This window comes from Rhodoferax sp. SPJ4 (assembly GCF_058216275.1).
Genome location: NZ_JBYZMN010000001.1, coordinates 938,442 through 995,233, shown reverse-complemented (window position 1 = coordinate 995,233; position 56,792 = coordinate 938,442). Strand labels below are relative to the sequence as shown.

The 56,792-nt window shown below is 68.4% G+C and carries 46 protein-coding genes and 1 pseudogene (2 of these 47 cut by a window edge); 29 read left to right on the top strand and 18 right to left on the bottom strand.

Annotated features, from left to right (window positions below; genetic code table 11):
- A protein-coding gene (locus AC4BAR_RS04940; protein WP_490626688.1) for a TlpA family protein disulfide reductase crosses the window boundary here: on the bottom strand, window positions 1–525 show its 5' portion. 24 nt of this gene lie to the left of the window's left edge; the window shows 525 of its 549 coding nt (coding positions 1–525); the start codon lies at window positions 523–525; its stop codon lies off the left edge, out of view.
- 63 nt (window positions 526–588) lie between these two features.
- On the opposite strand from AC4BAR_RS04940, the gene dnaG reads away from it, so the two are divergent.
- The 12 genes and pseudogenes from dnaG (at window position 589) to dnaJ (ending at window position 21,354) form a co-directional block, all read left to right on the top strand.
- Entirely contained in the window at window positions 589–2,460 is a 1,872-nt protein-coding gene (gene dnaG, locus AC4BAR_RS04935; protein WP_490626687.1) for a DNA primase, read from the top strand.
- A 214-nt stretch (window positions 2,461–2,674) separates the two neighbouring features.
- Entirely contained in the window at window positions 2,675–5,020 is a 2,346-nt protein-coding gene (gene rpoD, locus AC4BAR_RS04930; protein ID WP_490626686.1) for an RNA polymerase sigma factor RpoD, read from the top strand.
- A gap of 209 nt (window positions 5,021–5,229) precedes the next feature.
- Window positions 5,230–6,768, top strand: coding sequence for an efflux RND transporter periplasmic adaptor subunit (locus AC4BAR_RS04925; RefSeq protein WP_490626685.1), 1,539 nt, complete (start codon window positions 5,230–5,232; stop codon window positions 6,766–6,768).
- Window positions 6,769–6,805: 37 nt separating this feature from the next.
- Entirely contained in the window at window positions 6,806–9,940 is a 3,135-nt protein-coding gene (locus AC4BAR_RS04920) for an efflux RND transporter permease subunit (protein ID WP_490626684.1), read from the top strand.
- On the top strand, window positions 9,937–13,197 hold the full coding sequence (locus AC4BAR_RS04915; protein WP_490626683.1) for an efflux RND transporter permease subunit: 3,261 nt from the start codon (window positions 9,937–9,939) through the stop codon (window positions 13,195–13,197). The genes AC4BAR_RS04920 and AC4BAR_RS04915 overlap by 4 nt, the downstream gene beginning before the upstream one ends.
- Before the next feature lie 8 nt (window positions 13,198–13,205).
- Window positions 13,206–14,597, top strand: a pseudogene (locus AC4BAR_RS04910) (efflux transporter outer membrane subunit); the annotation flags it as partial.
- Window positions 14,598–15,122: 525 nt separating this feature from the next.
- Window positions 15,123–16,361 (top strand): lipase family alpha/beta hydrolase, encoded by a 1,239-nt coding sequence (locus AC4BAR_RS04905; RefSeq protein WP_490626682.1) that lies wholly within the window; start codon window positions 15,123–15,125, stop codon window positions 16,359–16,361.
- A 162-nt stretch (window positions 16,362–16,523) separates the two neighbouring features.
- Window positions 16,524–16,835, top strand: a complete 312-nt coding sequence (locus AC4BAR_RS04900; protein WP_490626681.1) for a winged helix-turn-helix transcriptional regulator — start codon at window positions 16,524–16,526, stop codon at window positions 16,833–16,835.
- A 105-nt stretch (window positions 16,836–16,940) separates the two neighbouring features.
- Window positions 16,941–17,297, top strand: coding sequence for an FKBP-type peptidyl-prolyl cis-trans isomerase (locus AC4BAR_RS04895; RefSeq protein ID WP_490627199.1), 357 nt, complete (start codon window positions 16,941–16,943; stop codon window positions 17,295–17,297).
- 202 nt (window positions 17,298–17,499) lie between these two features.
- Window positions 17,500–18,033 (top strand): nucleotide exchange factor GrpE, encoded by a 534-nt coding sequence (gene grpE / locus AC4BAR_RS04890; protein WP_490627198.1) that lies wholly within the window; start codon window positions 17,500–17,502, stop codon window positions 18,031–18,033.
- 49 nt (window positions 18,034–18,082) lie between these two features.
- Window positions 18,083–20,074, top strand: a complete 1,992-nt coding sequence (gene dnaK / locus AC4BAR_RS04885; protein ID WP_490627197.1) for a molecular chaperone DnaK — start codon at window positions 18,083–18,085, stop codon at window positions 20,072–20,074.
- 140 nt (window positions 20,075–20,214) lie between these two features.
- Entirely contained in the window at window positions 20,215–21,354 is a 1,140-nt protein-coding gene (gene dnaJ / locus AC4BAR_RS04880; RefSeq protein ID WP_490626680.1) for a molecular chaperone DnaJ, read from the top strand.
- A 69-nt stretch (window positions 21,355–21,423) separates the two neighbouring features.
- Here the strand turns inward: dnaJ and dut are convergent, their stop codons facing one another.
- Genes dut through coaBC form a run of 3 tightly spaced genes read right to left on the bottom strand, consistent with a single transcriptional unit; the run spans window position 21,424 to window position 23,567 of the window.
- Complete coding sequence (gene dut / locus AC4BAR_RS04875) at window positions 21,424–21,873, bottom strand: dUTP diphosphatase (RefSeq protein WP_490626679.1); 450 nt, start codon at window positions 21,871–21,873, stop codon at window positions 21,424–21,426.
- A 55-nt stretch (window positions 21,874–21,928) separates the two neighbouring features.
- The gene (locus tag AC4BAR_RS04870) at window positions 21,929–22,339 is read right to left on the bottom strand and encodes a hypothetical protein (RefSeq protein ID WP_490626678.1); all 411 of its coding nucleotides are present in this window, start codon (window positions 22,337–22,339) and stop codon (window positions 21,929–21,931) included.
- 10 nt (window positions 22,340–22,349) lie between these two features.
- The gene (coaBC, locus tag AC4BAR_RS04865; RefSeq protein ID WP_490626677.1) at window positions 22,350–23,567 is read right to left on the bottom strand and encodes a bifunctional phosphopantothenoylcysteine decarboxylase/phosphopantothenate--cysteine ligase CoaBC; all 1,218 of its coding nucleotides are present in this window, start codon (window positions 23,565–23,567) and stop codon (window positions 22,350–22,352) included.
- Window positions 23,568–23,859: 292 nt separating this feature from the next.
- On the opposite strand from coaBC, the gene pyrG reads away from it, so the two are divergent.
- From pyrG to AC4BAR_RS04835, 6 genes are all read left to right on the top strand, one after another.
- Window positions 23,860–25,527, top strand: a complete 1,668-nt coding sequence (gene pyrG, locus AC4BAR_RS04860) for a CTP synthase (RefSeq protein ID WP_490626676.1) — start codon at window positions 23,860–23,862, stop codon at window positions 25,525–25,527.
- Complete coding sequence (gene kdsA / locus AC4BAR_RS04855) at window positions 25,527–26,384, top strand: 3-deoxy-8-phosphooctulonate synthase (RefSeq protein WP_490626675.1); 858 nt, start codon at window positions 25,527–25,529, stop codon at window positions 26,382–26,384. Before pyrG ends, kdsA begins: the two co-directional genes overlap by 1 nt.
- A gap of 37 nt (window positions 26,385–26,421) precedes the next feature.
- A complete protein-coding gene (eno, locus tag AC4BAR_RS04850; RefSeq protein WP_490626674.1) occupies window positions 26,422–27,705 on the top strand; it encodes a phosphopyruvate hydratase in 1,284 nt (427 codons plus the stop codon).
- Between the two features lie 31 nt (window positions 27,706–27,736).
- Window positions 27,737–28,012 (top strand): septum formation initiator family protein, encoded by a 276-nt coding sequence (locus tag AC4BAR_RS04845; protein ID WP_490626673.1) that lies wholly within the window; start codon window positions 27,737–27,739, stop codon window positions 28,010–28,012.
- 279 nt (window positions 28,013–28,291) lie between these two features.
- Window positions 28,292–28,903 carry a nicotinamide riboside transporter PnuC gene (gene pnuC, locus AC4BAR_RS04840; RefSeq protein WP_490626672.1) on the top strand — a complete coding sequence of 204 codons (612 nt, stop codon included), beginning with the start codon at window positions 28,292–28,294 and terminating at the stop codon, window positions 28,901–28,903.
- Window positions 28,900–29,544 (top strand): AAA family ATPase, encoded by a 645-nt coding sequence (locus AC4BAR_RS04835; RefSeq protein ID WP_490626671.1) that lies wholly within the window; start codon window positions 28,900–28,902, stop codon window positions 29,542–29,544. Before pnuC ends, AC4BAR_RS04835 begins: the two co-directional genes overlap by 4 nt.
- A gap of 3 nt (window positions 29,545–29,547) precedes the next feature.
- Here the strand turns inward: AC4BAR_RS04835 and hslO are convergent, their stop codons facing one another.
- Both hslO and AC4BAR_RS04825 read right to left on the bottom strand, forming a co-directional pair.
- Complete coding sequence (hslO, locus tag AC4BAR_RS04830; RefSeq protein WP_490626670.1) at window positions 29,548–30,537, bottom strand: Hsp33 family molecular chaperone HslO; 990 nt, start codon at window positions 30,535–30,537, stop codon at window positions 29,548–29,550.
- 15 nt (window positions 30,538–30,552) lie between these two features.
- A complete protein-coding gene (locus AC4BAR_RS04825; protein ID WP_490626669.1) occupies window positions 30,553–31,077 on the bottom strand; it encodes a gamma carbonic anhydrase family protein in 525 nt (174 codons plus the stop codon).
- A gap of 82 nt (window positions 31,078–31,159) precedes the next feature.
- Between AC4BAR_RS04825 and AC4BAR_RS04820 the strand changes: the two genes are divergently transcribed.
- Both AC4BAR_RS04820 and AC4BAR_RS04815 read left to right on the top strand, forming a co-directional pair.
- Entirely contained in the window at window positions 31,160–32,002 is an 843-nt protein-coding gene (locus AC4BAR_RS04820) for a ferritin-like domain-containing protein (protein ID WP_490626668.1), read from the top strand.
- 98 nt (window positions 32,003–32,100) lie between these two features.
- Window positions 32,101–33,408: an EAL and HDOD domain-containing protein gene (locus AC4BAR_RS04815; protein WP_490626667.1), complete on the top strand. Its 1,308-nt coding sequence runs from the start codon at window positions 32,101–32,103 to the stop codon at window positions 33,406–33,408.
- A 39-nt stretch (window positions 33,409–33,447) separates the two neighbouring features.
- Here AC4BAR_RS04815 and arsS read toward each other — a convergent pair whose 3' ends face one another.
- From arsS to AC4BAR_RS04795, 4 genes are all read right to left on the bottom strand, one after another.
- On the bottom strand, window positions 33,448–34,470 hold the full coding sequence (gene arsS, locus AC4BAR_RS04810; protein ID WP_490626666.1) for an arsenosugar biosynthesis radical SAM (seleno)protein ArsS: 1,023 nt from the start codon (window positions 34,468–34,470) through the stop codon (window positions 33,448–33,450).
- 109 nt (window positions 34,471–34,579) lie between these two features.
- Window positions 34,580–34,915, bottom strand: a complete 336-nt coding sequence (locus tag AC4BAR_RS04805; RefSeq protein WP_490626665.1) for an arsenosugar biosynthesis-associated peroxidase-like protein — start codon at window positions 34,913–34,915, stop codon at window positions 34,580–34,582.
- Between the two features lie 54 nt (window positions 34,916–34,969).
- Window positions 34,970–35,905, bottom strand: coding sequence for a site-specific tyrosine recombinase XerD (gene xerD / locus AC4BAR_RS04800; RefSeq protein WP_490626664.1), 936 nt, complete (start codon window positions 35,903–35,905; stop codon window positions 34,970–34,972).
- Complete coding sequence (locus AC4BAR_RS04795; RefSeq protein WP_490626663.1) at window positions 35,902–36,867, bottom strand: tripartite tricarboxylate transporter substrate binding protein BugE; 966 nt, start codon at window positions 36,865–36,867, stop codon at window positions 35,902–35,904. Before AC4BAR_RS04795 ends, xerD begins: the two co-directional genes overlap by 4 nt.
- Before the next feature lie 90 nt (window positions 36,868–36,957).
- On the opposite strand from AC4BAR_RS04795, the gene AC4BAR_RS04790 reads away from it, so the two are divergent.
- Window positions 36,958–37,851 carry an AEC family transporter gene (locus AC4BAR_RS04790; protein ID WP_490626662.1) on the top strand — a complete coding sequence of 298 codons (894 nt, stop codon included), beginning with the start codon at window positions 36,958–36,960 and terminating at the stop codon, window positions 37,849–37,851.
- A gap of 6 nt (window positions 37,852–37,857) precedes the next feature.
- On the opposite strand, the gene AC4BAR_RS04785 is transcribed toward AC4BAR_RS04790, so the two are convergent.
- Window positions 37,858–40,356: a diguanylate cyclase domain-containing protein gene (locus AC4BAR_RS04785; protein ID WP_490626661.1), complete on the bottom strand. Its 2,499-nt coding sequence runs from the start codon at window positions 40,354–40,356 to the stop codon at window positions 37,858–37,860.
- Window positions 40,357–40,689: 333 nt separating this feature from the next.
- Here AC4BAR_RS04785 and AC4BAR_RS04780 point away from each other — a divergent pair, with 333 nt between their 5' ends.
- From AC4BAR_RS04780 to AC4BAR_RS04765, 4 genes are all read left to right on the top strand, one after another.
- Window positions 40,690–41,814, top strand: coding sequence for a ferredoxin reductase (locus AC4BAR_RS04780; RefSeq protein WP_490626660.1), 1,125 nt, complete (start codon window positions 40,690–40,692; stop codon window positions 41,812–41,814).
- A gap of 31 nt (window positions 41,815–41,845) precedes the next feature.
- The gene (locus AC4BAR_RS04775) at window positions 41,846–43,048 is read left to right on the top strand and encodes a fatty acid desaturase family protein (RefSeq protein ID WP_490626659.1); all 1,203 of its coding nucleotides are present in this window, start codon (window positions 41,846–41,848) and stop codon (window positions 43,046–43,048) included.
- A 110-nt stretch (window positions 43,049–43,158) separates the two neighbouring features.
- Window positions 43,159–43,740: a chalcone isomerase family protein gene (locus AC4BAR_RS04770; protein WP_490627196.1), complete on the top strand. Its 582-nt coding sequence runs from the start codon at window positions 43,159–43,161 to the stop codon at window positions 43,738–43,740.
- Window positions 43,741–43,774: 34 nt separating this feature from the next.
- Window positions 43,775–45,262 (top strand): amidase, encoded by a 1,488-nt coding sequence (locus AC4BAR_RS04765; RefSeq protein ID WP_490626658.1) that lies wholly within the window; start codon window positions 43,775–43,777, stop codon window positions 45,260–45,262.
- A gap of 24 nt (window positions 45,263–45,286) precedes the next feature.
- Here AC4BAR_RS04765 and AC4BAR_RS04760 read toward each other — a convergent pair whose 3' ends face one another.
- Window positions 45,287–46,345, bottom strand: a complete 1,059-nt coding sequence (locus tag AC4BAR_RS04760) for an NAD(P)H-dependent flavin oxidoreductase (protein ID WP_490626657.1) — start codon at window positions 46,343–46,345, stop codon at window positions 45,287–45,289.
- A gap of 23 nt (window positions 46,346–46,368) precedes the next feature.
- A complete protein-coding gene (queG, locus tag AC4BAR_RS04755) occupies window positions 46,369–47,424 on the bottom strand; it encodes a tRNA epoxyqueuosine(34) reductase QueG (protein ID WP_490627195.1) in 1,056 nt (351 codons plus the stop codon).
- Between the two features lie 12 nt (window positions 47,425–47,436).
- Between queG and tsaE the strand changes: the two genes are divergently transcribed.
- The 3 genes from tsaE to AC4BAR_RS04740 are packed head-to-tail and all read left to right on the top strand — an operon-like array spanning window position 47,437 to window position 50,602.
- Window positions 47,437–47,967 (top strand): tRNA (adenosine(37)-N6)-threonylcarbamoyltransferase complex ATPase subunit type 1 TsaE, encoded by a 531-nt coding sequence (gene tsaE, locus AC4BAR_RS04750; RefSeq protein WP_490626656.1) that lies wholly within the window; start codon window positions 47,437–47,439, stop codon window positions 47,965–47,967.
- Window positions 47,964–49,346, top strand: coding sequence for an N-acetylmuramoyl-L-alanine amidase (locus AC4BAR_RS04745; protein ID WP_490626655.1), 1,383 nt, complete (start codon window positions 47,964–47,966; stop codon window positions 49,344–49,346). The genes tsaE and AC4BAR_RS04745 overlap by 4 nt, the downstream gene beginning before the upstream one ends.
- Window positions 49,347–49,354: 8 nt before the next feature.
- Entirely contained in the window at window positions 49,355–50,602 is a 1,248-nt protein-coding gene (locus AC4BAR_RS04740; protein ID WP_490626654.1) for an MFS transporter, read from the top strand.
- A 5-nt stretch (window positions 50,603–50,607) separates the two neighbouring features.
- Here AC4BAR_RS04740 and AC4BAR_RS04735 read toward each other — a convergent pair whose 3' ends face one another.
- From AC4BAR_RS04735 to AC4BAR_RS04725, 3 genes are all read right to left on the bottom strand, one after another.
- A complete protein-coding gene (locus tag AC4BAR_RS04735) occupies window positions 50,608–51,093 on the bottom strand; it encodes an aromatic-ring-hydroxylating dioxygenase subunit beta (protein WP_490626653.1) in 486 nt (161 codons plus the stop codon).
- On the bottom strand, window positions 51,093–52,427 hold the full coding sequence (locus tag AC4BAR_RS04730; RefSeq protein WP_490626652.1) for an aromatic ring-hydroxylating dioxygenase subunit alpha: 1,335 nt from the start codon (window positions 52,425–52,427) through the stop codon (window positions 51,093–51,095). Before AC4BAR_RS04730 ends, AC4BAR_RS04735 begins: the two co-directional genes overlap by 1 nt.
- A gap of 65 nt (window positions 52,428–52,492) precedes the next feature.
- Window positions 52,493–53,143, bottom strand: coding sequence for a VTT domain-containing protein (locus AC4BAR_RS04725; RefSeq protein ID WP_490627194.1), 651 nt, complete (start codon window positions 53,141–53,143; stop codon window positions 52,493–52,495).
- A gap of 37 nt (window positions 53,144–53,180) precedes the next feature.
- Between AC4BAR_RS04725 and mutL the strand changes: the two genes are divergently transcribed.
- A complete protein-coding gene (mutL, locus tag AC4BAR_RS04720; protein ID WP_490626651.1) occupies window positions 53,181–55,070 on the top strand; it encodes a DNA mismatch repair endonuclease MutL in 1,890 nt (629 codons plus the stop codon).
- Window positions 55,071–55,139: 69 nt separating this feature from the next.
- Here the strand turns inward: mutL and AC4BAR_RS04715 are convergent, their stop codons facing one another.
- Together AC4BAR_RS04715 and ubiG are read right to left on the bottom strand one after the other, a co-directional pair.
- Window positions 55,140–56,330, bottom strand: coding sequence for an FAD-binding domain-containing protein (locus tag AC4BAR_RS04715; RefSeq protein ID WP_490626650.1), 1,191 nt, complete (start codon window positions 56,328–56,330; stop codon window positions 55,140–55,142).
- A 10-nt stretch (window positions 56,331–56,340) separates the two neighbouring features.
- Window positions 56,341–56,792: the 3' portion of a bifunctional 2-polyprenyl-6-hydroxyphenol methylase/3-demethylubiquinol 3-O-methyltransferase UbiG gene (gene ubiG / locus AC4BAR_RS04710; RefSeq protein ID WP_490626649.1), read on the bottom strand. It continues 286 nt past the right edge of the window; only the last 452 of its 738 coding nucleotides appear in the window; its start codon lies off the right edge, out of view; it ends in the stop codon at window positions 56,341–56,343.

The window sequence follows — 56,792 nt, the reverse complement described above, 5'->3', positions numbered from 1 at the left end:
TGTGCCGCCCGCCGCTGGCAGCAGCGGCGCCAGCAGCCGATCGGCCTCGCGGCCGGTCCAGTCGACCTCGCCGCGCAGCCGCATCCGGGGCCGGCCGTCGGCGCCCAGCAGCACCGTGGTGGGGAAGACGCGCACCGCCCAGGCCTTGGCCAGTTGGCCGTCGGCGTCGAGCAGCACCGGCAGCCGCAGGTCGGTGGCCGCGATGAAGCGGCTGATCCGGGCTGGCTGCTCCTTGACGTTGACACACAGCACCGCCAGCCGCTCGGGGCCGTGCAACTCGGCCAGCACCTGCAGGCTGGGCAGTTCGGCACGGCAGGGCTCGCACCATATGGCCCAAAAATTCACCAGCACCGCCCGGCCCTTGAGCGCCGCCAAATCCCAGACCTGGCCCGCCAGGTCGGGCGCTTTCAATGCCGGCGCGGGCAGACCGGCGGGCCAGGGAATGGCCTCAAAGCCCTCACCGGCCAGGGCCTGCAGCGGCAGGCTGGCCAGCGCGGCCTGTTGCAGCAGGGTGCGTCGCTTCATGGGCTGGATTGTGCCGGGCGGACGCGGCGCCGGCCGGTGCCAGGGGCTTTCTACAATCCGGCGATGGCCATCCCCCCGTCGTTCATCCAGGAGTTGCTGTCGCGGGTCGATGTGGTGGAGATCGTCGGCCGCTATGTGCAGCTGAAAAAGGGCGGCGCCAACTTCATGGGCCTGTGCCCCTTCCACGGGGAAAAGTCGCCGTCGTTCTCGGTCAGCCCCAGCAAGCAGTTCTTCCATTGTTTTGGCTGCGGCAAGAACGGCAACGCCATCGGCTTCCTGATGGAACATGCCGGCATGAGCTTCATCGAGGCGGTGAAAGACCTGGCCCAGCAGGTCGGACTGCAGGTGCCGGAAGACGACCGCAGCCCGCAGGACCGCGAACGCGCGGCCGCCCAGCGCCAGAAGCAGGTCACGCTGACCGAGGTGCTGGAAAAAGCCGGCGAGGCCTACCGCAAGCACCTGAAGGCCGCGCCCCGGGCCATTGAGTACCTGAAGGGCCGCGGGCTCTCCGGTGAAATTGCCAAGCGCTTTGGCCTGGGCTATGCGCCCGAGGGCTGGCGCAGCCTGGCCAGCGTCTTCCCCAACTACGACGACCCGCTGCTGGCCGAGAGCGGCCTGGTCATCACCAGCGTGGACGACGACAGTGGCGACGAAAAGCGTTACGACCGTTTCCGCGACCGGGTGATGTTTCCGATCCGCAACGTGACGGGCGAGTGCATCGGTTTTGGCGGCCGGGTGCTGGGCGATGGCACACCGAAATACCTGAACTCGCCCGAGACGCCGGTCTTCAGCAAGGGCCGCGAGCTGTACGGCCTGTTCGAGGCCCGGCAGGCGCTGCGCGAGCAGGGCTTTGTGCTGGTGACCGAGGGCTACATGGACGTGGTGGCGCTGGCCCAGCTGGGCTTTGAGAACGCGGTGGCCACGCTGGGCACGGCCTGCACACCCGAACATGTGCAAAAGCTGTTCCGCTTCACCGACGCGGTGGTGTTCAGTTTCGACGGCGACGCCGCCGGCCGCCGCGCCGCCCGCAAGGCGCTGGACGGTGCCCTGCCCTATGCCACCGACGTGCGCTCGGTGAAGTTTTTGTTTCTGCCGCCCGAGCACGACCCCGACAGCTTTGTGCGCGAATTCGGTCGCGAGGCCTTTGCCCGCTGCATCGGCGACGCCGTGCCGCTGAGCCGCTTTCTGATCGACGCCGCCCGCGAGGGCTGCGACCTCACCACCGCCGAGGGCCGGGCCCATCTGGCCAGCAACGCCCGGCCGCTGTGGAGCCTGCTGCCCGACGGCGCCATCAAACGCCAGCTGCTGGGCGAGCTGGCCGACCTGGTGCAGCTCAACGCCCACGAGCTGACCGAGGTCTGGGAACTGGCCGACCGGCCACGCGGCGCCGCGCCCAGCGCCAGCCCACGCAAAAAAGACGGCAAGGCCTTTGGCAAAGACGGCGGCCGTGGCGCGAACGCATTCCAGAAAAGTGGCTTTGCCAGCGGCAGCGGCCCGCGCGCCAGCCGCAGCGCGCCACCGCGGCGCGAAGACCGCGCGCTGCGCCTGCTGTTCACCGCGCCCGGCGCCTGGGACGGTTTGTCCAACGAGGAACACGCCATGCTGTGTGCCCTGCCGGCGCCCCATGGCCCGCTGTTCACCTGGCTGGACCAGCAGCACCACGAGCATGGTCCCCAGCCCTGGGAGGCGCTGCGCGACGCGGTGCTGGACCAGCCCGGCGGCGATTTCGTGGCCCGCCAGGTGGCCGAGACCCTGACCCAGATCGAGTTCGACCCCGACGAGCTGCGCTCGGTGCTGCGCGAACTGACGATTGCCGCGCTGGAGCAGGAACGCAACCGGCTGGCGCCGCTGGCCGCGTCCGACCCCGCCGCCTACGCCCGCTACCGGGCGCTGGACGAGCGTTACCGCCTGCTGAAGGCCGGACAAAAGGTATAATCCACGCTCTCTGACAAGAGCGACAGCAACACCTCCGGTCTCGACCACCCACCTAGGCTCCGCCAACGGGTTTCTGGGTCACCCCACCGCAAGGATTGCATCCCAAATGTTCGCCCCCACATCTTGTCTTGGGTTCACCCCCTCCCAGTAGTTCCTGCGCCGGGAATGCCACGGCGCTTGGTTGGTTTTCCGTTTGCCCCTTTGAGGTTCATCGATGCCTGCTCCAAAGTCCGCCAAGCCCGCCGTGAAACCGGTGCCCTCGCCTGCCAAGGCCGGGGCCAAAACCGCTGCCGGCAAGGCCGTTGCCAAGCCGGCAGCCAAACCGGCCGCCAAGCCAGCCACGAAAGTCAAAGAAGTGCCTTCCAAATCCGCCAAGCCGGCCGCCCCTGAGACCCTGAAGCCTGCCACCAAGACCGCCGCCAAGCCGGCGGCCAAAACCACCGCCGACACCGACGCCGTGAAGAAAAAGCCAGGCCGCCCGCCCAAGGCCGTCGCCGCCGAGTCCGACGCACCGCCAAAAACCGCCGGGGCCAAGCGCGGTCGCAAGCCCAAGGCCGCCGCTGGCGCTGCCGAAGACGAAGACCTGGGTGACATCGAGGCCGACCTGGTCGGTGAGCCGGTGGTGACCGAAGAAAAGGTCAAGCCGCTGCGGATGAAGATCAGCAAGGCCAAGGAACGTGCGCTGATGAAGGAGTTCGGCCTGGACGAGGCCGTGCTGTCCGAAGAAGACATGGCCAAGCGCCGCCAGCGCCTGAAGACCCTGATCACGCTGGGCAAGACCCGCGGTTATTTGACGCACGGCGAAATCTCCGACCACCTGCCCGACAAGCTGATCGACGCCGAGACGCTGGAAGTCGTGGTCAACATGCTCAACGACATGGGCGTGGCGGTGTACGAGCAGACGCCCGACGCCGAAACCCTGCTGCTGAACAACACCGTGCCCACCGTGACCACGGTGGAAGAAGCCGAAGAAGAGGCCGAAGCCGCCTTGTCCACCGTGGACAGCGAGTTCGGCCGCACCACCGACCCGGTGCGCATGTACATGCGTGAAATGGGCACGGTGGAGCTGCTGACCCGCGAAGGCGAAATCGAGATCGCCAAGCGCATCGAAGGCGGCCTGATGCGCATGATGGAAGCCATCAGCGCCAGCCCGGCCACGATCGCCGAGGTCTTCCGCCTGGCCGACGACATCCGTGACGGCAAGGTCGTCATCTCCACCATCGTCGACGGCTTCTCCAACCCCAACGAGGCCGACGACTACGTGGCCGAAGAAGACTTCGACGAGTTCGACGAAGACGACGACGACGACGGCAACGGTGGCTCCAAGGCCCTGACCAAGAAGCTCGAAGAGCTGAAGAACGAGGCCCTGCGCCGCTTCGACAAGCTGCGCGAGCTGTTCGAGAAGGTCCACAAAATCTACGACAAGGACGGCTACGGCACGCCGGCCTACATGAAGGCACAGAAGGCCTTGAGCGAGGAGCTGATGACCATCCGCTTCACCGCCAAGACCATCGAAAAGCTGTGTGACCTGCTGCGTGTGCAGGTGGACGATGTGCGCAAGAAGGAGCGCGAGCTGCGCCGCATCATCGTCGACAAATGTGGCATGCCGCAGGAGATCTTCATCAAGGAGTTTCCGGCCAATTTGCTGAACCAGAAATGGGTCGAGAAGCAGGCGGCCGCCAACAAGCCCTGGTCGGTGGTGATGGCGCGCAACATCCCGCCCATCCAGGACCTGCAGCACAAGCTGGGCGAGGTGCAGGCCCGCGTGGTCGTGCCGCTGGCCGAGCTGAAGGACATCAACAAGCGCATGAACGAAGGCGAAGCCTCGTCGCGCCATGCCAAGAAAGAGATGATTGAGGCCAATTTGCGCCTGGTGATCTCGATCGCGAAGAAATACACCAACCGCGGCCTGCAGTTCCTCGATCTGATCCAGGAAGGCAACATCGGCCTGATGAAGGCGGTCGACAAGTTCGAATACCGCCGCGGCTACAAGTTCTCCACCTACGCCACCTGGTGGATTCGCCAGGCCATCACCCGCTCGATCGCCGACCAGGCCCGCACCATCCGTATCCCGGTGCACATGATCGAGACCATCAACAAGATGAACCGCATCTCGCGCCAGCATTTGCAGGAGTTCGGCTTCGAGCCCGACGCCTCCATCCTGGCCGAGAAGATGGAGATCCCGGAAGACAAGATCCGCAAGATCATGAAGATCGCCAAAGAGCCGATCTCCATGGAAACGCCGATCGGCGACGACGACGACAGCCACCTGGGCGACTTCATCGAGGACAGCGCCAACACCGCGCCCATCGAGGCCGCGATGCAGGCCGGCCTGCGCGACGTGGTCAAGGACATCCTGGACGGCCTGACGCCACGCGAAGCCAAGGTGCTGCGCATGCGTTTCGGCATCGAGATGTCCACCGACCACACGCTGGAAGAAGTGGGCAAGCAGTTCGACGTGACCCGCGAACGCATCCGCCAGATCGAGGCCAAGGCGCTGCGCAAGCTCAAGCACCCCAGCCGCTCGGACAAGCTGCGCAGCTTCATCGATTCGCTTTAAGCGGCCCTTGTCCCACCCCACGCCTGCCCCGGTTCTGCCGCGGCAGGCGTTGTTTTTTCTGCCGCCCCACCGCACAGACGCGGGGCTTTACATCGCGGTAACGTGAAGCCCACGCGCTTGCGCCAAAATCCGGCATCAGGGGTGTTGCATGGCCTGTGCCCACCCCGGCGCTGACAAAACGCCCGAAGAAGAAGCCTGAAGGACGACCGATGACCGCCCCCCACCCCACCCCCGTCCCGCTGCCGGCGCCCACCGCATCGCCCACGGCCACCCCGCCGCCGCGCGTGCCCAGCCGCCGCGCCCGCTGGCTGGGCGCCGCGGTGCTGTTGCTGCTGGCCCTGGGGGTGGGCGGGCTGGCCTGGTACCTGACCCACCAGGGGGAGTCGCCCACCGCAGCCGCTGGCCGGCGTGGCCCGCCCTCGCTCACCGTGGGGGTGGCCACGGTGGAAAAAACCAACCTCCCCATCGTGCTGGAGGCGTTGGGCACGGTCACGCCCACCGCCACCGCCCGGGTCCAGGCCCAGGTCAGCGGCGTGCTGAAGGAACTGCATTTCCGCGAAGGGCAAACCGTGCAGGCCGGCCAGCTGCTGGCCACCATCGACCCTCGGCAATTTGAGCTGGCGCTGCAACAGGCCAGTGGCCAGCGCCAGCGCGACGAGGCCCAGCTCGACAACGCCCGGCTGACGCTGGAGCGCTACCGCACGCTGTGGTCGCAGGACTCGATTGCCCGTCAGGACGTCGACACCCAGGCCGCGCTGGTCAAGCAGCTCGAAGGCACGGTCACCACCGACCGCGCAAACGAGGGCACGGCCAGGCTCAACCTGGGCTACACCCGGGTGGTGTCGCCCCTCAGCGGCCGGGTCGGCCTGCGGGTGGTGGACGTCGGCAACGTGGTCAGCCCGGGCGACGCCAACGGCATCGCGGTGGTGGCCCAGGTGGCGCCCATCGACGTGGTGTTCGCCGTGCCGCAAGACCAGGTGCCCGAGCTGGTGGCACAAAGCCGCAGCGGCCAGCCGCTGCCCGCCGTCGCGCTGGACCGCAGCCGCACCACCACCCTGGACAGCGGCGTCTTTGTGTCGCTGGACAACCAGGTCGACGTGCAGACCGGCACGGTGCGCGCCAAGGCCCGCTTCCCGAATGCGCAGCAGGCGCTGTTCCCCAGCCAGTTCGTCAACCTGCGACTGCAGGTGCGCCAGCTCAAGGACGCGCTGGTGGTACCGGTCACCGCGCTGCGGCTGGGCAGCGGCGGCGACTATGTCTACGTGGTCAACGCCGACCGCACGGTGAGCAGCCGCCCGGTCAAGCGCGGCCTGGCCACCGCCGACAAGGTGGCCATCACCGAGGGCCTGCAGCTGGGCGAGAAGGTGGTCACCGAAGGCGCCGACCGGCTGAAGGACGGCGCCAAGGTCACGCTGCCCGGCGAGGGCGGTGGGCCCGGTGGCCGGCGCCGCGGTGGCGGGGCGCCCGAAGGCGCCGACGCCAAGGCCAACCCCGCCAGTGCGGCCAGCGCCAACCCTTCCGCCAGCGCGCCGCTGCCACCCAGGGCCAGCGCCCCGGCCGCGGCCGCCCCTGCAACGGCCCCGCCACTGCCCACCGCCGAGCAGCGCCGCCAGATGCTGGACAAGGTCAAGGACGACCCGGTGCAGTTGGAACGGCGCCAGCGTTTCCTGGAAGCGCTGGACCGCGGCGAGCCGGCCGCGCTGGCGCGCTGGCAGCAAATGCGTGAACGCCTGGGGGCCGGGCAATGAACCAGCCTGACCGCCGCCCGCTGACCCCCGCCCGCGCATGAGCCCGTCGCGCCCCTTCATCCTGCGGCCGGTGGCGACCTCGCTGCTGATGGTGGCCATCCTGCTGGCCGGGCTGGTGGGTTTCAAGTGGCTGCCGCTGTCGGCCCTGCCGCAGGTGGACTACCCCACCATCCAGGTGCAGACGCTCTACCCCGGCGCCAGCCCCGAGGTGATGAGCCAGAACGTCACCGCACCGCTGGAGCGCCAGTTCGGCCAGATGCCCGGTCTTTCGCGGATGAGCTCAACCAGCGCGGCCGGCGTGTCCATCGTGGTGCTGCAGTTCTCGCTGGGCCTGGCACTCGACGTGGCCGAGCAGCAGGTGCAGGCCGCCATCAACGCCGGTGGCTCGCTGCTGCCGGCGGATTTGCCGGCACCGCCGGTCTACGCCAAGATCAACCCGGCCGACACGCCGGTGCTGACGCTGGCCATCACCGCCGACGATTTGCCGCTGACCGAGGTGCAAAACCTGGTCAACACCCGGCTGGCGCTGAAGATCAGCCAGGTCAATGGCGTGGGCCTGGTGTCCCTGAGCGGCGGCCAGAAGCCCGCCGTGCGCATCCAGGCCGACACCCAGGCGCTGGCGTCCTACGGCCTGGGCCTGGACAGCCTGCGCACCGCGATCGCCGCGGCCAACGCCAACAGCGCCAAGGGCAGCTTTGACGGCCCGAGCCGGGCCTACACCATCAACGCCAACGACCAGCTGCTGACGGTGGCCGACTACACCCAATTGATCGTGGCCTACCGCAACGGCGCACCGGTGCGGCTGTCCAACGTGGCCCGGGTGGTGGACGGGGCAGAGAACACCCAGCTCGGCGCCTGGGCCGGCATCGCTGGCCAATTGAAGCCGGCCATCATCGTCGACGTGCAGCGCCAGCCCGGCGCCAACGTGATCGCCACGGTGGACGCCATCAAGGCCAGATTGCCCGAGTTGCAGGCCAGCCTGCCGCCGTCGGTGACGGTGTCGGTGCTGAGCGACCGCACCAACGGCATCCGCTCCTCGGTCGAACATGTGCAGCTGGAGCTGGTGCTGGCGGTGGTGTTGGTGGTGCTGGTGATCTTCGCTTTTCTGCACAACCTTCGGGCCACGGTGATCGCCAGCATCGCGGTGCCGATCTCGCTGGTGGGCAGCTTTGGCGCGATGTATTTGCTGGGCTACAGCCTGAACAACCTGAGCCTGATGGCCTTGACGATCGCCACCGGCTTTGTGGTGGACGACGCCATCGTGATGATCGAGAACATCGCCCGCCACATCGAAGAAGGCATGAAGCCGCTGCAGGCGGCCTTGTTGGGCGCGCAGGAAATCGGCTTCACCATCATCTCGCTGACGGTGTCGCTGGTGGCGGTGCTGATCCCGCTGCTGTTCATGGGCGATGTGGTGGGCCGGCTGTTCCGCGAGTTCGCCGTCACGCTGGCCATCACCATCCTGATCTCGGCGGTGGTGTCGCTCACCTTGGTGCCCATGATGTCGGCGCGCTGGCTGCGGTCCGAGGGCGAGGCCCCAGCCGGCCGTTTTGGCCGCGCCTTCCAGCGGGTGTTCGACCGCATCGTCCACCGCTACGACCGGGGCCTGACCTGGGTGCTGGCCCGCCAGGGCCTGACGCTGCTGGTGGCGCTGCTGACGCTGGCGCTGACCGCGGCGCTCTACATCGTGATTCCCAAGGGCCTGTTCCCGGTGCAGGACACCGGCCAGCTGCTGGGCCGCATCGACGCCGCCAGCTCGGTGTCGTACAGCCGCATGGCCGACCTGCAGCAGGCCGCCAGCCGCGCGCTGCTGGCCGACCCCGACGTGGCCTCGCTGAGCAGCTTCATTGGCGTGGACGGGGCCAACAACACCCGGCTCAACACCGGCCGGGTGCTGATCAACCTGAAGCCGGACCACGCCCCCTTGGCCCAGGTGCTGGACCGCTTGCGCGAGCGGGTGCAGGCGGTGGCCGGCGTGACGCTGCACCTGCAGCCGGCACAAGACCTGACCATCGACGCCGAGGCCGGCCCCACGCCCTACCGGGTGTCGCTGGAAGGCGCCAGCAGCGCGGTGGTGGCGGAATGGGCCGGCAAACTGAGCGAGGCGCTGAAAGACGCGCCCGAGGTGCGCGGCGTGGTCAACGACGCCGGCGCCACCGGCGTGGCGGCCTATGTGAACATCGACCGCGACTCCGCCGCCCGGCTGTCGCTGTCGGCCGCCAGCATCGACGACGCGCTGTACAGCGCCTTCGGCCAGCGCATCGTCTCCACCATCTTCACCGAGACCAACCAGTACCGGGTCATCATCGAGGCCCGGCCCGACCTGCTGAGCACCCCGGCCTCGCTGGGCCTGCTGCACCTGCGCACCGGCTCCGGCACCCCCACGCCGCTGTCGGCGGTGGCCAGCATCAGCGAGCGGCCGGCGCCGCTGCAGATCACCCGGGTCGAGCAGTACCCGGCCACCACGCTGGGCTTCGACGCCGCGCCCGGCGTCTCGCTGGGCCGGGCGGTGGACGCCATCCGCGCCGCCGCCCAGCGCATCGCCATGCCGCCCAGCGTGACGCTGACCTTCCTCGGCGCCTCGGGCGCCTACGAGGCCTCGCTGACCAACCAGCTGTGGCTGATCCTGGCCGCGGTGGTCTGTGTCTACATCGTGCTGGGGGTGTTGTACGAGAGCTATGTGCACCCGCTGACGATTCTGTCCACCCTGCCCTCGGCCGGTGTGGGCGCGCTGCTGGCGCTGATGGTCAGCGGCCAGGACCTGGGCGTGATCGGCATCATCGGCATCATCCTGCTGATCGGCATCGTCAAGAAGAACGCCATCATGATGATCGACTTCGCCATCGACGCCGAGCGCAGCGAAGGCAAGAGCCCGCAGCAGGCCATCCACCAGGCGGCGCTGCTGCGGCTGCGGCCCATCCTGATGACCACCGCCGCCGCGCTGTTTGCCGCGGTGCCGCTGATGCTGGGCTGGGGCGACGGCGCCGAGCTGCGCCGCCCGCTGGGCCTGGCCATCTTCGGCGGCCTGATCGTCAGCCAGGTGCTGACGCTGTTCACCACCCCGGTGATCTACCTGGCCTTTGACCGGCTGGGCCGGCGCTGGCGCCGCAGCCCCGACGCCGGCCCGCGCCTGCCGCCACCCGCCGCATCGACGGAGGGCGGCACGCCGTGAACCTGTCCGGGCCCTTCATCCGCCGGCCGGTGGGCACGGTGTTGCTGACACTGGGCCTGGCCTTGGCGGGCCTGACTGCGTTCGGTGTGCTGCCGGTGGCGCCGCTGCCCCAGGTGGACTACCCCACCATCTCGGTCAGCGCCCGGCTGCCCGGCGCCAGCCCCGAAACCATGGCCACCAGCGTGGCCACGCCGCTGGAGCGGCGGCTGGGCGTGATCTCCGGTGTCAACGAGATGACCTCGAGCAGCAGCAATGGCTCGACCCGCATCAACCTGCAGTTCGACCTCAACCGCAAGATCGACGCCGCCGCGCGCGAGGTGCAGGCCGCCATCAACGCCTCGCGGGCCGACCTGCCGGCCACGCTGCGCAGCAACCCGACCTACCGCAAGGCCAACCCGGCCGACGCGCCGGTGATGATTCTGGCGCTGACCTCGGCCTCGCGCTCGCCCGGCCAGGTCTACGACGAGGTGTCAAACGTCGTGCAGCAAAAGCTGTCGCAGGTGCCCGGCGTTGGCGACGTCGAGCTCGGCGGCGGCTCGCTGCCGGCGGTGCGCATCGGCCTGCTGCCGTTTGCGCTGAACAAGGTCGGCCTCAGCATGGAGGATGTGCGCGCGGCCATCCAGGCCGCCAACGCCAACCGGCCCAAGGGCGCGGTCGAAGGCCAGGGCCGGCGGCTGCAGATTTACACCAGCACCAACCTGGCCGGTGGCGGCCTGAAGGCGGCCGACTACGTGGACATGGTGGTGGCCTGGCGCAACGGCGCGGCCATCCGCCTGGGCGACGTGGCCGAGGTGGTGGACAGCGTGGAAGACACCCGCACGCTGGGCCTGTTCAACGGCCAGCCGGCGGTGGTTGTCATCATCCGCAAGCAGCCCGGCGCCAACGTCATCGAGACGGTGGACGCCATCCGTGCGCTGCTGCCGGAGTTGCAGGCCCAGCTGCCGCCCGATGTGGCGCTGCAGGTGTCGTCCGACCGCACGCTGTCCATCCGCACCGCGCTGCACGAAGTCGAGTTCACGCTGCTGCTGTCGATCGCGCTGGTGGTGCTGGTGGTCAGCGCCTTTTTGCGCAGCGTGCGCGCCACCGTCATCCCCACGGTGGCCACGGTGGTGTCGCTGCTGGGCACCTTTGTGGTGATGTATTTCCTGGGCTTCAGCCTGAACAACCTGAGCCTGATGGCGCTGACCGTGGCCACCGGCTTTGTGGTTGACGACGCCATCGTGGTGCTGGAGAACACCAGCCGCCACATCGAGGCTGGCATGGAGCGTTTTGCCGCGGCGCTGCACGGCGCCCGCGAGGTCGGCTTCACCGTGCTGTCCATCAGCCTGTCGCTGGTGGCGGTGTTCATTCCGCTGCTGTTCATGGGCGGCCAGGTGGGCCGGCTGTTCCGCGAGTTCGCGGTCACGCTGTCGGCCGCGGTGATGATCTCGCTGCTGATCTCGCTCACCACCACGCCGATGATGTGTGCCTGGCTGCTCCAGCCCGGCACGCCCGAGCGGGCGCCCAACCGCCTGTCGCGCTGGCTGGAAAAGGGATTCCAGGCGCTGCAACGCGCCTATGCCGTCAGCCTGGACTGGGCGCTGGCCAGCCGCTGGCTGGTGCTGGCCAGCCTGGTGGCGGTGGTGGCCTTGAACGTGGTACTGTTCAAAGCCATCCCCAAGGGCTTTTTCCCGCAGCAGGACACCGGGCAGATTTCGGCCGGCCTGCGGGCCGACCAGAGCATCTCCTTCCAGGCCCTGCAAGACAAGATGCGCCAGGCGGTGGACATCATCCACAAAGACCCGGCGGTGGACACGGTGGTCGGCTTTGTCGGCGGCGCCCGGGCTGGCGGTGGCTTCATGTTCGTCAGCCTCAAGCCCCTGGGCGAGCGCAAGGAGCGTGGCCAGGCGGTGATTGCCCGGCTGCGGCCGCAACTGGCCCGGCTCACCGGCGTCAGCATCTTTCTCAGCCCGGTGCAAGACCTGCGGGTGGGCGGGCGCGACGCCAACTCCACCTACCTCTACGCGCTCAAAAGCGACAGCCTGGCTGACCTGCGGCTGTGGGCCCAGCGCCTGGCCGATGCGATGAAGCAGCAGACCGCGCTGGTCGACGTCGACACCGACCAGCAGGAAAACGGCGTCGAAACCTATGTCAACGTCGACCGCGACAGCGCCGCCCGGCTGGGTCTGACGCCGCGCGACGTCGACAACGCGCTCTACAACAGCTTCGGCCAGCGCCAGGTGGCCAACGTGTATGGCGAGCTCAACCAGTACCACGTGGTGATGGAGGTGGCCCCGCGTTACCGCGAAGGGCCGCTGGCGCTGAACGACGTGCAGGTGCCGGCCCGGGGCCAGGTGGGCAGCACCACCAACGCCATCAACAGCCCCAGCACCGTGGCCGCCAACAACGCCAGCACCAGCGCGGCCAGCACCGGCGGCACGGCCGTCAACCCCGGCGCGCGCGACACCGCCACGGGCAGCCCGGTCAGCACCAGCGCCACCCGCATGGTGCCGCTGAGCGCCTTTGCCCGCTTCAGCGAAGCCCCGTCACCGACCTCCATCAACCACCAGGATGCCGAGCTCACCACCACCATCTCCTTCAACCTGGCCGAGGGCAGCTCGCTGGCCGACGGCCAGGCCGCGGTGCTGGCGGCCCAGGCCAGCATCGCCATGCCCAAGAACGTGCGCGGCAGCTTCGAGGGCGCGGCGCGCAGTGCCCAGGCCTCGCAAGACCAGCAGCCGCTGCTGATCCTGGCCGCGCTGGTGGTGATCTACCTGGTGCTGGGCATCTTGTACGAAAGCCTGGTTCATCCGCTCACCGTGCTGTCCACCCTGCCCTCGGCCGGCGTGGGCGCGGTGCTGGCGCTGTTGCTGTTCCAGCTGGATTTCTCCATCATGGCGCTGATCGGCGTTTTTCTGCTGATTGGCATCGTGAAGAAAAACGCCATCCTCATCATCGACTTCGCCATCGAGGCCGAACGCACCCAGGGCCTGAGCGCCACCGCCGCGGTGCGCGAGGCCTGTTTGCTGCGCTTCCGACCCATCCTGATGACCACGCTGGCCGCGGCGCTGGGCGCGCTGCCACTGGCCATCGGTTTTGGCGAGGGCTCGGAGCTGCGCCAGCCGCTGGGCATCTCCATCATTGGCGGCCTGATCGCCAGCCAGCTGCTGACCCTGCTGACCACCCCGGTGGTCTATGTCCTGCTCGACCGCCTGCGTCGGCGCAGCCCGTCTGAACCCAGCCTGGGCCGCCAGCCCCAGGCCCTGCCCTCTTCCTGAGCCCCACCATGACCCCGACGCTGCCCCGCCAGACCCTGTTGGTCGCCGCCCTGGTTGCCGCCCTGACCGGCTGTGCCATCGGCCCCAGCCACCGGCTGCCCGACATCCCCAAGCCACCCGCCTACAAGGAAGGCGCCCGCTGGGCGCCGGCCATGCCGGCCGACGCGGTGAACCGGGGCCCCTGGTGGACCCTGTTCAACGACCCGGTGCTCGACGCCCTGGTGCCGCAGGTGGCGGTGTCCAACCAGAACGTGGCCGCCGCCGCGGCCGCCTACGCCCAGGCCAGGGCCCTGGTGCGCGAGCAGCGGGCGGCGCTGTTCCCCTCGGTCACGCTGGGCGGCAGCGCCAACCGGGCCGGGGGCAGTGGCAGTGCCCGCACCGGCAACAGCGTGCAGATGAGCATCGGCGCCAGCTGGGAGCCCGATGTCTGGGGCCGGCTGGGCAATGCCCGCGACAGCGCCCAGGCCAACGCCGAAGCCAGCGCGGCCGACCTCGCCTCGGCCCGGCTGTCGGCCCAGGGCGAGCTGGTGGCCAACTACCTGGGCCTGCGCCAGACCGACGCCCAGGCCGCACTGCTGGCCACCACCATCGCCGGCTACGAGCGGGTGCTGGTGATCACGCAGAACCGCTACAACGTGGGCCTGGCGCCCAAGACCGATTTGCTGCAGGCCCAGACCCAGCTCGCCAACGCGCAGGCCGACGCCTTGTCGCTGGCGCGCCAGCGGGCCCAGTTGGAACACGCCATCGCGGTGCTGCTGGGCAAGGCCCCGGCCGATTTCAGCTTGGTGCCCGCGCCCTGGCAGCCCGAAGTGCCCGAGGTGCCGTTGGAGCTGCCATCGGCCTTGCTGGAGCGCCGGCCCGACATCGCCGCCGCGGAGCGCCGGGTCGCCGCGGCCAATGCCCAGATCGGCGTGGCCCAGGCCGGCTACTACCCCAGCCTGGGCTTGAGCGCCTCGGTGGGTTCGGGCGCCACCCGGCTCGCCGAGCTGTTCAGCGCCGGCACCGCGCTGTGGTCCATGGGACTCACCGCCGCCCAGGTGATCTTCGACGGCCAGGCCACCGCGGCCCGGGTCGATCAGGTCGAGGCCGCCTGGCGGGCCACGGTGGCACGCTACAGCCAGACCGTGCTGGCGGCCTTCCAGCAGGTCGAAGACCAGCTGGCCGCCGTCGGTGTGCTGGCCCAGCAGCACGAACTGCGGCGCCAGGCCTCCGATGCAGCCGACCAGGTCGAGGCCCAGGTGCTGAACCGCTACAACGCCGGCCAGGTCAGCTTCACCGAGGTCGTCGCCGCGCAGGTCACGGCCTTGAATGCCCGCCGTGCGCTGGTCCAGGTCCAAGCCGACCGCCAGACCGCAGCGGTGGCGCTGGTGCAGGCCCTGGGCGGTGGCTGGCGGGCCGAAGGAAGCGAGGAAACCGAGGCCCAGAAGCAGGCCGTGCCTGAGCCTCAACCTGTGCCCGCGCCTCAACCTGTGCCCGCGCCTCAACCCGTGCCCGAGCCCCAACCCGTGCCCGCGCCCCAACCCGTGCTTGAGCCCCAACCCGTGCTTGAGCCCCAACCCGTGCCTGAGCTTCAACCCGTGCCTGAGCCTCAACCCGTGCCTGAGCCCCAACCCGTGCCTGAGCCCCAACCCGTGCCTGAGCCCCAACCCGTGCCTGAGCCCCAACCCGTGCCTGAGCCCCAACCCGTGCCTGAGCCCCAACCCGTGCCTGAGCCCCAACCCGTGCCCGCGCCCCCACCCGTGCCCGCGCCCCCACCCGTGCCCGCGCCCCCACCCGTGCCCGAGCCTCAACCCGTGCCTGAGCCAGCGTCGCAGGCCGTGCCCGACAAACCGGCGGAATAGCCGCGCGCCGGGTTAGTCTGGCCTCCCTACCCGGCACGCGGGGCGCCCCCCACAATCGCCCCAACTTCACTGCTCCCGCTTGCCATGGCCGCACCCAAACCCCGCTCCCCGTTGAAACACCTGCGCCTGTCCGATGTGCAGGGCATGGCCCGCCTGGCCACCGATGGGGTGCACGGCGTCACCGGCATCGCCGAGGGCGTGCACGCCTCGGTGCTGCGCAGCATGGGGCTGGGCAAGGCCGATGCGCCCACCCAAACCGGCGGCCTGACCGGCCTGATTTACAACGGCGTGCGCCAGGTCAACCGGCTGGTGGCCTGGACGCTGGACGCTGCGCTGGACCGGCTGCGCCCCTGGGTGGACGGGCCACAGGCCGGCAGCTCGGTGCAGCGTGAGGCGGCGCTGGCCGCCCTCAACGGCGTGCTGGGCGACCAGCTGGCGGAGCGCCACAACCCGCTGGCCACCACCATGAGCCTGCGCCAGCATGGCGAGGTGGTGTCGCCGGCCAGCCTGGAAGGCGCCGGCCGCAAGGTGCTGCTGCTGGTCCACGGCCTGTGCATGAACGACCTGCAATGGGCCAGCACCACCGCCGATGGCCAGCCGCTGGACCATGGCCAGGCACTGGCCGAGGCGCTGGGCTACACCCCGGTCTACCTGCGCTACAACACCGGCCGCCACATCTCCGACAACGGCGACGAACTGGCCCGCTGCCTGCAGGCCTGGACCGACGCTTGGCCCGTGCCGATCGACGAGCTGGTGGTGGTGGGCCACAGCATGGGCGGGCTGGTGATGCGCAGCGCCTGCCAACGCGCGGCCCAGGACGGCCTGGGCTGGCTGCGCCACCTGAAAACCATCGTATTCCTGGGCACGCCCCACCACGGCGCGCCGCTGGAGCGGGCTGGCAACTGGCTGGACCTGCTGCTGGCCAGCACGCCTTATTCCAAGCCCTTCGCCGCGCTGGGCCAGGTGCGCAGCGCCGGCATCACCGACCTGCGCCACGGCCTGGTGTGCGAAGCCGACTGGGCCGGCCGCGACCGCTTCCAACGCGGCGCCGACCCGCGCCAGCCGCTGCCGTTGCCCGAAGGGGTGGCCTGTTACACCGTGGCCGCCACCACCGCGGCCAAGCGCAGCCCGCTGGCCGACCGGCTGCTGGGCGACGGCCTGGTGCCGCTGCGCAGCGCTTTGGGCGAGCACGACAACCCGGCGCTGACGCTGGCCTTCCCGGCCGAGCGGCGCTGCGTGATGTTCGGCATGGGCCACCTGGCGCTGCTGTCGCGGCCCGAGGTGACGCAACAGCTCACCCAATGGCTGGGCGCCAAGGCCTGAACCGCCGCGACTTCCCAAACCCTGGCCGCCCGCTAAACTCGACGCCATCGCGGGTGCTGCATTGCAGGCCAGCCGTTTTCGCAACGCGCGTGAACGCTATAATTTAAGGAGCGCGCCACGGCCCCGGCCGGGAACGACGCACCGATGGAGGAGAGAGGCCCAATGAGCAGCAAAGAAAACGTCGCCGTGAACCAGCTGTTGTCGCTGCTGGAATCACGGTACGCCATCCGGGTGCTGTGGGCCTTGCGTGACGGTCACGCACAAACCTTTCGCCTGCTGCAAGACAGCGTGGGTGGCATCACCCCCAACACGCTGAACACCCGCATCAAGGAGTTGCGCGAGGCCGGCCTGATGACCCATGGCAGCGAGGGCTACACCGTCACCGCCAGCGGGGCCGACCTGCTCAAGCGCCTCAACGACATCCAGGCCTTTGCCACCAAATGGGTGGCCAGCCAGGGCAAGAAGGCCCGCTGAAACCGGCCGCCCGCCGCGCCAGCGCCGGCTGGCATAATTTGAGCGTTGTTTTCTTCTGTTGCCGGCCGATGCCGGCAATCTTCATTTCACCTCCCCCTTTCAGGAATTGCCATGATCACCACCCCGTCCGGCCTGCAGTACGAAGACACCGTGAGCGGCGACGGCGCCGAAGCCAAGGCCGGCCAGCGCGTGACGGTGCACTACACCGGCTGGCTGTACAACAACGGCGTGCAAGGCGCCAAGTTCGACTCCAGCAAGGACCGCAACGACCCCTTCAAGTTCTCGCTTGGCGCCGGCATGGTGATCCGCGGCTGGGACGAGGGTGTGGCCGGCATGAAGGTGGGCGGCCAGCGCACGCTGATCATCCCGTCCGAGCTGGGCTATGGCGCCCGCGGCGCCGGTGGCGTGATTCCGCCCAACGCCACGCTGAAGTTCGACGTCGAGCTGCTGGCCACCGCCTGATGCGGCAGCCGGGCCCCGCCCGGCCTTGAAACCACGGCCAGCGCCCCCAGTTGCGGGGCTGTTGTGCAACCCCACCCTCTGAAGCATGTCTGACCACGCCCCCAACGACCCCAGCGCCGTCCGCCAGCGCGAACCGCAGTTCGACACCGCCGCCGGCACCGTGAACCCCTCAGCGTCGCCGCTGTTCGGCGACGCCGACGCCATGGCCCAGGCCCAGATGGACGCCGCGGCCGCCCAGGCCGGCGGCGACGCCAGCGTGCAGCTGCTGGCCGTCTCGGCCGAGCTGGCCGCCGCCCAGGCCAAGGTGGCGGAGCTGTCCGACCAGTACCTGCGGGCCCAGGCCGACGTGCAAAACGCCCGCCGCCGCGCCGACGACGAGGTGTCCAAGGCGCGCAAGTTCGCGGTGGAAAGCTTTGCCGACAGCCTGCTGCCGGTGCTGGACAGCCTGGAGGCCGGCCTGGCCATCCAGAACGCCAGCGTCGAGCAGATCCGCGAAGGCGCCGAGGCCACGCTGCGCCAGCTGCGCGCCGCGCTGGAGCGCAACAAGGTGATCGCCATCAACCCCGAAGCCGGCGCCAAGTTCGACCCCCACCAGCACCAGGCCATCAGCGTCGTGCCGGTGGCCGAAGGCAGCCAGCAGGCCCCCAACACCGTGGTGGGCGTGCTGCAAAAGGGCTATTTGATCGCCGACCGCGTGATGCGGCCGGCCCTGGTGACGGTGTCGGCACCGAACTGACCCTTGAAACCGGCCATCCGGGCCACACATCCTCCGCATCAGTTTTGAAATTCAGCGGGCTGCCGGCCAATGCCAGGCCCCGCACCACACAAAGGACAACATCATGGGACGAATCATCGGCATTGACCTGGGCACCACCAACAGCTGCGTGGCCATCATGGAGGGCAACACCACCCGCGTGATCGAGAACAGCGAAGGCGCCCGCACCACCCCGTCCATCATTGCCTACCAGGAAGACGGCGAAGTGCTGGTCGGCGCCTCGGCCAAGCGCCAGGCGGTCACCAACCCGCGCAACACGCTGTACGCCGTGAAGCGTTTGATCGGCCGCAAGTTCACCGAAAAGGAAGTGCAGAAGGACATCGACCTGATGCCTTACACCATCGCCGCCGCCGACAACGGCGACGCCTGGGTGGAAGTGCGCGGCAAGAAAATCGCCCCGCCGCAGATCAGCGCCGAGGTGCTGCGCAAGATGAAGAAAACCGCCGAAGACTACCTCGGCGAGCCCGTCACCGAGGCCGTGATCACGGTGCCGGCCTATTTCAACGACGCCCAGCGCCAGGCCACCAAGGACGCTGGCCGCATCGCCGGCCTGGACGTCAAGCGCATCATCAACGAGCCCACCGCCGCGGCCCTGGCCTTCGGCCTGGACAAGCAGGAAAAGGGCGACCGCAAGATCGCCGTCTATGACCTCGGCGGCGGCACCTTCGACGTGTCCATCATCGAGATCGCCGACGTCGACGGTGAAAAGCAGTTCGAGGTGCTGTCCACCAACGGCGATACCTTCCTGGGCGGCGAAGACTTCGACCAGCGCATCATCGACTTCATCATCGGCGAATTCAAGAAAGAGCAAGGCGTTGACCTGTCCAAGGACGTGCTGGCCCTGCAGCGCCTGAAGGAAGCCGCCGAAAAGGCCAAGATCGAGCTGTCCAACAGCGCGCAGACCGACATCAACCTGCCCTACATCACCGCCGATGCGTCCGGTCCCAAGCACCTGAACATCAAAATGACGCGCGCCAAGCTGGAAAGCCTGGTTGACGAGCTGATCGAGCGCACCATCGCCCCCTGCCGCACCGCCATCAAGGACGCCGGCGTCAGCGTGGCCGACATCCATGACGTGATCCTGGTCGGCGGCATGTCGCGCATGCCCAAGGTGCAGGAGAAGGTCAAGGAGTTCTTCGGCCGCGAGCCGCGCAAGGACGTCAACCCCGACGAGGCCGTGGCCGTCGGCGCGGCCATCCAGGGCCAGGTGCTGTCGGGCGACCGCAAAGACGTGCTGCTGCTGGACGTGACCCCGCTGTCGCTGGGCATCGAGACCATGGGCGGCGTGATGACCAAGATGATCGCCAAGAACACGACCATCCCGACCAAGTTCGCGCAGACCTTCTCCACCGCCGACGACAACCAGCCGGCCGTGACCATCAAGGTCTTCCAGGGCGAGCGCGAGATCGCCTCGGGCAACAAGATGCTGGGCGAGTTCAACCTCGAAGGCATCCCGCCGGCCCCGCGTGGCACGCCGCAGATCGAGGTGAGCTTCGACATCGACGCCAACGGCATCCTGCATGTGGGTGCCAAGGACAAGGGCACCGGCAAGGAAAACAAGATCACCATCAAGGCCAACTCCGGCCTGAGCGAGGCCGAGATCCAGCAAATGGTCAAGGACGCCGAGATCAACGCCGCCGACGACAAGAAGAAGCTGGAAATCGTGCAGGCCCGCAACAGCGCTGAAGCCAGCGTGCACAGCGTCAAGAAGAGCCTGGCCGAGCATGGCGACAAGCTCGAAGCGGGTGAGAAGGAAAAGATCGAGGCCGCGATCAAGGACGTTGAGGAAGCGCTGAAGGGCGAGAACAAGGACGACATCGAGGCCAAGAGCAACGCGCTGATGACCGCCAGCCAGAAGCTGGGCGAGAAGGTCTATGCCCAGATGCAGGCCGAGCAGGCTGCAGCCGGTGCCAGCGCCGCCGGCCCCGAGGCCGCCGCCTCGGCCAAGCCGCAGGACGACAACGTGGTGGACGCCGAAGTCAAGGAAGTGAAGAAGGGCTGAGACCGGCCCCGCCCCGTCGGCGCTGCAGGCTGAACACATGACCAGAGCGCAGCACATCGGGCTTGGGTGGCAACACCCTGGCCCGATGGCCGTTGGCCCCAGCCTTCCCCGATCACCCGTCCACTGAACAACGCATTGCCATGGCCAAAAGAGACTATTACGAAACGCTGGGCGTGCCCAAGAACGCCAGCGACGAAGAGATCAAAAAGGCGTATCGCAAGCTGGCGATGAAGTACCACCCCGACCGCAACCAGGGGGATGCGGCCAAGGGCGCCGAAGAAAAATTCAAGGAGGCCAAAGAGGCCTACGAGATGCTGAGCGACGCGCAAAAGCGCGCCGCCTACGACCAGTACGGCCATGCCGGTGTCGACCCCAACCGCGGCGGTGGCCCCGGTGCCGAGGGCTTTGGCGGTTTCGCCGAGGCCTTTGGCGACATCTTCGGCGACATCTTCGGTGGCCAGCAGCGTGGCGGTCAGCAGCGCGGTGGTCGCCAGGTGTTCCGCGGCTCCGACCTCAGCTACGCGATGGAAATCTCGCTGGAAGAGGCCGCCAACGGCAAGGACGCACAGATCCGCATCCCCAGCTGGGACACCTGCGGCACCTGCCAGGGCTCGGGCGCCAAGCCTGGCACCAGCGCCAAAACCTGCGCCACCTGCCATGGCAGCGGCGCGGTGCAGATGCGCCAGGGCTTCTTCAGCGTGCAGCAGACCTGCCCACATTGCCGTGGCACCGGCAAGATCATTCCCGACCCCTGTGGCACCTGCCATGGCCAGGGCAAGGTCAAGAACACCAAGACGCTGGAAGTGAAAATTCCGGCCGGCATCGACGACGGCATGCGCATTCGCTCGGCCGGCAACGGCGAGGCCGGCAGCAACGGCGGCCCGCCGGGCGACCTCTACATCGAGATCCGGCTGAAGAAACACGACATCTTCGAGCGCGATGGCGACGACCTGCACTGCAGCGTGCCGGTCAATGTGACCACCGCCGCGCTGGGCGGCGAGATCGACGTGCCCACGCTGGCCGGCAAGGCCAACATCGACATCCCCGAAGGCACCCAGCACGGCAAGACCTTCCGGCTGCGTGGCAAGGGCATCAAGGGCGTGCGCTCCAGCTACCCCGGCGATCTGTACTGCCACATCGCGGTGGAAACGCCGGTCAAGCTCAGCGAACAGCAACGCAAGCTGCTGCGCGAGCTGGACGAGTCCTTCAAGAGCGGCGGCATGAAACACAGCCCCAACGAAAAGGGCTGGTTCGACAAGGCCAAGGAATTCTTCCGCTGACGCCTGGCGACACACTCAAAAAGCCGCAGCACCCACCGGGGCTGCGGCTTTTGTCATGCCAGTGTGGCGTTAAGACTTGCCAGTAGAGCCGTAGCCGCCTTCACCGCGCTGCGAGGCCTCGGCGAAGTCCTGCACCACGTTGAAACGGGCCTGCACCACCGGCACCACCACCAGCTGCGCCAGCCGCTCCATGGGCTGCAGCGTGAAGGCCACGTCGCTGCGGTTCCAGGCGCTGACCATCAGCTGGCCCTGGTAGTCGCTGTCGATCAGGCCAACCAGGTTGCCCAACACGATGCCGTGTTTGTGGCCCAGGCCGGAGCGCGGCAGGATCAGCGCGGCGTAACCCGGGTCTTTCAGGTGGATGGCCAGGCCGGTGGGCACCAGCTGCCAGGCATTGGGGGCCAGGGTCAGCGGCGCGTCCAAACAGGCCCGCAGGTCCAGGCCGGCGCTGCCGGGGGTGGCGTAGGCGGGCAGTTGGTCGGCCATGCGGGCATCGAGGATCTTGACGTCAATCAGCATGGGGTGGGGCCAGGTCGGCCCGTCTCCTTGGGAACATGAAAAAGGAAATGGGAACTCAGCGCTTGGCCGACTCGGCCCATTGTTGCAGCCGCTGGCGCAGCGTGGCCAGCTCACCGCCGGCCAGGTCTTGCCAAACGCGCCACACCAACCAAGCCAGCAGGCCCAGCAACACCGGCCCCTGCAACCAGGCCAGTCGGGGGGCCACCAGGCCCAGCACCAGCAAAGCCACCCAGGCGCCGAAAGCCAGCCGCAGCTTGGGCAGCACCGAGGCCATGAAACGCTGCACCGGCACCACCACCGCCGCAGGCACCGGGGCCTGCGGCGGCGCCGAGGTGGCCGGAGGGGTCACGGCACTGGCCCGGTGGGGCGCGGCCTGCGTCATCGCGGTGCGGTAGGGCTGGGCGGTCAGGCCCTCGACATAGCGCACAAAGTCGCCATCGGGTGGGGTGTCGGCGCTGAGCTTCATGGGGCGGCCTTCAGACCGGGCCCAGGCGCTGCGCCAGCTCGGCCACCAGCCGGCGGGCCAGCGCCAGCTTGGGCGCCCGGGCCAGCTCCTGCACGCCCTGGGCGTCCACCAGCAGCAGCGCGTTGTCGTCCTGGCCAAAGGTGTCGGGGCCGATGTTGCCCACCAGCAGCGGCACGCCCTTGCGCACGCGCTTGGCCTGGGCGTGGGCCAGCAGGTCATGGCTTTCGGCAGCAAAGCCCACGCAGTACAGGTCACCGGCCACGGCGGCCGGCGACTGCGCCACCTGGGCCAGGATGTCGGGGTTTTCGGTGAAGCGCAGCGCCGGCGCCTCGCCCGTGCCGTCCTTCTTGATCTTGCGGTGCGCGGCCTCGGCCGGCCGCCAGTCGGCCACCGCGGCGGTGGCGATGAAGACACCGCGCGCCGGCACATGGGCCAGCGTGGCGTCCAGCATCTCGCGGGCCGAGGTCACGTCGATGCGGTTCACGCCGCGCGGCGTGGCCAGCGCCACCGGGCCGGCCACCAGCGTGACCTTGGCGCCGGCCTCGCGGGCCGCCTGGGCAATGGCAAAACCCATCTTGCCGCTGGAGCGGTTGGTGATGCCACGCACCGGGTCCATGGCCTCGTAGGTCGGCCCGGCCGTCACCAGCAGCTCGCGGCCGGCCAGGCCCTTGGGCTGGAAGAAGGCCACCACATCGGCCAGCAGCTGATCGGGCTCCAGCATGCGGCCGTCGCCGGTCTCGCCACAGGCCTGAAAGCCGTTGCCCACGCCCAGCACGGTGGCGCCGTCGGCCTGCAGCTGGGCCAGGTTGCGCTGGGTGGCGGGGTGGGACCACATCTCGCGGTTCATCGCCGGCGCCACCAGCAGCGGCACCTCAGCGATGGGCCGGGCCAGGCACAGCAGGCTCAGCAACTCGTCGGCCCGGCCATGCAGCAGCTTGGCGATGAAGTCGGCGCTGCAAGGCGCCAGCAGGATGGCATCGGCCTCGCGCGACAGGTTGATGTGCGGCATATTGTTGGACTCGCGGGCGTCCCACTGCGAGGTGTAGACACTGCGCCCCGACAGCGCCTGCATGGTCACCGGCGTGATGAACTGCTCGGCCGCCTCGGTCATCACCACCTGCACGGTGGCGCCCTGCTTGATCAGCCCACGGCACAGCTCGGCCGCCTTGTAGCAGGCGATGCCGCCGGTGAGCCCCAGCACGAAGTGTTTGCCAGCGAGATCGGTCATGGATGAATTATCGCCCCCACGCTCCCCCACTGCGTGTCGCTCCCTGCCCCCCAAGGGGGCTAATTTTCCTTGGGGCGGCCCGGCGGAAAATTGCGGCGCCCTGCTCACCCGCCGCGTGTCGGTGGCCTCCACAGACCACAGGGTACGAGGTTTCGCCGCAGGGCCGCCCCAAGGCGAAACGCGGCCCCCTTGGGGGGCAGGGAGCGACACGCAGTGCGCGACCGTGGGGGCCACGTGCTCACACTTATAATCCTGTTTTACCACCTCCTCGGGATTGTTCCCCAAGCCTGACATGACCAAATTCGTCTTCGTCACCGGCGGTGTGGTGTCTTCCCTGGGCAAGGGAATCGCCTCAGCCTCCCTCGCCGCCATCCTTGAGTCCCGCGGCCTCAAAGTCACCCTGATCAAGCTCGATCCCTACCTCAATGTGGACCCGGGCACGATGTCGCCCTTCCAGCATGGCGAGGTGTTCGTCACCGACGATGGCGCCGAGACCGACCTCGACCTGGGCCACTACGAGCGTTTCATCGAGACGCGGATGCGCAAGGCCAACAACTTCACCACCGGCCAGATCTACAAAAGCGTGCTCGAGAAAGAGCGCCGCGGCGACTACCTCGGCAAGACGGTGCAGGTCATCCCGCATGTGACCAACGAGATCCAGGAGTTCGTCAAGCGCGGTGCTGGCGTGGACACCGCCGACGCGGTGGACGTGGCCATCGTCGAGATCGGCGGCACCGTGGGTGACATCGAGTCCCTGCCCTTCCTGGAAGCCGTGCGCCAGATGAGTTTGCGCCTGGGACCCAACAACAGCGCCTTTGTGCACCTGAGCTATGTGCCCTGGATCGCCGCCGCCGGCGAGCTCAAGACCAAGCCCACCCAGCACACCGCCAAGCAGCTGCGCGAGATCGGCATCCAGGCCGACGCCCTGCTGTGCCGGGCCGACCGCCGCATTCCCAACGAAGAGCGCGAAAAGATCTCGCTGTTCTCCAACGTGCCCGAGTGGGGCGTGATCTCGATGTGGGACGTGGACACCATCTACAAGGTGCCGCGCATGCTGCACGAGCAAGGTCTGGACGGCCTGATCTGCGACAAGCTGCGCCTGAACACGCCACCGGCCAACCTGAAGCGCTGGGACGACCTGGTCTACGAGACCGAGCACCCGCAAAACCAGGTGGCGATTGCCATGGTGGGCAAGTACGTTGACCTGTCCGACAGCTACAAGTCGCTCAACGAAGCGCTGCGCCACGCCGGCATGAAGAACCACGCGCGGGTCAAGATCGACTACATCGACTCCGAAACCATCACCCCGGAGAACGTCTCGCAGCTGGCCAAGTTCGACGCGGTGCTGGTGCCCGGCGGCTTTGGCAAACGCGGCATCGAGGGCAAGATTTGCGCCGCCCGCTTCGCCCGCGAAACCAAGCTGCCCTATTTGGGCATCTGCCTGGGCATGCAGGTCGCCACCATCGAGTTCGCCCGCCATGTGGCCGGCCTCAGTGACGCCAACAGCACCGAGTTCGAACCCGATACCCCGCACCCGGTGATCGCGCTGATCACCGAGTGGAAGGACGCCGACGGCACCATCAAGACCCGCGACGCCAGCTCCGACCTCGGCGGCACCATGCGCCTGGGCGCGCAAAGCTCCGACGTGTCCAAGGGCACGCTGGCCCACCGCATCTACGGCAGTGTGGTCACAGAGCGGCACCGCCACCGCTTCGAGGCCAATGTGAACTACCTCGACCAGCTGCGCCAGGCTGGCCTGGTGATCTCGGCGCTGACCCAGCGCGAGCACCTGACCGAAATCGTCGAACTGCCACAGGACGTGCACCCCTGGTTCATGGGCGTGCAGTTCCACCCCGAGTTCAAGTCCACCCCCTGGGACGGCCACCCGCTGTTCAACGCCTTCGTCAAGGCCGCGCTGGACCACAAGAACGCCGGCCCGGCCCTGAAGGCGGTGGCCTGATGAAGCTCTGCCATTTCGAGATCGGCCTGGACCGGCCCTTCTTCCTGATCGCCGGCCCCTGCGTGATCGAATCCGAGCAGCTGCAGATGGACACCGCCGGCACGCTGAAAGAGATCACCAGCGCGCTGGGCATTCCCTTCATCTTCAAGAGCAGCTTCGACAAGGCCAACCGCTCGTCCGGCACCACCTACCGTGGCCCGGGCCGCGACAAGGGCCTGGCCATCCTGGCCAAGGTCAAGAAGGAGCTGGGCCTGCCGGTGCTGACCGATGTGCACACCGAGGACGACATCCGCGAGGCCGCCCAGGTGGTCGACGTGCTGCAAACCCCCGCCTTTTTGTGCCGCCAGACCGACTTCATCCGCGCGGTGGCGCAGTCGGGCAAGCCGGTCAATATCAAGAAGGGCCAGTTCCTCGCGCCGCACGACATGAAGAACGTCATCGACAAGGCCCGTGCCGCCGCCCGCGACGCCGGCCTGCCGGAAGACAGCTTCATGGCCTGCGAACGCGGCGCCAGCTTTGGCTACAACAACCTGGTCAGCGACATGCGTTCGCTGGCCATCATGCGCGAGACCGCCGCCCCGGTGGTGTTCGACGCCACCCACAGCGTGCAACTGCCCGGTGGCCAGGGCACCAGCTCCGGCGGCCAGCGCGAGATGGTGCCGGTGCTGGCCCGCGCGGCGGTGGCCGTGGGCGTGGCCGGCCTGTTCATGGAAACCCACCCCGACCCATCAAAAGCCCTGAGCGACGGCCCCAACGCCGTGCCGCTGAAACACATGAAGGCCCTGCTGGAAACCCTGCTGGCGCTGGACCAGGTGACCAAGAAAAACGGTTTCCTCGAAAACAACTTCGGCGCCTGAGCCCCTGATTTTTTGATTAGCAACTGGAAGAAACGCAATGAGTGCAATTGTTGACATCGTCGGCCGCGAAATCCTCGACAGCCGTGGCAACCCCACCGTGGAGTGCGACGTGCTGCTGGAGTCCGGCACCATGGGCCGGGCCTCGGTGCCGTCGGGCGCCTCCACCGGCTCGCGCGAAGCCATCGAGCTGCGCGACGGCGACAAGGCCCGTTACCTGGGCAAGGGCGTGCTGCGCGCGGTCGAGTTCATCAACACCGAAATCTCCGAGGCCGTGCTGGGCCTGGACGCCAGCGAACAGGCCTTTCTGGACCGCACGCTGATCGACCTCGACGGCAGCCACAACAAGTCGCGCCTGGGCGCCAACGCCACGCTGGCGGTGTCCATGGCCGTGGCCCGCGCGGCCGCCGAAGAAGCCGGCCTGCCGCTGTACCGCTACTTCGGTGGCAGCGGTGCGATGCAGATGCCGGTGCCGATGATGAACGTCATCAACGGCGGCGCCCACGCCAACAACAACCTCGACTTGCAAGAGCTGATGATCATCCCGGTGGGTGCGCCCACCTTCCGTGAAGCCCTGCGTTACGGCGCCGAGGTTTTCCACGCGCTGAAGAAAATCATCCACAACGCCGGCATGAGCGTGGCGGTGGGCGACGAAGGTGGCTTTGCCCCCAACGTCACCAGCCACGAGGCCGCCATCCAGATGATTCTGGACGCCATCGACGCCGCCGGCTTTGTCGCCGGTGAACAAATCGCCCTGGGCCTGGACTGCGCCGCCAGCGAGTTCTACAAGGACGGCAAGTACGAGCTGAAGGGCGAGAACCTGTCGCTGACCTCGCAGGAATGGACCGACATGCTGGCCGGCTGGGTCGAGGCCTACCCCATCATCAGCATCGAAGACGGCATGGCCGAAGGCGACTGGGACGGCTGGAAGCTGCTGACCGACAAGCTCGGCGAGAAGGTGCAGCTGGTGGGTGACGACCTGTTCGTCACCAACACCGAGATCCTGAAGGAAGGCATCAAGAAAAAGGTCGCCAACTCCATCCTGATCAAGATCAACCAGATCGGCACGCTGACCGAAACCTTCGCCGCCATCGAGATGGCCAAGTGCGCCGGCTACACCTCGGTCATCAGCCACCGCTCGGGCGAAACCGAAGACTCCACCATCGCTGACCTGGCCGTGGGCACCAACGCCGGCCAGATCAAGACCGGCAGCCTGAGCCGCTCCGACCGCATGGCCAAGTACAACCAGCTGCTGCGCATCGAAGAAGACCTCGGCGACATCGCCACCTACCCCGGCCGCGACGCCTTCAAGCAGCTGCGCTGACCGCGTCGGATCCAGGCCGACCCGCCTCGCGATGAACCCGCGTCTCGTGCCTGCGGTGCTGCTGGTGCTGCTGGTGGTCCTCCACGGGCAGCTCTGGTGGGGCCGCGGCAGCGTGAGCCATGTGGGTGAGCTGCAGCAGAAAATCGACGCCCAGAGAACCAAGAACGCCCAGGCCAAACTGGCCAACGAACGCCTGGCCGCCGAGGTGCGCGATCTGAAGGACGGCCTGGAAATGGTCGAGGAAAAGGCGCGGCTGGAGTTGGGCATGGTCAAGCCCAACGAGATTTACGTTCAGATTGGCAAGTGAAATATTGCCCCCAGGCTCCCCTCACTGCGTGTGGTTCGCTGCCCCCCGAGGGGGCCGCATTTCGCCTTGGGGCGGCCCGGCGGCGAAACTTCGCCCCCACGCTCCCCTCACTGCGTGTAGCTCCCTGCCCCCCGAGGGGGCCGCATTTCGCCTTGGGACGGCCCGACGGCGAAACTTCGCCCCCACGCTCCCTCACTGCGTGTGGTCGCTGCCCCCCGAGGGGGCCGTGCCTTGCTTGGGGCGGCCCGGCGCTGCGGCGTTGTCACCTCCCTTGGCGCCATGGCTGACTTCCTCTTTTTAGAGGCCTTCACGCTGTGGGGCGCGCCCACCACCTGGCTGGAACTGGTGGCTTTTGTGCTGGCATTGGCCATGGTGGGCTTCAACATCCGTGAGCGGCACTGGGGCTGGCCGCTGGCCATCGTCAGTTCGCTGATGTACGGCCTGCTGTTCTGGCGCAGCCGGCTGTACGGCGACGCGGCGCTGCAAGGCTTTTTTGTGCTGCTGGCCGGCTGGGGCTGGGCCCAGTGGCTGCGCGGCCACCGGGCCGACGGCCAGGCGCTGAGCATCCAGCGCCTGTCGCCGCGCGGCCTGCGCGTCACGCTGGTCAGCTGTGCCTTGCTGTGGCCAGCCACCGGGCTGTTTCTGCGCCATTTCACTGACACCGACGTGCCCTGGTGGGACGCTTTTCCCACCGCGCTGAGCCTGGTGGGCCAGGTGCTGCTGGGCCGAAAGCTGGTCGAGAACTGGCTGGTCTGGCTGGCGGTGAACACCGTCAGCGTGGGCCTGTTCGCCTACAAAGGCCTGTGGCTCACCGCCCTGCTCTACAGCCTGTTTGTGGGGCTCAGCGTGGTGGGCTGGCAGGCCTGGCAGCGCCGCCTGGCGGCGCCATGAGCGTTTTCCGGGTGGCGCTGCTGGGCGCTGAAAGCACCGGCAAAACCGCGCTGGCGCAGGCCATCGCTGCGCCCGACGCCGGCCATGGCTGGCCGGTGACGGTGTTGCCCGAGGTGCTGCGGCACTGGTGTGATCAGGCCGGCCGCACGCCGCGCCAACACGAGCAGGCGGCGATTGCCCAGGCCCAGGCCGACCAGCTGCTGGCCGCCCCCGCCGAGGGCCTGGTGCTGGCCGACACCACGCCGCTGATGGTGGCCCTCTACAGCGAGCTGCTGTTTGCCGACCCCACGCTCTACCCGATGGCGCTGGACCACCACCGCCACTACGACCTGACCTTGCTGATGGGCCTGGACCTGCCCTGGGTGGCCGACGGCCTGCAGCGCGACGGCCCCCAGGTGCGGGCGCCGGTGGATGCGCGGCTGCGCGAGGTGCTGGGCCAGGCCGGCGTGGCCTACGCGACGGTCTATGGCCAGGGCCAGGCCCGCACCCGGCAGGCCGTCAGCGCCATCGACCGTGCCTGGCAGCGGCGCGACCACCCCGAAACCGCTCCCACCGAACCGGTCTGGGTCTGCGGCGAGTGCAGCGACCCCGACTGCGAGCACCGGCTGTTCACCGACCTGCTGCGCCAGCGCCAAGGCTGAGGCTCATTGCACGGTGGGCGTGCCGGGCGCCTGGTCGCCGCGGTTGGTGAAAATCTGCGCCGCATCCACCGCATCAAAACGGTACTGGCGGCCACAGAAATCGCAACCCACCTCGATCTCGCCGCGCTCGGCAATGATGTCCTCGGCCTCGGCCACACCCAGGCCGCGGATCATGTTGCTGACCCGGTCGCGGCTGCAGGTGCAGGCGAAACGCGGGCCGCGCTCGCCCTCTTGCGGCGCCAGCCGCAGCACCTGCTCCTGCCAGAACAACCGGTGCAGGATGGTGTCCACGTCCAGGCTCAGCAACTCCTCGCGCTGCAGGCTGGCAGCCAGCAGCGCAATGCGGTTGTAGTGTTCGTTGAGGCCGATCTCGTCCTCGTTGGCGCGGCTGGTCAGGCTGCCGGCCAGGTTGCCTTCGCCGGCCACCGGCAGGCGCTGGATCAGCAGGCCAGCGGCCACCTTGTCGTCGGCCGCCAGCACCAGCGTGGTGTCGAGCTGCTCGCTCTGCAGCATGTAGTGCTGCAGCACCTCGCTGAGCTTGTCGATCTTCTCGCGCCGGTCGTCAAACAAGGGCACCACGCCCTGGTAGGGCTGCTGGCCGGGGAATTTGCTTTTCGGGTCCAGCGTGATGGCGCAACGGCCCTGGTTGTGCAGGTTCACCAGTTCCGACAGCCGGGCGCCGGTGGGCACGTCGCCCAGCACCTTGGCGGTGGCGCGCAGCGCCAGGTCATGCTGGACCTCGACCACCGCCACCTTGACCGGGCCATCGCCAAAAATCTGCAGCACCAACGCGCCGTCGAACTTGATGCTGGACTGCATCAGCACCCCGGCCGCGGTCATCTCGCCCAGCATCTCGCGCACCGCCGGCGGGTAGGCCCCGGTGCCGGAATTGCCCTCGCGGCGCTGCAGGATTTCCTGCCAGGCGTCGGTCAGCCGCACCACCATGCCGCGCACTGGCAGGCCGTCAAACAAAAACTTGTGAATTTCAGACATCGTGTGTCGCCGGTTTCAGGCGATCTTTTTCAGGCCCGCTTCAAAGCGGCGGGCGTTGTCCACATAGTGCTGCGCGCTCTGGCGCAGCCCCTCGATCTGCTCGGGCGTGAGCTGGCGCACCACCTTGGCCGGGCTGCCGATGATCATGCTGCCGTCGGGGAATTCCTTGCCCTCGGTGACCAGCGCGCCGGCGCCCACCAGGCAGTGTTTGCCGATTTTGGCGCCGTTGAGCACCACCGCGCCGATGCCGATCAGCGAGCCGTCGCCGATGGTGCAGCCGTGCAGCATCACCTGGTGACCCACCGTCACCCGCTCGCCCACCGTCAGCGGCTGGCCGATGTCGGCGTGCAGCACGCTGGCGTCCTGGATGTTGCTGTCCCGGCCGATGGTGATGGTTTCGGTGTCGCCCCGCAGCACCGCGCCAAACCACACGCTGGCGTTCTCGGCCAGGTGCACCTTGCCCATCACCTGGGCGCTGTCGGCCACCCAGGCGCCGGCGGCCAGCGTCGGCGCCACGCCGTCCAGTTCATACAGTGCCATGGTGTCGCCCCTTCCCTCTGGTCAAACGGGCATTGTAGGGAGGGCCGGCCCGCTGGCGCTGTGGGATGATGCGGCGCCCACCATGACACCACCCGCCCCGTCCACAGCCCCGTTGGCCCCTCCTGCGCCGCTGGAATTGCGCGCCGCGGCGCTGCAAGCCCTGGAAACCGCCAATCTGGCGGAAAAGCTGGCCCTGGCCGGCCGGTTGGGGGCCGAGTCGGCGTCGCTGGCCATCGCACCCCACGCGGCACTGCAGGCCGGCAATTTGCCGGGCCGGCCGGCACAGCCCGCGCTGGTGGCGCCCGACACCGTGCCCCGGCGCTCGCCCTTCACCCCGGCCGGGCTGGCGGCGCTTGTGCATTCCATCGCCCACATCGAGTTCAACGCCATCAACCTGGCACTGGACGCCATCTGGCGCTTTCCCGGCCTGCCCGAGGCTTATTACCGCGACTGGCTGCAGGTGGCGGCCGAAGAAGCCCGGCATTTCCAGCTGCTGCAGGCTGAGCTGGCCACCCAGGGCCATGCCTATGGCGACTTTCCGGCCCATGACGGGCTGTGGACCATGTGCGAGCGCACGGCCGGCGACGTGGTGGCTCGGATGGCCCTGGTGCCACGCACGCTGGAGGCGCGGGGCCTGGACGCCTCGCCGCTGATCCAGGCCCGGCTGGTCCAAGTGGGCACAGCGGCCGCGCGGCGGGTGGTGGACATTCTGGAGATCATCCTGCGCGACGAGGTCGGCCATGTGGCAGTGGGCAACCGCTGGTACGCCTGGCTTTGCGCCCGCGAGGGCCTGGAGCCGGTGGCGCATTACCGGGCGCTGAGCCGCCAGCACCGCGCGCCCCGGCCCAAGCCGCCGCTGAACCTGGAGGCCAGGCGCCGGGCCGGTTTCACCGACACCGAACTCGCCGAATTGCAGGCCCCCTGAGTCCGGGTGGTCTGGCTCTGGCCGGCCAGCGCAAATAGGCCGGCTTTTCAGCGTCAATTCCGGGCATGGCGCCGGCGCCATGTCTTCAGAATTCCTGCATGGCCTTTCCCATTCCTGCCCTTCCTGCGTTCACGCGTGTCAACACCGCCGCTGCCGTCGGGCGGTCGTTCGACGACGACAGTCGGGCCGAGGCCGATCCGGCGCCGCTGATCGCCCGCCAGGTCATCGTCAATGCCGACCGCCAGGTGGTGGGCTACGAGCTGTTCAACCGCGCCCGCGCGGCCGATGCCCACACCGCCGCCAGCGACGCCGCGCTGCTGTTCAGCGCGCTGTCCAACGCCGGCCCCGAAGGCCTGCTGGGCGACAAGACCCTGTTCATCAACTGCACCCACGACACGCTGTCGGTGGGCCACCTGGACCTGATCCACCCCGACCGGGTGGTGCTGGAAATCCCCTCGCTGTCCGGCCATTTCGCCTCCGACATCGCGCGCCACACCCGCACGCTGACCGAGCTGCAAAAGCGCGGTTTCCGGTTCGCCTTCGACCATTCGGTGCTGACGCCGGCCTATGCGGCCTGGCTGCCCATGGCCTCCTACATCAAGCTGGACCTGATTGCCCTTGACGGCGAAAGCTTCGAGCGGCTGGCCTGCGCGGCCCAGACCTACAGCAACGCCGAGCTGATTGCCGAGAAGGTGGAAACCGCGGCCCAGTTCGACCAGGTCACCGCCTACGGCATCAACCTCTACCAGGGCTTCTGGCTGGGCACGCCCAAGCTGGTCAAGACCCGCCGCATCGCGGCCAGCCAGGCCAGCGTACAGCGGCTGGTGCAACTGGTGCGGCGCGATGCCAGCACCTCGGAATTCGAAGAGCTGTTCAAACACGACGCGGTGCTGGCCTTCAACCTGATGCATTTGATCCACGCCGCCGGCTTCGGTGTGCCGGGCGAGGTGAATTCCTTTGGCCAGGCGGTGCGCCTGCTGGGCGTCAAGCGCCTGTTCCAGTGGGCCACGCTGATGCAATCGGCGGTGCGGGTGGCTGGCTGCCCGGCGGCCATCGGCAGCACGGCGGTGGTGCGTGGCCGGCTGATGGAGTTGCTGGCCACCGAACTGCTGTCGCCCGAAGAAAGTGGCAAGGCCTTCATGGTCGGCACCTTCTCGCTGCTGGACGAAATCCTGGGCGAGCCCATGGCCCGCTCGGTGGGCCTGCTGGCGCTGCCGCCGGCGGTCAATGACGCGCTGCTGAACCGGCGCGGCCTGTTTGCGCCGCTGCTGGAACTGGTGGAGGCCTGCGAACACAACGACACCGACGCCGTGACCCGCTGCGCCGAGTTCGTGCGGCTGAGCAGCCGCGAGGTCCACCTGGCCCATTTGCAGGCCCTGAACTGGGCCAGCGAAATCGATTTCTGAGCGACGGCCGAGCCCGCGTCCAGTCGCCCTGCCCGGCCGTCAGGCCGTGGCCCCCCCACATGACGACCCCGCCCCCGCGGTGCAGCCCAGGCAATGGGCGGCAAAGCGGATGGGCCGCGCCAGCAAGGCTTGCAGGTCAAAGTCAAAAATGCTGGCCGACGGGCTGTCTACCCCCAGGCCCAGCATCTGGTTGAAGTCGCAGTCGTACAGCGCGCCGTCATGGCCCACGCTGAGGATGTTGCGGCACATCACGCCCTGCGCCGCCTCGGGGTTGAAGGCGCCCAGTAGCTTGTCCATGTAGGCCGCGTACTGGCCCGACTTCTGCAAATGCAGCTTGAAGCGGTTGACCGGCATGTTGGTGAGGGTGAACAAGCGGTTGAACACCACACCGAAACGGTCTTTCAGCTCGCGTTGGTAGTCGGCCTCCAGCACCGCCTGCGCCGCCGGCAAATAGGGCCCGACCGGGTTGTAGACCAGGTTCAGCACCAGGCCCGACCCAGGCTGGCCGTAGCCCAGCGCATTGAGCTGCTGCAGGCCGGCCATGCTTTTCTGAAACACCCCCTGGCCGCGCTGGGCGTCGGTGAAGAACTGCTGGTAATAGGGCAAAGAACACACCACCTCGCAGCGCTGCTCGGCAAATAATGCCGGCAAATGGGCCATCGAGGCCCCGGTCTGCGGATGCGGGTCGAAGGTCACGGTCAGGTTGTGGCGCACCATCACCTGCCGGCCCAGGGCGCGGGCCTGCTGCACCAGCCAGGCGAAGTCGGGGTGCAGTTCGGGCGCGCCGCCGGTGATGTCCAGCGTCTGGATGCCGGGGTGGGCCGCCAGGATGGCCACACAGCGCTCCACCCCCTCGCGCGACAGCATCTCGGTGCGGGTGGGCGACGAATCCACATGGCAATGCCGGCAGACCTGGTTGCACAGCTTGGTGATGTTGACCTGCAAGGTGTCCACCGTGCGCGGCGGCAAGGCCAGGCCATGGCGGTCCAGCACCTGCTGGAAGTCATGCCGCGGGTCGGCCGCGGCGGGCGGGCTGGGGTGGATGGGGATGGACACGGTCATGGGCAAGGAAAAAAATGGCCAACGGCCGGGGGCCCGTCGGCTGGACAACGGGCGCGTCAGGCCAGTGGTCGGCCAGCGGCCCCGGTTCATTACAAATCGGCGGCGGCCCTCACAACACCAGCTTGTCGAGCTGGTTCTGCATCTGCACCGCATGCACCAGCGTGATGCCGGCCTTCATGGCGGCAGCCACATGCACGGCCTCCATCATCTGGGCCGGGTTGGCCCCCGATTCCAGGCAAGCGGTGGTGTAAGCCTCGATGCAATAAGGGCACTTTTCCGAGTGCGAGATGGCCAGCGCGATCAGCGCCTTTTCGCGTTTGGTGAGCGCGCCGTCGCTGCCGGTGACCATGCCGTAGTACTTGAAGAACTCGTCGGCCAGGGGCTGGTTGTGCTGACCGATCTGGCCGAATTTGCCGAGGTCGTCCGACTCGTAGTAGCTGCTCATGGGGGTGTCTCCGCGGGTGAAATTCAGTATAGCCAGCGGGGAGTGGGGCCGCCGTCAACCACGCGGATGGTGCCGGGCGTGCAGGGACTTCAGCCGCTCGCGCGCCACATGGGTGTAGATGGTGGTGGTGGCGATGTCGGCATGGCCCAGCAGCAGCTGCACCGCCCGCAAATCCGCGCCATGGTTCAGCAAATGGGTGGCAAAGGCATGGCGCAGCGTGTGCGGCGACAGCGGCGCATGGATGTCGGCGGCCAGGGCGTGCTTTTTCACGATCACCCAGAACATCACCCGCGACATCGCACGGCCGGCCTTGGTGCCGGCCTGGGTGACAAACAAATCGTCGGTCTGGCGGCGCCGCAGCAGCGCCGGCCGGCCCTCGGCCAGGTAGCGCTGCAGCCATTCGCGCGCCACCTCGCCAAACGGCACCAGCCGCTCTTTGTTGCCCTTGCCGGTGACGCGCAACACCCCCTCGTTCAGCCCCAGGTGAAAGGTTTTCAGTCCCACCAGCTCGCTGACCCGCAGGCCACTGGCGTACATCAGTTCCAGCATGGTGCGGTCGCGCAGGCCCAGCGGCGTGGCCACATCGGGCGCGGCCAGCAGCTTTTCCACCTGGGCCTCGGTGAGGGTTTTGGGCACCCGCAAGGCCTGCTTGGCCGGCTGCAGCCGCAGCGTGGGGTCGGCCTGCACCAGGTGCTCGCGCAAGGCCCAGCGGTAAAAGCGTTTGAACACGGTCAGCCGCCGGTTCGCCGAGGTGGCCTTGGTGGCGCTGTGGCGGGCGGCGAAGTAGGCCTGCAGCTGCACCTCGCGCACGGCGGTCAGCGCCTCGCCCTCACCAGCCAGCCAGCCGGCGAACAGCACCAGGTCACGCCGGTAGGCCGCCAGCGTGTTTTTCGACAGGCCGTCCTCCAGCCACAGCGCGTCAGTGAAACGGTCGATGGTGGCCAGGCTGTCGCCCGAGGGCGCGGGGGTGCTCAACGCGGGGGCACTCACTCCAGCTTGAGCTTGGCGGTGTCGACCACCTTTTTGTAGACCGCGTACTCGGCGGCGATCTGGGCGGCAAACTGCTCGGGCGTGTTGGCCACCACAAAGGAGCCGGTGTCTTCGATGCGCTTGTGCACCGCCGGGTCTTCCAGCGCCTTGCGCACGCCGGCGTTGAGCTTGTCCACCACGTCTTTGGGCAGGCCCTTGGGGCCCAGGATGCCGTAGTAGGCCATGCGGTTCACCGGCTCCAGGCCCAGCTCTTTGAAGGTGGGCACGTCGGGCAGCACGGTCAGCCGCTGCGGCGCGGCCACCGCGATGGCCACCAGCCGGCCGCTCTTGATGAAGGGCAGCGCCGACGGCAGGTTGTCAAAAATGATGGGCACCTGGCCGCCCACCACGTCGTTGAGCGCCGGGCCGGCGCCGCGGTAGGGAATGTGGGTGATGAAGGTGCCGGTGAGGCCCTTGTACAGCTCGGTCTGCAAATGGCCGATGCCGCCGGTGCCTGACGAGGCGAACGAGTACTTGCCCGGCGAGCGCTTCAACTCGGCCAGAAACTCCTTGTGGTTCTTCGCGGGAAAGCTGGGGTGGACCGCGATCACATTGGGCGTGGCGGCGATGTTGATCACCGGCGTGAAGTCCGTCACCGGGTTGTAGGCGATCTTGGGGTTGATGGCCGGGTTGGCGGCGGTGGTGGACACGGTGGCCACGCCCAGCGCGTAGCCGTCGGGTGCGGCGCGGGCGGTCTCGGTGGCCCCCACCACGCCACCGCCACCGGGCTTGTTCTCCACAATCACCGGCTGGCCCAGCACCTTGCCCAGCGGGTCGGCGATGGTGCGGGCCACGATGTCGGTCGTGCCACCGGGGGCAAACGGCACCTGCAGGCGGATGACCTTGTTCGGGTAGCCCTGCGCCTGGGCGGCACCGGCCAGCAGGGCCAGCGTGGTGACGGCGATCCATTGACGAGCTTGCATGCGGTGTCTCCAGTGAGTGGACGGGTGGGCCCATGGTAGCCGTCACGCGGGCGGCAGGCACTCGGGGCGTTCACGGGTATTCTCGTCACCGTGAACACCGCCCAACTGCTGCTGCCCGATTTCGCCCTCATCGTCTGTGGCTTTGTGGTCTGCCGCACCACCGCGCTGAACCGCACGGTGTGGGTGCAGGTGGAGGCGCTGGTGTATTACTTTCTGTTCCCGGTGCTGTTGTTCCAGTCCATCGTGCGCTCGCCGCTGGACCTGGGTGCGGCCTCGCATTTGATCGCCGCCGGTTTAGCGATGACGGCCGGCGGTGTGCTGCTGAGCTACAGCCTGGCCAGGCTGCCCGGCGTGGCCAGCACCGACCATGCGGCGGCCGCCCAGGTGGCGTTTCGTTTCAACTCCTTCATCGCGCTGGCCATCACCGAGCGGCTGGCCGGTGCGCCCGGGCTGCTGCTGGTGGCGGTGCTGATCGGCGTTTGTGTGCCGTTGTGCAATGTGGCCGCGGTCTGGCCCATGGCCCGGCATTCAGGGCGCGGCTTTCTGGGCGAGCTGGTGCGCAACCCCTTGATTCTGGCCACCGCCGGCGGCCTGGTGGCCAACCTGCTGGGTTTTCAAATTCCCCACTGGGCCGAAACCACGGTCAGCCGCATCGGTGCGGCCTCGCTGGCGCTGGGCCTGATGGCCGCCGGCGCCGGCATGCAGCTGGGCCAGCTGGCCAGTGCCCGCACCGTGGCGGTGGGGGTGCTGGTGGTGCGCCACGCCGCCATGCCGCTGATGGCCTGGGGCCTGGTGAAGCTGCTGGGCCTCAACAGCGTGCAGGCCCAGGTGCTGATGGCCTTCAGCGCGCTGCCCACTGCGTCCAGCTGCTATGTGCTGGCCGCCCGCATGGGCTACAACGGGCCTTTTGTCGCCGGGCTGGTGACGGTGTCCACCCTGCTGGGCATGGTCAGCCTGCCACTGGCGCTCGGCCTGCTGAAGTGAGGGCCCTCACTCGCTGCCGAGGATGTGGATGGTGTCACTGGCCAGTGGCGCCCGCACGGCCTCGGGGCTGACATGAAAGCGGTCGCGCCCGGCGGCCTTGGCCTGGTACAGCGCGGCATCGCTCTGCTGCAGCAACTCGTCCGAGGCCTGGCCGTCGCCGCCGCTGGAATAGGCCAGGCCGATGCTGACACTGACATGGCGCGGGCCGTTCTTGACGTCGCAAGGCGCCCGGATGGCGCGCAGGATCTTCTCCGCCACCGTGATCGCGTCTTCCTTGCTGGTCAGGTCCCCCATCAGCACGATGAACTCGTCACCGCCCAGCCGGGCCACGGTGTCGCTGCTGCGCACCGCCTCGGTCAGGCGGCCGGCCACCAGGCGCAGCAACAGGTCACCCTGCTCATGGCCGTGGGTGTCGTTGATCTGTTTGAAGTGGTCGATGTCGAGGTAGAACAGGGCCACCAGCTCGCGGTGGCGGTGGGCCCGTTCCATGGCCTGCGCCAGCCGGTCGGCGAACAGGCGGCGGTTGGGCAGACCGGTCAGGCTGTCGTGGTGGGCCAGGTGCGACAAGGCGGCCTCGTGCAAATGGCGCTCGGTGGTGTCAAAGGCCAGCACATTGAAACCCAGCACCTCGCCGTCGTCGGCCCGGTCCGGGATGTAGGAGATGGTCATGTACTTCGGATGGCTGCCGGTGCTGCGGCGGCTTTCGTGGGTGAACTCCACCGTCTCACCGGCCAGCGCCTGCTGCATGCGCGGCAGGGAACGCTGGTAACTGGATTCGCCGAGCACCTCCCGCGGCGTCTTGCCCAGCATGTCACGCACCGGTTTGCCAAACCAGCGCTCGTAGGTGGCGTTCATGAAGCGGTAGTGCAAGTCCTTGTCGACGAAACCGATCAGTGCCGGCAGGTTGTCGGTGATGGCCTTCAGGCGCCGCTCGCTGTCCACCGCCCGCGATTCCGACCGGGCGATCGCGCTGACCAATGGCCCCACCGTCCGGCGCATCAGCAAGACACCCACCGCCAGCGACACCGCCAGCACCGCCAGGGCCCGTGTCAACAGGTAGTTGATGGGTTTGTAGATTTCCAGCGCGTCCACCCTGGACAACAAGGCCAGGCCGGTGTGCCCCAGCGGGGTGAAGGCCACCACGGCCGTGCCGTCCTGGGGATCGGAGGTGGTGCGCACGCCCGACCGGCCGTCGAGTGCGTCGTCCAGCGGCAGGCGCCTGCGCGGGTCCGGCGGCGGCAGCACCGTGACCGACGGGTTCAGGCGGGACGGAAAACACACCCTGTCGGCGCCACGCCGGCCGCAGACCATGGTGTCGGCACTGGCGGCGAAGCCATGCAGGGGCTCGTAGATGCTGGACAGGCCGGCCAGCGGCTGTTCGGTGGTCACCCGGGCCACCACCTGGCCGGACGCGGTGGCGATGTCGGTGACCGCCTTGTAGACAAAGCCCTGCCGGCGCCACATCAACGCGCTGCCGGCCGGTTGGTCCAGCGCGATCTCCAGGTCGGCGGGTTCGCCGGTGCGGCCGGCAATCACCGCAGGTGAGCCGTCGGTCCACTGCACCATCAGGCCGGAATAGCCCTGGTGCAGCAGCCGGCCCATGGTGCCCGTGACCAGTGCCAGATCGGCCGGCGCCCGGTGCTGGCCCGTGCGCAGGATCAGGCTGCGCAGCAGGGGGTGGGTGTCCAGCGAACCATCGGCCGCCGCCGACTGGACCACCATGAACTCGGCCAGCTTGCTCTGCCCGGCCAGTTCCGACTGCAGCTTGTCGCGGATGGTTTCCTGCTGGTGGTTGGCAAAGATGATGGCGGTGGTCACGGTGCCGGCCATGCCCATGGCGAGCAGGATCAGCGTGGCGCTGATCAGGATGCTTTTCTGCCGCTGCGGGGTGGTCAGCACCCGGCGGGCCAACAGGGTCCGGTGCTCGAAAAACAGCCCCAGCGTCAGCACGCCCAGGCCAAAGGCGGTGGGTGCGGCCATTCGGTTGAACCGGTACCAGCCGTACATCAGCGTGGGGTCCAGCATCAGGCCGGCAATGCCGCTGACGATCAGCACCACCAGGCCCAGCAAAACCACCGAGGTCAGCCAGTTGCGCCGCAGGGAATTCGGAATGCCACCGGGGTGCAGCAAGGCACCGACCAGCAGCAGCGAGGCGCAGGTGTTGGGTGCCACCCGGCCAGGGCGCGGGCTGCCGTCCTGGATGACCCGGTGCAGCGACTCCCAGTCCAGGCCCAGGGCCACATCGAACAAGTCCTCGAACAGGACCGCGGTGGCCACCACCGCCAGAATGGTGGCGACGATTTGCCGCCAGCGCGGCGACTGGAAAACCAGCGCGCTGCCGGCCAGCACAAAGGCCACCGAGGTGTTGAAACTGACCGAGTTCGACGAGGGCAGGATGCGCACCATGGCCTCGACGCCCAGCAGCCAGCCGGCGATGAGCTCCACCCCCAGGGCGGCAACCAGCAGTCCACACAGCCGTGGGATGAAAGCGCTCTTGTCAGCCATGTCCAGGCAGGTGGTGGTTGGGACCTTTGGGGTGGCGGCCCGGGGTGAGGAAAGGCCGGGGTTGGAGGCAACCCATCGAGCCGCCCACACCATGGGCTCAGGTGAATCGGAGCTTATCGGCGCATCACGGCGCTGAATGGCCGATGTGCGCCGCAAAAACGCGCCAATCCGCCCGATACCTGCCCCCGGTTAGGGCGCTTGCACCAGAGACGGGATTTGACTTGCCACCGGCGCCTGAGGTACGCTGCGGTACCGGCACACGGATGGGGCCAAGGCATGGCTTTCCGATGGGGACCCTTTTCGGCAGCACCGCCGCCCCACTCACGGGACACCATGACCCAGCCACCCGCCACCGCCGCCCGCCTGGCCCGCCGCCTGCTCAACGCCGTCAGCGGCCTGACCGACCGCTTTGCCTACCCGCTGCGCACCTCGCACTACGTGGAGCTGGTCAATCCGCTGTGGGCCACCCACGCGATGCAGGCCCGGGTGGAAAAGGTCTGGGACGAAACCAAGGACGCCCGCACCTTGACGCTGCGCCCCGGGCTGAACTGGCGCGGTTTCCGTGCCGGCCAGCACCTGCGGCTGGGCATCCCGATTGGCGGCAAACACTACACCCGCACCTACACCATCTCCTCGCCACCCGAGCGCGAAGACGGCTGCTTCACCATCACCACCAAGGCGATTCTGGGCGGCACGGTGTCGCACCACATCGTGCGCCAGATCAAGGTGGGCGACTACCTGCCCATCGGCCTGCCGCAGGGCGACTTTTATTTGCCCGACGCCCAGCCGGTGCTGCCGCTGTTCATCACCGCCGGCAGTGGCATCACGCCGGCCATGAGCATGCTGCGCAGCCTGATCGCGCAGGAGCGGCTGGTGGACACGGTGCACATCCACTACGCCCCCCACGAGTTCGACGTGATCTTCGGCAAGGAGCTGCAGCAGATGGGGCGCGACCACCCACGCTACCAGCTGCACCCGGTCTACACCCACGAGTACGGCGAACTGAAGCAGACCAAGGGCTATTTCAACGAGGAACAGCTGAATCGCCTCTGCCCCGACTGGCGCTCGCGCGAGGTCTATGCCTGCGGACCGCAGCCGCTGCTGGCAGCGCTGGAAAAACACTGGGACCAGGCCGGCCTGTCCCGCCACCTGCATGTGGAACGTTTCCGCGCCGCCTATGCGGCGATTCCTGTGGATGCCATCGGCGGCCGGGTGCGTTTTGCCAAAAGCCAGCTCGACGCCCAGGCCGACCACCAGACCCCGCTGCTGCGGGTGGCCGAACTCGCCGGCATGAACCCGCCGCACGGCTGCCGCATGGGCATCTGCCACACCTGCAACACCACGCTGCTGTCGGGCTGCGTGCGGGATCTGCGCACCGGCAAATTGCTCAACGAGGCCGGCAGCATCGTGCAGACCTGCATCTGCGCCACCGCCGGCGACTGCGAACTCGACCTCTGACCCCCCGACCGCCCCCACCCCAGGCCACCCCATGACCGCCACCCCCTCCCCCGCGACCGCCGGTCGCCTCCCGATTCCGCTGACCGACGCCCAGATTCTGGAGTTCGGCCGCGAACTCGACGCCATGCGCGACGAGGTGCTGGACTCGCGTGGTGCACGCGACCGCGCCTACATCCTCAAGGTCATCAAAACCCAGCGCAGCATGGCGCTGGGTGGCCGCATCGCCATGCTGGCGAGCATCTTGTGCCTGCCCGGCTGGGAACACGCGCTGGCCGGCGCTGGCTGGTTCTGGCTGCTGCTGGGCGCCGGCACGCTGAGCCTGGGCCTGGCCAAGATCCTGGAAAACATGGAAATCGCCCACAACGTGTTGCACGCGCAATGGGACTGGATGAAGGACGACAGCATCCAGTCCAACACCTGGGAATGGGACAACGTCTGCCCGTCCGACCAGTGGATGAGTTCCCACAACGTCAAGCACCACACCTGGACCAATGTGCTGGGCAAAGACCCCGACGTGGGCTACGGCCTGCTGCGCATGTCGGCCGCCCAGCGCTGGAAGCCCTTCTACCTCGGCCAGCCGATTTACGCGCTGCTGCTGGCGCTGCTGTTCGAGTGGGGCATTGCCATCCAGGAACTGGAGCTGGGCCGGCTGTTCAGCGGCCGCCTGAAGATGGACCAGATGCGCCCGCAAATCCAGCGCACCGGCAAGAAGATGCTGGGCCAGGTCATGAAGGACTACGTGCTGTGGCCGCTGCTGGCGGTGGTGCTGGCCCTGCCCTTTGTGGTCATGGGCAGCGGGCCGTCCTTGCTGGCGGTGTTCTTCTGGGTGTTTGGCGCCAACGCGCTGGCCAACCTGATGCGCAACCTGTGGACCTACATGATCATCTTCTGCGGCCATTTCCCGGCCGACGTCTACGTGTTCACCAAGCAGCAGGTGGAGAACGAAACCCGGGCCCACTGGTATGTGCGCCAGATGCTGGGCTCCTGCAACATCAAAGGCGGCAAGCTGTTCGACATCCTGTCGGGCAACCTGTCGCACCAGATCGAGCACCACCTCTTCCCCGACCTGCCCAGCAACCGCTACCCCGAACTGGCCCCCCGCGTGCGTGCGCTGGCCGACCGCTACAACCTGCCCTACAACCAGGGCTCGCTGTTCCGCCAGTTCGGCACCACGGTGCTGAAGATTTTCCGGCTGTCCCTGCCCGGCGGTTTTGCACGCGGCGCCATGGCCTGACAGCCACCGGGCCTGCTTCACCAAGGTGACAGACCCGCCGCCCGACCCCGGTTACCGTGCCGGCACAACAACGACCCGCTGGAGACAAACCCGTGATTCGCCTGCCCCTGATGCCTAGTTTTCCGCGCGTCCTGGCCCTGCTGGGCCTGGCGCTTGCGCTGCACACCGCCCACGCCACCGTCAACGTGTCAGGCGTGCGTTTCGAGGAACAGATTGACCTGCAAGGCAAGCCGCTGCAGCTCAACGGCGCGGGCCTGCGCTACAAGGCCATCGTGCGCGTCTATGCGGCTGGGCTCTACGTGGGCCAGCCCTCCACCAATCCCGACACGCTGTTGGCCGAGACCGGCCCCAAGCGCATCACCATCACCATGCTGCGCGACATCGACGCCGGTGAGCTGGGCAAGCTGTTCACCCGCGGTGTGGAGGACAACACCCCCCGCAGTGAAATGGGCGGGCTGATTCAGGGCTTGCTGCGCATGGGCCAGCTGTTTGCCGAACAAAAGCAGCTCAAGAGCGGCGACACCTTCAGCATCGACTGGCTGCCTGGCACCGGCACGGTGATCACGCTGCGCGGCGTGACCCAGCCCGACCCCATCAAGGAGCAGGCCTTCTTCAACGCCTTGCTGCGCATCTGGCTGGGGCCCAACCCGGCCGACAACCGGCTCAAGAACGCGCTGCTGGGCCAGCGCTGACACGGGTCGGCCCTGACTTTCCAGGACATGGACCATGCATTTTGACGAGTACCTGCGGCTGGACGCGGTGGCCCTGTCCGCGCTGGTGCGCACCCGGCAGGTGCCGGCGGCCGCCCTGCTGCGCTGCGCCATGGAACAGGCCAGCAAGGCCAACCCCCGCACCAACGCCATCGTCCGGCAATGGGCACCCACAGCCCCGTCCGCCGGGGCCGATGGGCCTTTCTGCGGTGTGCCCTTTTTGCTGAAGGACGGCGGGCACGACTTCGCTGGTCTGCCCACCACCCACGGCAGCCGTGCGCTGGCGCGCCACATCCCGGCGGTGCACTCGTCGGTGGTGCAGCGCTTCATTGATGCGGGCCTGCAGGTGTTCGGCAAAACCAATGTGCCCGAGCTGCTGCTGAAAGCCTTCACCGATTCGACGCTGCTGGGCCCGGCCAGCAACCCCTGGGACCCGCGGCGCACACCCGGCGGCTCCAGCGGTGGTGCCGCGGCGGCGGTGGCCAGCGGGGTGGTGCCCATGGCCGCGGCCGGCGACGGCGGCGGCTCCATCCGCATCCCGGCCAGTTACTGTGGCCTGTTCGGCCTGAAGTCGTCGCGCGGCCGGGTGTCGGTGGGCCCGGCGGTGGGCGAGCTGTGGAGCGGGGCCGCCACGCACGGCGTCATCAGCCGCAGCGTGCGCGACTCGGCCCGCGCGCTCGACGTGATGCAGGGCCCCGAGGTCGGCGACCCTTTCCAGATTCCGCCGCCCGAGGCGCCCTACGAGACGCTGATGGCGCGCGAGCCGGGCCGGCTGCGCATCGGCTTCAGCATTGAGTCGCCACTGGGCACACCGGTGCATGCCGAAGCCCAGGCGGCGGTGCAGGCCGCGGCGCAGCTGCTGGCGTCGCTGGGCCATGACGTGGTGCCGGCCGCACCCGCAGTCGATGGCCACGCGCTGGCGCGGGGCTATTTGACAATGTACTTCGGCCATGTCCATGCCACCGTGTCGGCCGCACGGCGGGCTGGCGCCTCTGCCGCCGACTTCGAACCCCTGACCCGGGTGCTGGCCACCCTGGGTGCAGCCACGCCGTCGGGGCAGTTTGTCAATGAGATCGCCGGCTGGAACAACCATGCGCGTGCGCTGGGCCACTTCCATCGGCAGCACGACCTGCTGCTCACGCCCACGGTGGCCACGCCGGCGCCGCTGCACGGCGCCACCGACCTGCCAGCGGTGCAGGCCTGGGCACTGGAGGCCCTGGAGCGCAGCGGCATGCTCTTTTTGCTGGCCCGCGCGGGGCTGATCGACGGCGTGATTCAGAACATCGCCCGGGACAACCTGGCCCTGGCACCGTTCACCCAGCTGGCCAACCTGACCGGCACACCGGCGATGTCGGTGCCGCTGCACTGGGGCGCCGACGGCCTGCCGCTGGGCGTGCAGTTCATCGCCCCCTTTGGCCGGGAGGACAAGCTGCTGCAGCTGGCCCACCAGCTGGAGCTGGCCCGGCCCTGGATGGACCGCCTGCCCGGCTGGGCGGTGGGCTGAAACTCACCCCCTCAGCGAAGCGGGTCAGCGGGCCATGCCCCGAAACGCCCGCACCAACGCGTCGGTCAATTCCCCTGCCCCCACCGCCTGGCAGCCGCTGGCGTTTTGCCCCGACCACAGCGGCGAAAAATCGCCGCTGCCGGCCGCTTCGGCCTTGGCGCGCAGCGGCGCGATGGCTGCGGTGGCCAATGGAAATTCGGGCGGCGCGCTGCCCAGTGGCCCCAGCTCGCGCATCAGCCGGTTGACGATGCCGCGGGCCGGGCGGCCGGTGAACAAATGGGTCAGCGCGGTGTGGCGGGCCAGCCCCGGGTTGGCCAGCGCGGCACGGTGTTGCGGGCTGGTGGTGGCCTCGTGGCACAGCAGGTAGGCGGTGCCGATCTGCACGCCATCGGCACCCAGCGCACGGGCGGCGTTGATGCCCGCGGCGTCGGCAATGCCGCCGGCGGCGATCACCGGCACATTCAGCGCCCGCGCCAGCTGCGGCAGCAAGGCAAAAAGGCCTTGCTGGCGGCTCAGGTCGGGGCTCAGAAAGTGGCCGCGGTGGCCACCGGCCTCCAGGCCCTGGGCGATCACCGCATCGACCCCGCGCGACTGCAGCCACAGCCCCTCGTCCACCGTGGTGGCCGAGGCCAGCACCTTGGCACCCCAGCCCCGCACCCGCTGCAGCAGGGCCGGCGGCGGCAGGCCGAAATGGAAGCTCACCACCGGCGGGCGAAAGGGCTCAATGACGTCACACACCGCGTCGCTGAACGGCGCCCGGCCCGGGCCAGCCGGCACGAGCAAGGGGTTGATGCCCATCTCGGCAAAGTAAGGCGCCAGCGCCTGCCGCCAGGCGGTCTCGCGGGCCTCGTCGGGGGTGGGTGGGGTGTGGCAGAAGAAGTTGACGTTGCAGGGCTTGTCGGTGCCGGCCCGGATGGCCTCCAGCTCCTGGCGCAGGCCCTCGGCCGTGAGCATGGCGGCGGGCAGCGAGCCCAGGGCGCCGGCGTTGCTGACGGCAATCGCCATGGCGCTGCCTTGAACGCCGGCCATCGGGGCCTGGATCAGCGGGTACTCGATGCCGAGCAGTGAACAGAGTGGGCTCATGGGGACTCCTTCGAAACCTGGGGTCAGTGGGGATTGTCCAGGGCCCAGGCCACATGCTCGCGCACCAGGGCACTGGGGTCGTTGGCGCGCTGCTGCAGCGCGTGTTGCAGGGCGGCGCGCTCGGTGGGCGGCAGGCCCGGCGCGCGCAGCGCGTTGCCCAGGCTCACGGCCAGATTGCGCAGCCAGCGTTCGTGGCCGATGCGGCGGATGGCGCTGCCTTCGGTGTGGCGCAGAAACTCGGCCTCGGTCCAGCCGAACAGCGTCACCAGCGACGGGCTGCTGAGCGCCGGCCGTTCGTCAAAGTCGGTCAGCGGCGCGCGCTGGGCGTATTTGTTCCAGGGGCAGACCAGCTGGCAGTCGTCGCAGCCGTAGATGCGGTTGCCCATCAAGGGCCGCAGCTCCAGCGGGATGGGCCCGGCGTGTTCGATGGTCAGGTAGGAGATGCAGCGCCGCGCGTCCAGCCGGTAGGGGCCCAGAATGGCCTGGGTGGGGCAGGCGCTGATGCAGGCGGTGCAGCTGCCGCAGTGTGGCGCCACCGCCTCGGTGGCGGGCAGGGCCAGGTCGAGGTAGATCTCGCCAAGGAAAAACATCGAGCCGCCTTCGCGGTGCAGCAGCAGCGTGTGTTTGCCGCGCCAACCCTGGCCGCTGCGGCTGGCCAGTTCCACCTCCAGCACCGGCGCCGAGTCGGTGAAGGCGCGGTGGCCCAGCGGCCCCACGGCCTCGGCAATGCGCTCGGCCAGTTTCTGCAGCCGCGGCCGCAGCACCTTGTGGTAGTCCCGCCCCCGGGCGTAGAGAGACACCACCGCCTCGTCCGGGCGCTGCAGCCGCGCCAGCTCAGCGGCCTGCCAGTCGTCGGGCTGGGCTGCGGGCAGGTAGTCCATGCGGGCGGTGAGCACACTCACCGTGCCGGGCAGCAGCTCGGCGGGCCGGGCGCGCTTCAGGCCATGCTGGGCCATGTAGCCCATGTCGCCGTGGAATCCGGCAGCCAACCATGCCAGCAACCCGGGTTCGGCGGCCGACAAGTCCACCCCGCTCACGCCGATTTGGGAGAATCCGAGTTCCCGGGCCCAGGCCTGTATCTGAGGAAGCAGTTGCGATCTGTCGAAAGTCACCCGCCGATTGTAGGAAGCCCCCCCGCTGAAGGGGCCTCCCGCGCCCTGGTCTGGCGCAGCGAGGCCGACACCCAGGCCTTTGCCCAGGCCCTGGCCGCCCAGCCCGGCATCCGCCAGGCCTATGTCGAACTGGTGGGTGATCTGGGCGCTGGCAAGACCACGCTGGTGCGCCACCTGCTGCGCGCTCTGGGGGTGTCGGGCCGCATCAAAAGCCCGACCTACGCGGTGGTGGAGCCGCACGAGGCCCGTACCGCCGACGGGCCGCTGGCGGTCTGGCACTTTGACTTCTACCGCTTCAACGACCCGCAGGAATGGGAAGACGCCGGCTTTCGCGACCTGTTCGCCAGCCCCGGCCTGAAGCTCGCCGAATGGCCCGACAAGGCCACCGGCCTGCTGCCCACCGCCGACCTGGCGCTGCACATCGCCACCGATGCCCACGAGACCCGCACGGTGACATTGCAGGCCCGCACCGCCCTGGGGGCTGCGCTGTTGCAGGGGTTGCCGGCATGAAGCAGCCGCCCAACCTCGCCCGCCGCCGTCTGTTGCAAGGCAGCAGCCTGCTGTTGCTGCTGGGCAGCGGCCAGCTGGCCTGGGGCGCCAGCATCGTCGAGGTGCGGGTCTGGCCGGCCGACGACTACACCCGCGTGACCATCGAGTCCGACGGCCTGCTGCAGGCCACGCCGCTGTTTGTGCCCTCGCCGCCGCGGCTGGCGGTGGACATCACTGGCATCGAGTTGAACCCGGCGCTGCGCGAGCTGGTGGGCCGGGTCAAGTCGGACGACCCCTTCATTGCCGGCGTGCGGGTGGGCCAGTTCGCGCCCGGCGTGGTGCGGCTGGTGCTGGACCTGAAGCAGCCCGCCCTGCCCCAGGTGTTCAGCCTGCCACCGATTGCCAGTTACCAGCACCGGCTGGTGCTGGACCTCTACCCCACCCAGACGCCGGACCCGCTGGAGGCCTTGATCACCGAGCGCCTGCGCGACCGTCAGCAGGCCCAGGGCGCGGCCCAGGCCGCCGCCGACGCGGTGGCCAAGCCCGCCCGGCCCGGCGCCGACCCGCTGGGTGAGCTGATCGCCCAGCAGGGCCGACGCCCCGCCGCGCCGGTGGCCCCTGTGCCTGCGCCCGGCCCACTGGCCAAGATCACCTCCACCGCGCCGCCGCGCACCGACCGCATCATCGTCATCGCACTCGATCCCGGCCATGGCGGTGAAGACCCCGGCGCGGTGGGCCCGGGCGGCACCCGCGAAAAGGACGTGGTGCTGCGCATCGCCCATTTGCTGCGCGACCGCATCAACGCCAGCAGCGTCAACGGCAACAGCCTGCGCGCCTTTCTGACCCGCGACGCCGACTTCTTTGTGCCGCTGCAGGTGCGGGTGCAAAAAGCCCAGCGGGTGCGGGCCGACCTGTTTGTCAGCCTGCATGCCGACGCCTTCTTCACCCCGGAGGCGCGCGGCGCCAGCGTGTTTGCGCTGAGCGAGGGTGGCGCCTCGAGCAGCGCGGCGCGCTGGATGGCCAACAAGGAAAACAAGGCCGACCTGGTGGGTGGCGTCAACCTCGGCCGGGTGCGCGACCAGGAGGTGCAGCGCGCGCTGCTGGACATGAGCACCACCGCGCAGATCAAGGACAGCCTGAAGCTGGGCGGTGCGCTGCTGGGCGAGATCGGCCAGGTGGGCAAGCTGCACAAGCCCCGGGTGGAACAGGCCGGCTTTGCGGTGCTCAAAGCCCCCGACATCCCCAGCGTGCTGGTGGAAACCGCCTTCATCAGCAACCCCGAGGAAGAGGTCTTGTTGACCAGCGACGCCTACCAGGAGCAGCTGGCCGACGCGGTGATGCGCGGCATCCTGGGCTATTTCGCGAAAAACCCGCCACTGGCCCGCAGCCGGGAGCTTTAATCTCCCCCATGCATTGGAAAAACCACCCGCTGTGGGCCCTGCTGGTGTTGATGGTCTTGCATGTGCTGTCGCAGATCGACCGCTCCATCCTGGTCGGGTTTTCGCCGCAAATCCTGCAGGACCTGGGTCTGGGCACGGCCCAATTCGGTTTTCTGGTGGGTTTTGCCTGGGTGCTGAGCTTTGGCTTCATGGCGCTGTTTCTCGGCACGCTGGCCGACCGCTACAGCCGCACCCGGGTCATCGTGGCGGGGCTGTTTCTGTGGAGTGCCGCCACCTGGGCCAGCGCCCACGCGATGGACTACGGCCAGATGGTGGCCGGGCGCTTTCTGGTGGCCAGTGGCGCGGCGGCGCTGATCCCGGCCGCGCTGTCGCTGATCAGCGAGCTGTTCGAGCAGCGGCGCCGCACCCTGGCCATGGGCCTGTACTTTGCTGGCCTGCCGCTGGGGGTGGGCGGCGCCCTGCTGCTGGCCGGCGCCACCGCCGGCCAGGGCTGGCGGGCCACGCTGGAAGGCCTGGGCCTGGTGGGCATGCTGGCCGCGCTGCCGCTGGCCCTGGCCAAAGACTCGCGGGGCTTCCGCGGCTCCATGGCCACCGGCCGCCATTTCGGGCCGCAGTTGCTGGAGTTGCTGACCGTGCTGCGCCAGGACGGCCGGCTGCGCCATGTGGTGGTGGGCCTGGTGCTGGCGAATTTTGGTTTTGTCAGCCTGTCTTTCAGCCAGCTTTGGCTGGTCAACGAGCGCGGCTTTGCCGCGGCCGACATCGCCCGGCTGACCGGAGCCATGCTGCTGCTGTGTGGCTGCCTGGGCGCGGTGGCCGGCAGCCTGCTGGCGGTGTGGCTGGCGCCCCGCCTGGCCGGCGGCGTGTTCGGCCTGGTGGCGGGCCTGGTGCTGGTGTGTGGCCCGCTGGCGCTGGTGTTTCTGGCCCTGCCACCCAGCTCACCGCTGTTCTACCTGGGCATGGCGGCCAAGTTCTTTTTGCCGATGGCGATTTACGGCGCCGTCACCGCCCATGTGCTGGACCTGACCCCCATCACCATGCGGGCCACCATGGTGGGTTTTGTGATGCTGTGCGTGAACCTGGTGGCGCTGGCCGGCGGCAGCCTGGCGGTGGGGCTGGGTGTGGACTGGCTCACCGACCAAGGGGTGGACCAGCCCTTCACCCAGGCACTGCTGGCGGTGGACACGCTGGTGCTGTGCTCGGTGGTTTTTTTTTGGCGCGCGGCCTGGCTGGACAGCCCACGCCGACCCCGACGCTGAAGCGCTCAGATGGGGTAGATCAGCGAGTTCAGCACCATCTCGCTGTCGTACACGCAGCGGCGGCTCTGGAAGCGCAGGCCCTCGGGCGTGTCGACCAGGGTGTCGATGTAGCGCCCCACGTTGTAGACCTCGCTGATGCCGGCTGGCCGGGTGCGAAACACCGCGTAATGGGTTTGCGCCTCGATCACGCCCTCGGCCTGGCCCAGCAGCCGCGCCGGGCTCAGCACATGGCGGGTGTAGTAGGGCCCGTGGTAGATGGTCTGGGTGACGCCGTAGACCCGGTCGCGCATCATGGCATGGCTTTCGAGGTCGATCAGCGCCAGCGGCAGGCCACGGTCGAAGTTCTCGCGGGCCTGGACGGTGTAGCGGCCGTCGGCCACGAAGAAGTTCGGCCAGTCGTCAAAACGCTGCTCGTCCAGCGCGGCGGCGCAGTCGGCGTTGAGGCGGTCGATGCGGTGCTGCAGCAGCAGCGTGTCCAGCGTGGCGTCCATCACTCGCCCATCACCTGGCGCCAGTAGGCGTACATCGAGCGGATCAAGGTTTCGGTCACCATGTGCTCGGCGCCCTCGGTGCCGGTGCCGCCCAGCTCACACAGGGTTTCGCCCTGGTCGCGGCCATGGCCGGTGGTCTGCGTGAAACCGTTCTGGCTGAACTCGATCACCTCGCCGTCGTCGGCACTGACGAAGCCGGCCGGGCCGAACAGATTGGCCTGGCGCAGCCGGCGCCGTGTCATCTCCGGCGTGTCGTCGGCAAAGCCGAAATGGGTCCAGACAAAGTCGAAGCTGTCCACACCGCGCGGGATGATTTGCCTTGTGCTGAGCGAGTTCACCTGCTGCTGCACGATGAGGCCGGGAAACAGCGTCAGCATGGTCACCGTGGGGGTGATGGCCTGGCCCGGATGGGCGGGGTCGTCCATGGTCCACCAGGGCTCGGTCACGACGTCGAGCAGGCGGTTGTCCTGCAGCGCCATGCCGGCCTTGAACGAGGTCACGCCGGCGGTGACGGCGGCGGTGGCGGCCGCGTTCTGGCCACCCTCGTTGCGGCGCGACACCATCACCGCGTGGCGGCCATGGGCGTCCATCACCATGCGGCTTTTCTGGTCGGCCCGCCACAGGCCGAAGGTGACAAACCAGGTGTGCAGCAAGCCGGGGTGGTAGGGATCTTTGATGTTTTCCATCATCAGCTTCCAGTTGCCTGGAATGCGCTGGCGGTTATAGCCCAGCAGCGTCAGCGGCCGGCCCTGGAAGATGCGGTTCAGCCAGGGCAGCACCTGGGGCCCGAGGTAGTCGGCCAGTGGCTCGACCTCGGCGCTGAAGCTGGCAAACACCAGGCCGTGCAGCGTGGCCACCCGCAGCTTGGTCAGGCCATGGTCTTTGACGTCAAAGCCGGCCGGCATGCCGCCTTGCACCGTCTCGCCTTCTTTCAGGCCGTCCTTGAACGGCAGGCCGGCCAGGTCGCCATTGAGCTTGTAGGTCCACTGGTGGTAGGGGCAGACAAAGCTGCGGGCGTTGCCCTGGGTCTTCTGGCAAAAGCGCACGCCGCGGTGGGCGCAGCGGTTTTCCACCACCCGGACGCCGGCGTCGGTGGCGCGCTCGGCCGGCGCGACGCGGTCGCGCACCAGAATCACCTGGCGCTCGCCTATCCAGGCCAGCTTGTAGTCGCCCACCTTGGGAATCTCCACCTCCAGGCCCACGTAGTTCCAGTGCGCGCCGTAGAAGATGCGGTCCAGCTCGCGCTGGTAGACCTGGGCATCGGTGTAGGCCCAGAAGGGCACGCGGCTGGAACCCTCGGCAGTCCAGCGCGACAGGGTGTGGGGGGCGTTCATGGGGGCGTCTCCTGGCCGGGTCAGGGCTTCAGGAAAATCATACGCCGCCGCGGGGCCCCGCGGGGTCAGACCTGGCTGCCGCCCTGTTTGCGGGCCCGCAAGGCCCCCACCGCCACCACGATGCCGGGGATGATGATCATGGCCCAGATGATGCGGCTCAGGTTCTCGTGCACCCACAGGGTGTTGCCGAACAGATAGCCCGCGCCACAGAGGCCACCCACCCACAGCAAGGCCCCACCGAGGTTGAACGCGGTGAAGCGGGCGCGGTTCATCTCGGCCACGCCGGCCACAAAGGGCGCAAAGGTGCGGATGAACGGCATGAAGCGGGCCAGCACGATGGTGATGCCGCCATAGCGTTCGTAAAACGCATGGGCCTGGTTGAAGGCACGCTTGTTGAAAAAGCGCGACTGCTCCCACTGGAAAACCTTGGGGCCAAAGTAGCGGCCGATGGCGTAGTTGCACTGGTCGCCCAGCACCGCCGCCGCCCACAGCACCACACAGGCCAGCGGCAAACTCAGCAGGCCGGCGCCGGCCAGCGTGCCCACAATGAACAGCAGCGAATCGCCCGGCAAAAAGGGCATCACCACCACCCCGGTTTCGGTGAAAACAATCAGAAACAGCAACACATACACCCAGGCGCCGTACTGGTTGACAAACACCTCCAGGTGCTTGTCCACATGGACGATCAGGTCCATCAGCGTCATCAGCAAATCCATCATGCGGCGCATTATCGGTGCGGCATAGAATTCCCCCGTGACAGACCTGCCCTCTCCCGCGCCCCGGCGCGCCATCCGCGAACTCCCCGACGAACTCATCAGCCAGATTGCCGCTGGCGAGGTGGTCGAACGCCCGGCCTCGGTGGTGCGCGAACTGGTGGACAACGCGCTCGACGCCGGCGCCCGCCAGGTCACCCTGCGGCTGCTGGCCGGCGGTGTGCGGCTGATCGCGGTGGAAGACGACGGCGCCGGCATCCCGCGCGAAGACATGGCGCTGGCGCTGCGCCGCCACGCCACCAGCAAGATCACCAGCCTGCATGACCTGGAGTCGGTGGGCACCATGGGTTTCCGCGGCGAGGCCCTGGCCGCTATCCATTCGGTGTCCGAGGTGTCGCTGCTGTCGCGCACCGCGGATGCGCCCAGCGCCTTTTTGCTCGACGGCCAGAGCGGCGAGCTGCGGCCGGCCGCCCGCGCCATCGGCACCACGGTGGAGGTCAAGGAGCTGTTTTTCCGCACACCGGCGCGGCGCAAGTTTCTGAAGACCGACGCCACCGAGCTGGCCCATTGCATTGAGTCGGTGCGACGCCATGCGCTGGTGCGGCCCGAGGTGGGCTTTGCGGTGTGGCACGAGGGCAAGCTGGTGGAGCAGTGGCGGGCCCGCAGCGGCGACGACGCGCTGGACCAGAGGCTGGCCGATGTGCTGGGCGCCGACTGGCTGGCCCGCAGCGTCAAGGTGCACCATGCGGCGGGCGGCGTCACCGTGCATGGCCGGGCCGGCATTCCCGACGCGGCCCGCACCCGCTCCGACCAGCAGTTTGCCTACGTCAACGGCCGCTTTGTGCGCGACAAGGTGCTGAGCCACGCCGCCCGCAGCGCCTTCGACGACGTGCTGCACGGCCAGAAACAGCCGGTGTTTGCGCTCTACGTCAGCGTGGACCCGACCCGGGTCGACGTGAACGTGCACCCCACCAAGATCGAGGTGCGGTTTCGCGACAGCCGCGAGGTGCACCAGGCGGTGCGCCACGCGGTGGAGAACGCGCTGGCCACCCCGCGGGCCGGGCTGGCGGCTGCGGTGCCGGCAGCCGACACGCAACCGGCGCTGGACATGCCCACACCCGCCGCCGACACCGGCTGGCCCCGCACCACCCCCTGGCGGCAAGACGCCATGCGTTTTGCCGCGTCACCGCGCGGCGACGCCGAGGCCATGTGGCCGCAGACCCGCGCCACCGACGTCGACGCCACCAGCTTCACGCCCTGGGTGGCTGAAACCCTGCCACCGCTCACCGCAGCCCCGCTGACGCCACCCCACGCCGCCCTGCCCGCCACCGGCGACGAGCTGCCGCTGGGCCGGGCGCTGGCGCAATTACAAGGCGTCTACATCCTGGCCGAAAACGCCCAGGGCCTGGTGATTGTGGACACCCACGCCGCCCACGAGCGCATCGTCTACGAGCGGCTCAAAACGCAGCTGGACCAGGCCAGCGAGCGCGCCATGGCCAGCCAGCCGCTGCTGATCCCCACCACCTTTGCCGCCACGCCGCAAGAGGTGGCCACCGCCGAGGCCCATGCCGACACGCTGGCCCAGCTGGGCATGGAGGTCACGCCCTTCTCGCCCAAGACCCTGGCGGTGCGCGCCGTGCCCAGCGCGCTGGTGCAAGGCGACGCAGTGGAGCTGGCGCGCAGCGTGCTGGCCGAGCTGGCCCAGGTGGACGGCAGCGCCGTGCTGGAGCGCGCCCGCAACGAGCTGCTGGCCACCATGGCCTGCCACGGCGCCGTGCGCGCCAACCGCCGGCTCACGCTGGCCGAGATGGACGGCCTGCTGCGCCAGATGGAACAGACCGAACGCTCCGACCAATGCAACCATGGCCGACCGACCTGGCGACAGATCAGCCTGAAGGAGCTGGATGCCTTGTTTTTGCGGGGTCGGTGAGCGGCCCTGAGCCGCCCAAGGCCGGCAGGTCGCAACGGCTGGGGGCGTTCGCGCAGGTCCCTGTGACCATCACCGCTTCACCGACGGGTCTGTCAGCAGGTCGGACACGCCATTGATTCCGCGGGTCGCTTGGCGCCACCAGGCGGAAAACGACGCACACTCCCGGCTCACCGAAGGAAACAGCAACGCGGCCGGTCGCCGTTCCACCCGGCGCGGCAACAAGGCATCGACATGGGGGTCGGCCACCGTTTGCACCGACCGGGCCTGCGCCAGCGCCTGGTCGAGCGCCTGGCCGTCTGAATACCAGGCGACCGGTGCCAATGTGGCCATGCGGCGGCCCACGAAGTCCCATCTGGCGGCGCTCCAGGGTCGGGTTGCGTGGAATACCGCAGGCCACCAACCCAGCACCAGGCAAGCGCTGGGCAGGTCGTCTGGCACCTCGTTCAGGGCCCAGGGGTGCACCAGCCAGACATCACGGTCTTTGGCTTGCAAGGCCTCCGGCGCTTGCACCTGCGGCGGTCGGTGCAACAGGGCGGGCTCATTGATGCCTTCGTCGGCCGACGGCGTCACCACCGCACGCGGGCTTCGGGCGATGGCGTCCAGGCGCTCGTAGGAGGTGTCGATCACGGTGCCCGGGCTGTGCCAGGGCACCGGCGCGTAACGGGCCACGTTGTCGGCGTTGAACAGGTAGGGCTTGTGACTGGCCGTGCCCGCCACCCATTGCCAGCTGAGGTGGTTGCTCGCGAGGTCGCCATCGAGCAGGTGGGCCAACATCCAGTCCGCCCCTGTACGCCAGTACACCTTGCGCAGGTGCACCGTGTAACTCGCCAGCCACATGCGGGCGTGGTTGTGCAGGTAGCCCGTGGTGTACAGCGTGTGCACCGCCTGGTCGATCACCGGCACACCCGTGCGAGCCTGCCGGATGTCCTCGGGCAGGGTCGGTGTGTAGGCCGTGTCGGGCAGTGGGCCGTCGTGAAAGGATTGCAGGATGCCGTCGCCACGGTGCTGCCAGACATGGCGGAAATAGGCTCGCCAGCCCAGTTCGTACACCAGCTTGTGCTCGACATCCAGGCGGTGATGGGCCGCCACCATGGCAAGCAGTTCGGGGAGGGACACCAGGCCGTGGGTGATGTAGGGCGACAGGCGTGTGACAGCCCCCTCGATGTGATTGCGGCTGCGGGCATAGCTTCCAGGCTGTATCGCCGCAATGCGTGACAGCGCCTCTGCGCGCTCGGCCGGGAAAAGGTCCAGGGGGGTCATGAAGAAGCGCTCAGTCGGCATTGGGGCGCGGGGATGCACCTGGGCGCGCGTAGGTGGCCAGGTAGTTCACACGGGTGTCGGCACACCATGTGGCGCGGTGTGACAGCGGGTGGTAACGCATGCCACGCAGGTCGAGGCGGCGCAGGCCATGCGGGTTTGCTGCGGCATCCAGCTCGGCCGGCCTGACAAACCGTTGCCACTGGTGGGTTCCGCGCGGCAACACCCGCAGCAGGTACTCGGCGCCGACGATGGCGAACAGGAAGCTCCGCCAGGTCCGGTCGATGGTGGACATGACCAGCAGCCCACCGGGCGCCACGGCATGGGCCAAGGTGGCCACAAACCCCGGCACGTCGTCCACATGCTCCACCACCTCGAGGGCCAGCACCACGTCAAACGATTCTGCCGGTCCCAGCACCTGGGCGGGCTCGCCATGGCGGTAATCCACGGCCACACCCTGCGCTT

What these genes read in the sequence shown, in the direction of transcription:
- kdsA (WP_490626675.1), top strand. Translation starts at nt 25,527, where the DNA reads ATGAAGCTCTGCCATTTCGAGATCGGCCTGGACCGGCCCTTCTTCCTG.
- dut (WP_490626679.1), bottom strand. Translation starts at nt 21,873, where the DNA reads ATGCTGATTGACGTCAAGATCCTCGATGCCCGCATGGCCGACCAACTG.
- arsS (WP_490626666.1), bottom strand. Translation starts at nt 34,470, where the DNA reads ATGACCGTGTCCATCCCCATCCACCCCAGCCCGCCCGCCGCGGCCGAC.
- AC4BAR_RS04905 (WP_490626682.1), top strand. Translation starts at nt 15,123, where the DNA reads ATGGCCGCACCCAAACCCCGCTCCCCGTTGAAACACCTGCGCCTGTCC.
- AC4BAR_RS04715 (WP_490626650.1), bottom strand. Translation starts at nt 56,330, where the DNA reads ATGACCCCCCTGGACCTTTTCCCGGCCGAGCGCGCAGAGGCGCTGTCA.
- AC4BAR_RS04785 (WP_490626661.1), bottom strand. Translation starts at nt 40,356, where the DNA reads ATGGCTGACAAGAGCGCTTTCATCCCACGGCTGTGTGGACTGCTGGTT.
- AC4BAR_RS04765 (WP_490626658.1), top strand. Translation starts at nt 43,775, where the DNA reads ATGCATTTTGACGAGTACCTGCGGCTGGACGCGGTGGCCCTGTCCGCG.
- AC4BAR_RS04775 (WP_490626659.1), top strand. Translation starts at nt 41,846, where the DNA reads ATGACCGCCACCCCCTCCCCCGCGACCGCCGGTCGCCTCCCGATTCCG.
- AC4BAR_RS04870 (WP_490626678.1), bottom strand. Translation starts at nt 22,339, where the DNA reads ATGAAGCTCAGCGCCGACACCCCACCCGATGGCGACTTTGTGCGCTAT.
- pnuC (WP_490626672.1), top strand. Translation starts at nt 28,292, where the DNA reads ATGGCTGACTTCCTCTTTTTAGAGGCCTTCACGCTGTGGGGCGCGCCC.
- AC4BAR_RS04730 (WP_490626652.1), bottom strand. Translation starts at nt 52,427, where the DNA reads ATGAACGCCCCCCACACCCTGTCGCGCTGGACTGCCGAGGGTTCCAGC.
- AC4BAR_RS04735 (WP_490626653.1), bottom strand. Translation starts at nt 51,093, where the DNA reads ATGGACGCCACGCTGGACACGCTGCTGCTGCAGCACCGCATCGACCGC.
- AC4BAR_RS04795 (WP_490626663.1), bottom strand. Translation starts at nt 36,867, where the DNA reads ATGCAAGCTCGTCAATGGATCGCCGTCACCACGCTGGCCCTGCTGGCC.
- AC4BAR_RS04920 (WP_490626684.1), top strand. Translation starts at nt 6,806, where the DNA reads ATGAGCCCGTCGCGCCCCTTCATCCTGCGGCCGGTGGCGACCTCGCTG.
- hslO (WP_490626670.1), bottom strand. Translation starts at nt 30,537, where the DNA reads ATGTCTGAAATTCACAAGTTTTTGTTTGACGGCCTGCCAGTGCGCGGC.
- AC4BAR_RS04815 (WP_490626667.1), top strand. Translation starts at nt 32,101, where the DNA reads ATGGCCTTTCCCATTCCTGCCCTTCCTGCGTTCACGCGTGTCAACACC.
- dnaG (WP_490626687.1), top strand. Translation starts at nt 589, where the DNA reads ATGGCCATCCCCCCGTCGTTCATCCAGGAGTTGCTGTCGCGGGTCGAT.
- AC4BAR_RS04725 (WP_490627194.1), bottom strand. Translation starts at nt 53,143, where the DNA reads ATGGATTTGCTGATGACGCTGATGGACCTGATCGTCCATGTGGACAAG.
- AC4BAR_RS04820 (WP_490626668.1), top strand. Translation starts at nt 31,160, where the DNA reads ATGACACCACCCGCCCCGTCCACAGCCCCGTTGGCCCCTCCTGCGCCG.
- dnaJ (WP_490626680.1), top strand. Translation starts at nt 20,215, where the DNA reads ATGGCCAAAAGAGACTATTACGAAACGCTGGGCGTGCCCAAGAACGCC.
- AC4BAR_RS04845 (WP_490626673.1), top strand. Translation starts at nt 27,737, where the DNA reads ATGAACCCGCGTCTCGTGCCTGCGGTGCTGCTGGTGCTGCTGGTGGTC.
- AC4BAR_RS04900 (WP_490626681.1), top strand. Translation starts at nt 16,524, where the DNA reads ATGAGCAGCAAAGAAAACGTCGCCGTGAACCAGCTGTTGTCGCTGCTG.
- pyrG (WP_490626676.1), top strand. Translation starts at nt 23,860, where the DNA reads ATGACCAAATTCGTCTTCGTCACCGGCGGTGTGGTGTCTTCCCTGGGC.
- AC4BAR_RS04770 (WP_490627196.1), top strand. Translation starts at nt 43,159, where the DNA reads ATGCCTAGTTTTCCGCGCGTCCTGGCCCTGCTGGGCCTGGCGCTTGCG.
- AC4BAR_RS04745 (WP_490626655.1), top strand. Translation starts at nt 47,964, where the DNA reads ATGAAGCAGCCGCCCAACCTCGCCCGCCGCCGTCTGTTGCAAGGCAGC.
- AC4BAR_RS04760 (WP_490626657.1), bottom strand. Translation starts at nt 46,345, where the DNA reads ATGAGCCCACTCTGTTCACTGCTCGGCATCGAGTACCCGCTGATCCAG.
- AC4BAR_RS04925 (WP_490626685.1), top strand. Translation starts at nt 5,230, where the DNA reads ATGACCGCCCCCCACCCCACCCCCGTCCCGCTGCCGGCGCCCACCGCA.
- AC4BAR_RS04805 (WP_490626665.1), bottom strand. Translation starts at nt 34,915, where the DNA reads ATGAGCAGCTACTACGAGTCGGACGACCTCGGCAAATTCGGCCAGATC.
- AC4BAR_RS04835 (WP_490626671.1), top strand. Translation starts at nt 28,900, where the DNA reads ATGAGCGTTTTCCGGGTGGCGCTGCTGGGCGCTGAAAGCACCGGCAAA.
- coaBC (WP_490626677.1), bottom strand. Translation starts at nt 23,567, where the DNA reads ATGACCGATCTCGCTGGCAAACACTTCGTGCTGGGGCTCACCGGCGGC.
- AC4BAR_RS04780 (WP_490626660.1), top strand. Translation starts at nt 40,690, where the DNA reads ATGACCCAGCCACCCGCCACCGCCGCCCGCCTGGCCCGCCGCCTGCTC.
- AC4BAR_RS04740 (WP_490626654.1), top strand. Translation starts at nt 49,355, where the DNA reads ATGCATTGGAAAAACCACCCGCTGTGGGCCCTGCTGGTGTTGATGGTC.
- AC4BAR_RS04825 (WP_490626669.1), bottom strand. Translation starts at nt 31,077, where the DNA reads ATGGCACTGTATGAACTGGACGGCGTGGCGCCGACGCTGGCCGCCGGC.
- grpE (WP_490627198.1), top strand. Translation starts at nt 17,500, where the DNA reads ATGGCCCAGGCCCAGATGGACGCCGCGGCCGCCCAGGCCGGCGGCGAC.
- rpoD (WP_490626686.1), top strand. Translation starts at nt 2,675, where the DNA reads ATGCCTGCTCCAAAGTCCGCCAAGCCCGCCGTGAAACCGGTGCCCTCG.
- eno (WP_490626674.1), top strand. Translation starts at nt 26,422, where the DNA reads ATGAGTGCAATTGTTGACATCGTCGGCCGCGAAATCCTCGACAGCCGT.